Raw genomic sequence first — 54266 nt, 5'->3', positions numbered from 1 at the left:
CGAAATAGTGGAAGTTGAAACACAGATCCGGCGTGACGTACTGGTTCGGGGCCTGTTCGTGCGGCAGCACGATGTTCAGCCCGATCGAGCAGCCGCCGGCATCATGGGCGCCGCGGTTGCCGGCCTCCATCACACCGGGGCCGCCGCCGGTGACGATCACGTTCTCGCGGCAGCCGGACAGCTTGGATTTCTCGGTCATCAGGCGGGCGAATTCGCGCGCCTCGTCATAGTATTTCGACAGCTCGGCCAGGGTCTTGGTCCGCGCGCCGTCCTTTTTGGACGGCTCCGGGATGCGCGCGCCGCCGAACATCACGATGGTCGACGTGATCTCGCGCTCGGAAATGTTCAGCTCGGGCTTCAGCAACTCCAGTTGCAGGCGCACGGGGCGCAGCTCGTTGCGCAGCAGGAATTCTTCATCGGCAAAGGCCAGCCGGTACGAGGGCGACCGTGTCTGCGGCGTGTCCGGAACCTCGCTTGCGGTCGAGCGGTCGGTCTGGGCGTCGCGAAAGGGGCTGAGGCGTTGATCTTTCATTGCTGGGCGTTCCCTGCTTGCGTGTTTTCCAAACAGCTATAGGGTTCGCGGGCAGAGTGCCAGTCACGGAAAGATGAGAATGGATTGGAAACACGAGATTTCGGCGGCGTCCCGGAGGATTGCCGGCCATGCACAGGTGACGCCGGTCATGGCCAGCGCCGGTCTGGGGCTGGGCTATCCCGTCGAGATGAAACTGGAACACCTGCAGCACACCGGCAGCTTCAAGGCGCGCGGGGCGTTCAATACTTTGCTGAGCACGGATGTGCCCGCGGCCGGAGTGGTTGCTGCATCGGGCGGGAATCACGGCGCGGCGGCGGCCTATGCGGCGGGGGCGCTGGGCCATCCGGTCAAGATCTTCGTGCCCGAGATGGCCGGCCCGTCCAAGATTGCCCTGATCGAACGGATCGGGGCCGATCTGAGCGTGGTGCCGGGTGAATATGCAAACGCCCTGACGATGGCGCGTGAACACGAGGCCCGCACGGGTGCGATGCAGATCCATGCCTATGACGCTCCGGCAACGGTGGCCGGGCAGGGCACCTGTTTCGCGGAATGGGACAGCCAGGGCCTGCAGGCCGATACCGTATTGGTGGCGGTGGGCGGCGGTGGGCTGATCGCGGGGGCGCTGGCCTGGTTTCAGGGCGCGCGCAAGGTTGTTGCGGTCGAGCCGGAAACCTCTTGTGCCTTGAACGCGGCGCTGCAGGCCGGCGCGCCGGTGGATGTTCCGGTGTCGGGCATCGCGGCCAACGCGCTGGGTGCGCGGCGGATCGGCGACATCTGTTTCGGACTGGCGCAGGGGATGACGTCGGTGCTGGTCAGCGATGACGCGATCGCCGAGGCGCAGCAGCGCCTGTGGCAGGCGCATCGCATTCTGGTCGAGCCGGCGGGCGCGACGGCCCTGGCGGCTCTGTCCTCGGGTGTCTACACGCCGGAACCGGGCGAACGGGTCGCGGTGCTGGTCTGCGGGGGCAATATCGCACCTGACCCTCTGACCGCCTGAATTTGCGCCTTGAGGCCCGGGTCATGGGATTATAGATAAAATCCCATGACCGCCACGATCGCAGATTCCATCTATGACCGGCTCAGCCAGCGCATCATCACGGGCGAGCTGCCCGCGGGTGAGAAACTGCGGCAGGACCACATCGCGCGGGCCTTCGACACCAGCCATGTCCCGGTGCGCGAGGCACTGTTGCGGCTTCAGGCGCATGGTCTGGCCCACAGCGAACCACGGCGCGGCATGCGCGTCACCGCGCTCGACCCGGCCGAGGTGCGCGAGGTGATCGAAATGCGCGTGGCCTTGGAGTCCCTCGCTCTGCAACACGCGATCCAGAACCTGACCTCGGCCGACCTGAGGGCGGCCGACAAGGCCCGCATCGCCTGCGACGAGGCGCAGGACATGCCCGAATGGGAAACCCGGAACCGCGCCTTCCACCGGGCGATTCTGACACCCTGCGCGCGGCCGCGCCTGCTGCATACGATCGACGATCTGCACATCGCCAGCGCCCGCCATCTGTTCGCCCATTGGCGTCACCGCTGGGTCCAGCGAAAAGACACAGACCACGCCGCCATCGTGCAGGCGATGAAGCGCCGCGATACCGCCACCGCCACCGCAATCCTGACCCGCCATATCCGCCGCGCCAGCTGAGACCGACGGGTTTTGGCACCGGGTGGCCGCAAATGGCCCCGCCAACGTCGCATTGCGCATTGGCCCCGGCTTTCATATAGGCAACACCAATCAAACGAGAGTCAGCACGGAGTAGCCCCATGTCCAACGCCCAACTGGAAACCGCCATCGAGGCCGCATGGGAGGCCCGCGACACGATCACGCCCGCCACCACCGGTGAACAGCGCGAAGCGATCGAGGACACGCTGAACGCGCTGGACAGCGGCACGCTGCGGGTCGCCGAGAAGCAGGCCGATGGCAGCTGGCATGTGAACCAGTGGGCCAAGAAGGCGGTCCTGCTGGGCTTTCGCATCAAGGACATGGAAATCCAGTCCGGCGGCCCGCAGGGCGGCGGCTGGTGGGACAAGGTCGACAGCAAGTTCGCCGGCTGGGGGGAAAACCAGTGGCGCGCGGCCGGTTTCCGCGCGGTGCCCAACTGCGTGGTGCGCAAGTCGGCCTATATCGCGCCGGGCGTTGTGCTGATGCCGTCTTTCGTGAACCTCGGCGCTTATGTGGACGAAGGCACGATGGTCGATACCTGGGCCACGGTCGGGTCCTGCGCGCAGATCGGCAAGAACGTGCACCTGTCGGGCGGCGTCGGCATCGGCGGCGTGCTGGAACCCATGCAGGCCGGTCCGACCATCATCGAGGACAACTGCTTTATCGGGGCGCGGTCCGAGGTGGTCGAAGGCTGCATCATCCGCGAGGGCTCGGTTCTGGGCATGGGCGTCTATATCGGCCAGTCCACCAAGATCGTCGACCGCGAGTCGGGCGAGGTGTTCTATGGCGAGGTGCCGCCCTATTCGGTGGTGGTGTCCGGTTCGATGCCGTCGAAGAACGGGATCAACCTGTACTGCGCGGTGATCGTGAAGCGGGTCGATGAAAAGACCCGCTCGAAAACCGGGATCAACGAGCTGCTGCGCGATTGATCGCAATCGCGTTGCAACGTCCCAAAGGTCGCGGCTCTGATACGCGGCCTTTTCTTTGGCAGGGTCGACCTATCCTGCCTCGTAGTCGGCGAGATCCTCGGGCGCGTGCAGCAGGGTGCCGTCGTATTTCGGCAAGTCATCGCGCAGATCCAGCCAGGGCAGCTTGCCTTGATAGTTGACGTGAAAGGTCGGCGCAAAGTCTGACGGGTCTTCCAGCGAGGCCGCGTACAGATGCATCCCGCCCTCATAGTGGTCAGCCTCGAACCCCATCGGAGAGCCACAGGTTGCGCAGAAATGACGCCGGACGCCTTTCGAACTGGCGAAACTACGCGGTGTTGCGGCGGTCCAACGGAAATTGCGCAAGGGTACGCCCATCCACGCGACCACGGGCGCGGCGCAGTTGCGGCGGCAATCGTCACAATGGCAATAGCAGCCCCAGCTCTCGGCGCCCTCAAACTCCCAGCGGGTTTCACCGCACAGGCAGCGGCCGCGTTTGGTCATGATGTCCTCCGTCGTTTTTTCGGGACCAGTCTGACCGGACGGTGGGCCTGAGCGCGTCAAAAAACGACACGGCATCCGGGAACCGCGTCCAGCTGCCATGCTTGACCATCGACCGGCCCCCGGCTAAGGCCCACGGCATGGAAAAGCAAAAGAAACCCTCGCGCCAGCAGGTCTATACTCTGTTGGTCCAGATTGGCCGCAAGGATGGCGACGGCCTGCCCGACGGCGCCACCGGCGCGGCGCTGATGTGCTATGCCAGCGGCGTGGACGAGGCCGAGGCCGTGCGCGAAACCGTGGCCATTCTCAAGCAGGCCGATACGGCCCCGCTGGACGTGACCGGCTATGGCACCCTGGAAGAACGCGAGGCGCAGGGACACGAGATCGACCCGGACGAACGCGCGCTGATGCAAAGGGCGCTGGATGAAAACGCGGTGATCGTGGCGCAGATGACACCGTTTTTCGGAGACAAGCCCGAAGGCAGCTAGTGGCGCGTGCCGAACCACTTGCGATAGATCTGGTCATAGGTGCCGTTCTCGCGCAACCTCAGCAGCACCCGGTTGACGTCTTCGTCCAGGGGTGACCCGGTCGGGAACAGGATGCCGTAGTTCTCGCGCAGGAAGACGCCGCCGGTCATGGTTGCGATCTTGCGCCCCTCGTGGGCTGCGAAATAGGACAGGATCGGCGCGTCGAACACGACGGCGTCCAGTCCCTCGTCCTTGAAGGCGGCCAACATGCCGTCGAGGTCCTCATAGCCGACGAATTCGATCTCGCGCCGGTTCAGGAAACTGGCGGCGGTCGACCCCGAGATCGTCCCGACCTTTTTGCCGTACAGGTCGTTGACCGAGTTGATGTTGCTGGTGATAGCGTCCACCGTCATCACCGAGGTGATCCGCGCGGTGAACACCGACACGATGAACAGCGAGGATACGACCAGCACCACCCCCAGAATGCGTCCGAACGGGGTGCGGGGCATCCGCTCTTCGAACCCGCCATTGACCACCAGGTTCAGTGCCCACCAGAAGGACGGGAACCAGGCCTCGTTCAGGTTGCGGTCGAAATAGGGTTGGGATCGGCGTTCGAATCCCCACATCAGCATGCCGCCACCCAGCAGGATGGCAAAGGCCAGCCCGATGGCGATGAACAGTTCGCGCGACAGCAGCGCCTGAAACAGCGACGGGCTGCGCGTCGCATCCGAGGGCACCATGATCTGCAGGCCGGCCTCGAAGATCGGCTGACTGAAATCCATCCGGGCTTCGCGGTCGGCGGTGATCGAGATGTTGGCGATGGCCATGTCCGCCTCGCGGTTTTCCACCGCCGACAGCATGTCGCCGAACGTGTCCATGCGGACGACCGAGTAGTCCCAGCCTAGTTCCTCGGCCAGCGCGGCCAGCAGATCCATGGAAAACCCGGTATCCTCGCCCTCGGCTTCATACGAGAACGGGGGGCGGTCCACCGTCGCGACGGTCAGCGTTTCGGCCTGGCTGTTTCGTGCAATGACCGCGAAGGTCAGGCAGATTAATGCGAAAAGAGCGCGCGTCATGGGTGGTTCACCTGTTTCGCGGCCCTCTAGCGCAATTTGCCCTGTTGCGGCAAGGCCGTCGCAGGGTCATCGGCCGGGAATTCCTGTTGCCGTTTCTCGGGGGGAGCGCCCCGAATATCGCTGATTGGGGTTGGCTTCGCTGCCAATTCGTTGAATCTGTGCGGGAACCCGTCCCATGCCGAAACCGCGAGGCCCCCGAATGACCGACCCTGTCCAGTTGACCGCAGACCTGATCCGTTGCCCTTCGGTCACACCCGAGGAAGGCGGGGCGCTGGTTCTGCTGGAAGATATCCTGTCGCGGGCCGGTTTCACCTGCACGCGGGTCGATCGCGGCGGCGTCTGCAACCTGTTCGCCCGGTGGGGCGACAAGGGGCATGCGCGCAGTTTTGGGTTCAACGGGCATACCGACGTGGTGCCGGTGGGCGACGAGGCCGCATGGACCCGCCCGCCGTTCGGCGCGGAAATCCATGATGGCATTCTGTACGGCAGGGGCGCCACCGACATGAAATCGGGGGTGGCGGCCTTTGTCGCGGCCGCGGTGGATTTCGTGCGCGACACCCCGCCCGACGGGGCGATCGTCCTGACCATCACGGGGGACGAGGAGGGCGACGCGGTGGACGGCACCACCGCGCTGCTGGACTACATGCAGGCACAGGACGAGCGGATGTCGGTCTGTCTGGTGGGCGAGCCGACCTGCCCCAACGAGATGGGCGAGATGATGAAGATCGGCCGCCGCGGGTCGATGACCGCGTGGTTCGAGGTGACGGGCGTGCAGGGCCATTCGGCCTATCCGCATCGCGCCAGAAACCCGCTGCCCGCGCTGGCGCGGCTGATGGATCGGCTGGCCAGTCACGAGCTGGATCGGGGGACGGACCATTTCGACGCCTCGACCTTGGCCGTGGTCACGATGGACACCGGCAACGCGGCCACCAACGTCATTCCCGCCCAGTGCCGTGGGGCGGTGAACATCCGGTTCAACGAACTGCATACCGGCGCCAGCCTCAGCGACTGGTTGAGGGCGCAGGCAGCTGACGTGACGGCCGAGTTCGGCGTGCAGATCGACACGCGGATCAAGGTCTCGGGCGAAAGCTTTCTGACCCCGCCGGGGCCGCTGTCGGATCTGGTGGCCCGGGCCGTCGAGGCCGAGACCGGCCGTCGGCCCGAGCTGTCGACCACCGGGGGCACTTCGGACGCGCGGTTCATCAAGGACCACTGCCCGGTGGTCGAGTTCGGCCTGGTCGGGCGCACCATGCATCAGGTGGACGAATCCGCCCCGGTCGAGCAGATCCGCCAGCTCAAGGCGATCTATGCCCGGATCCTGGCCGATTATTTCGCCTGAGCGATTGATGCGCCCGGCCGCTTTTTGGTCATGACGCGGTCGTATCGGCGTGCTAGGCGGAAAACATGAAACGCATACCGACCAAGCAGGAGATCCTCGACTGGATCTCGGCGAACCCCACGCTCACCTCGAAACGCGACATTGCCAAGGCCTTTGGCATCAAGGGCGCGGACCGGATCGACCTGAAACGGATCCTCAAAGAGCTTGAGGCCGAGGGCCATCTGGAAAAGCGCAAGCGCAGCTATCGCGACCCGGACCGCCTGCCGCCGGTCAGCGTGCTGCAGGTCAAGGCGCCGAACGCCGATGGCGACCTGTTCGCACGGCCGCTGGAATGGCATGGCGAAGGGATCGAGCCGATCGTGCTGATCATTCCGCGCGCCAGCGATCCGGCGCTGGGCGAGGGTGACCGCATCCTGGCCCGGCTGACCCAGGTGCATGAAGAAGACCACAATTACGAGGCCCGCCTGATCCGCCGCATCGGCGCCAATCCGCGCCGGGTCGTGGGGATTTTCCGCAAGGGCGCCGAGGGCGGGCGCATCGTGCCCATCGACAAGGCCGGATCGACCGAATGGCTGGTGGCCGAAGGCGCGGCGCTGGGCGCCAAGGATGGCGAACTGGTCGAGGCCGAGCAGGCGGGGCCGAAAAATCGTATGGGGCTGCCGCGTGCGCGCATCGTGGAACGGCTGGGCGATCCGTCCGCGCCCAAGGCGGTGTCGCTGATCGCGATCCACCAGCACGGCATCCCGGACGATTTTCCCGATGACGTGATCGCCGAGGCCGACCGGGCCAAGCCCGTCGGGCTGAAAGGGCGCGAGGATCTGCGGGACATCCCTCTGCTGACAATCGACCCATCAGACGCGCGCGACCATGACGACGCCTGTTATGCCCATGCCGATGATGATCCGAAAAACCCGGGCGGTCACGTAATCTGGGTCGCCATTGCCGATGTGGCCGCCTATGTGCGCCCCGGCAGTGCGCTGGACCGCGAGGCGCGCAAGCGAGGCAACTCGACCTATTTCCCCGACCGCGTCGTGCCGATGCTGCCTGACCGCCTGTCGGGCGATCTGTGTTCGCTGCACGAAGGCGTGCCGCGCGCCTGTATCGCGGTGCGGATGCGGATCGATGCAAACGGCAACAAGATCGACCACCGCTTTGTGCGGGGGCTGATGCGCTCGGCCGCGTCTCTGCATTATGCCGAGGTGCAGGCGGCCATCGACGGCACCCCCAATGACCGAACCGGGCCGCTGCTGGAGAGCGTCCTGAAACCGCTCTATGCCGCCTATAGCGCGCTGAAGACGGCCCGCAACGAACGCCAGCCGCTGGATCTGGACCTGCCGGAACGCAAGATCGTGCTGAACGACAAGGGCGAGGTCGAAAGCGTGGCCTTCCGCGAGCGGCTGGATGCGCACCGGCTGATCGAGGAGTTCATGATCCTGGCCAACGTGGCCGCCGCCGAGACGCTGATCGCCAAGCGCAGCCCGCTTCTGTTCCGGGTGCACGAGGAACCCGCTCCCGAAAAGCTGGAAAGCCTGCGCGAGACGGCGCAGGCCGCCGGGCTGAACCTGGCCAAGGGGCAGGTGCTGCAGACCCGTCACCTGAACGCGCTGCTGAATGCCGCCGCCGGCACCGAAGATGCCGAGCTGATCAATCTCAGCACCTTGCGGTCGATGGCGCAGGCTTATTACAGCCCTGAAAACTTTGGCCATTTCGGGCTGGCGCTGCGCAACTACGCGCATTTCACCTCGCCCATCCGCCGCTATGCCGACCTGATCGTGCACCGGGCGCTGATCTCGGCCCACGGCTGGGGCAAGGACGGTCTGACCGCCGACGAGATCGAGCGGCTGGAGGAGATTGCCACCCACATCTCGGACACCGAGCGCCGCTCGATGATGGCCGAGCGCGACACGACCGACCGCTATCTGGCGGCCTATCTGAGCGAGCGCGTTGGCAACGAGTTCACCGGCCGCATCAGCGGCATCGCCCGGTTCGGAGCCTTCGTCAAACTGGACGAAACCGGGGCCGACGGGCTGGTGCCGGTGCGGTCGCTGGGGCGCGAGTTCTTCCATTTCGACGCCGAGGCCGGCACCCTGATGGGGGCCGATACCGGCCTGACCATCGCCATCGGCCAGCGTGTGACCGTGCGCCTGACCGAGGCCACGCCGGTAACCGGCGGGCTGGAGCTGGAACTGCTGTCCATCGACGATCAGCCAATGCCGCGCGGGGGCGGCCGTGGAAAGCCGGGCCGTCCCTCGCGGCGCAAGGCGGTCAGCACCAAGCGCAATAAGGACAAGATCAAGCGCAAGGTCGAGCGCAAGCGCCGTCAGCGGTGACGGTGCGCGGGGCCTTGCAACGGAACGCTTTGTGAAATTCCGGTTTCGGGTTACCCTGAGCGCGAGCAGTCATCAGGAAAACCTGAATCATGAAATATGTGTGTGGCTTTTTGGCCGCCGCAGTTTGGGCATCCAGCTTGCAGGCGGAGACGGCCAACCCTTCCCTTCGGCCAGCAGACGCCGGGGTTCAACTGGCCTCGGCCGATCTGACCGCGTCGCTCAGGCCGGTGCCGAGGCCGGCGCACGGCGCGCATCGCGTGGCGGCGGTAAATCCCCGGTTCGAGGTCTGGCTTGGCGCGTTCCAACGCCGGGCCTTGGCGCAGGGGATCAGCCAGGCCACGCTGAGCCGCGCCCTGAACGGCGTGTCGCAGGACCCCGACATCATCAGACGTGACCGCAACCAGGCCGAATTTTCCAAGCCGATCTGGGAGTATCTGGACACGGCCGTCTCGGACCAGCGCATCGCCAACGGGCGCAAGGCGCTGGAACGGCATCGCCGGGTTCTCGACCGGATCGAGGCGCGATACGGGGTCGAGAAAGAGGTCGTCGTGGCGGTCTGGGGGCTTGAGACGTCCTTCGGCAGCTTTCGGGGCGTTCGCCCACGATCCGGTCTCTGGCGACCTTGGCTTTTGACGGGCGGCGGGCGGAGTTCTTTGAAACCCAGCTGCTGGCCGCGCTGCGAATCCTGCAGGCGGGCGACGTGGCCCCCGAGGCAATGACCGGCAGTTGGGCCGGGGCCATGGGGCACACGCAGTTCATGCCGACATCGTATCTGGAGCATGCGGTGGATTTCGACGGTGACGGCCGGCGCGACATCTGGTCGGACGATCCCACCGATGCGCTGGCCTCGACCGCGGCCTATCTTGCGCGCTTCGGCTGGACCAAAGGCCAGCCCTGGGGTGTCGAGGTACGCCTGCCGGCGGGGTTCGACTATGCCCAGGCCAGCCGCGACATCACCCGGTTGCCCTCGGGCTGGGCGGCGCTGGGGGTTCGGGCGGCGGATGGGCGGGCGGTTGCCGATCACGGACCCGCCTCGATCCTGCTGCCGGCGGGCAGCGGTGGCGTGGCCCTGATGATCTTTGACAATTTCAGCGTGATCGAGCGGTACAACGGTGCCGATGCCTATGTCATCGGCATCGGCCACCTGTCGGATCGGCTGGCCGGGCACGGCCCGTTCCGCGCCAACTGGCCGCGCGGCGACCGGGTGCTGAGCTTTGCCGAACGCAAGGAACTGCAACTGCGCCTGACCCTGGCCGGGTTCGACACGCAGGCCATCGACGGGCGGATCGGTCCGAACACCATCAACGCGCTGCGGGCCTATCAGATGGCGCGCGGCCTGGTGCCCGATGGCTATGCCACCGTGCACTTGCTGGAACGGATGCGCTGAACGAAAAAGGGCGGCCCTGCCGGACCGCCCCTTTGCGATGGTTCCCTGAAATCAGGAGGCCGCTTTCATCAGGCCCTGGGCGATGATCTCGGCCTGCGCCTCGTCCAGCGACTTGTAGATACGCACGAACATCTCGTCGATATCGGCCGGGGTCAGGATCAGCGGCGGCGAGATGATCATCCGGTCGCCCACATGGCGCATGATCAGGTTGTTGGCAAAGCAGCGATCGCGGCAGATGTACCCGACCGTACCCGGATCGGAGGCGAACTTGGCCCGGCTGGCCTTGTCCGGCGTCAGCGCGATCGAGGCCATCATGCCCACGATCTTGGCTTCGCCGACCAGCGGGTGCTCGACCAGCGCCTCCCATTTCTGTTTCAGATAGGGGGCCGCGACATCGCGCACATGCTCGACGATCTTCTCTTCTTCCATGATGCGCAGGTTTTCCAGCGCAACGGCCGCCGCGACGGGGTGGCCCGAATAGGTATAGCCGTGGTTGAACTCGGTCCCGCCGATCACCTCGGCGATCTCGTCATTGACGATCGAGCCACCGATGGGCGCATAGCCCGAGCTGAGCCCCTTGGCGATGGTCATGATGTGCGGTCGGATGTTCATGGTCTGCGAGCCGAACCAGTTGCCGGTGCGGCCGAACCCGCAGATCACCTCGTCGGCGATCAGCAGGATGTCGTACTTGTCGCAGATGCGCTGGATTTCCGGCCAGTAGATGTCGGGCGCGACGATCACGCCGCCCGCGCCCTGGACCGGCTCGGCGATGAAGGCGGCGACGCGGTCTTCGCCCAGTTCCAGGATCGCCTCTTCCAGCTCGCGCGCGCGGGCCAGGCCGAACTCTTCGGGCGTCATGTCGCCGCCCTCGGCCCACCAGTTGGGCTGGTTGATGTGGTGGATGTTCGGGATCGGGATGCCACCCTGCGCGTGCATGCCGGCCATGCCGCCCAGCGAGGCCGACCCGACGGTCGACCCGTGATAGGCGTTGTGTCGGCTGATGATGATGTTCTTGTTCGGATGGCCCTTTTCCGCCCAGTAGGTGCGGACCAGACGGATGTTGGTGTCATTGGCCTCGGACCCGCCGGCGGCGAAGAAGACATGGTTCAGGTCACCCGGCGCCAGCTCGGCCAGCTTGGCCGCCAGCGCGATGGCCGGGACATGGGTCGTTTTAAAGAAGGTGTTGTAGTAGGGCAGTTCGCGCATCTGGCGCGCCGCCACTTCGGCCAGTTCGTCGCGGCCATAGCCGATGTTCACGCACCACAGACCGGCCATGGCGTCCAGGATCTCTTCGCCCTCGCTGTCGGTCAGATAGACGCCCTTGGCCCGCGTGATGACGCGGGCGCCTTCCTTGCCCAGGGCAGTGTTGGCCGAAAACGGATGAAGGTGATGCGCCGCATCCAGCGCCTGCAATTCGGCGGTCGGCATGTGGTTGGTGATGGTCGGCATCGGGGGATTCTCCTGCAACAGCGGTTGGCGGCCAGAATATGATCAAATTTTTTTCTGTCAATCGAGTCGGCGGCGTTCAGTTTTCGGTCAACGCTTCGGCCATAAGCTCCATGCCTTGTTCGATGTCTTGCGTCGTTGCTTTTGCGACCTTTTCCGCGTCACCCGCCCGCAGGGCGTCGATGATGTCCTTGTGCCGGTCCGGCAGGCTCTGGGTGCCGAACCGCCCGCAGACGACGCGCAGCGAAGGACCGAATCGCAGCCACAGACGCTCGGCCAGATCCTTGAGGATCGGGGCGTTCGCGTGGTCATACAGTTTTTCGTGGAAGGCATGGTTCAGCCGCAGATAGCCGCTGACATCGCCATCCGCGATCATCCGGTCCAGACGTTGGTCGATCTGTTCCAACTGGCCGATGTCCGCCGCGGTCATCTTGCCGGCCGCGCGGCGGGAAAGTTCTGATTCCACGGCGTTTCTGGCGAAAATCATCTGTTCGACATCCGCCGCCGTCAGCAGCGGTACGCTGACCCGGCGGTTGCCTTGAAAGATCAGCGCGCCATCCGAGATCAGGCGGCGGATCGCCTCGCGCACCGGCGTCATGCCGACCCCCAGTGATTCGGTCAGACCCTGGATCGTGACCGGCTGGCCGGGAACCAGTTCGCCGAACAGGATCTGTGACCGCAACGTTCGATACACCTGTTCATGCGCCGGCGCCTTCTGTGTGCCGATATCGGCCCTGGATGCCTTATTTTTGATCAAATCCAAGTGGTTCACCTCGATCCCGATGGTCCTGACTTGTCAGGTTTGCAGTCGCGTGAAACCATACGACGGATCGACGGAAAACGCAAAACTTGATCAAATCCAAAAAAACGGGAAAATGCCCGTACACTTGCAGGGAGAAGAACATGAAAATCAGAACGCTGACGATGACGGCGATCGCCGCCTTGGGGACGTCGGCCGCATTCGCGGAAGAGGTGCGCGTCTACAACTGGTCGGACTATATCGACGAGGAGCTGCTGACCAAGTTCGAGGAAGAAACGGGCCTGACCCTGATCTATGACGTGTTCGACAGCAACGAGGTTCTGGAAACCAAGATGCTGGCCGGTGGGTCGGGATATGACGTGGTTGTGCCCTCGGGCACGTTCCTGCAACGGCAGATCCAGGCCGGGGCGTTCCAGAAGCTGGACAAATCCAAGCTGCCGAACCTGGCCAACATGTGGGACGTGATCGAGGAGCGCACGGCGCAGTACGACCCGGGCAACGAGTATTCGATCAACTACATGTGGGGCACCACCGGGATCGGGGTGAACGTGGGCAAGGTTCAGGAAGCCCTGGGCGAGGACGCCCCCATCGACAGCTGGGATCTGGTGTTCAACCCGGAAAACATGGAAAAGCTGGCCGGCTGCGGCGTGCATTTCCTGGATGCCCCGGCCGAGATGATCCCGGCCGCGCTGAAATATATCGGTGAAGACCCCGACAGCCACGATCCGGACGTGATCGCCAAGGCCGAGGGCGTGTTCATGGCGGTACGCCCCTACATCCAGAAGTTCCACAGCAGCGAATACATCAACGCGCTGGCCAATGGCGACATCTGCGTGGCCGTGGGCTGGTCGGGCGACGTTCTGCAGGCCCGCGACCGGGCGGACGAGGCCGACAACGGCGTGACCATCGCCTATCACGCGCCCAAGGAAGGCGCGCAGATGTGGTTCGACCAGATGGCGATTCCTGTGGATGCGCCCAATCCGGACGGCGCGCACAAGTTCCTGAACTTCATCATGGACGCGCAGAACATGGCGGCGGCCACGAACTATGTCTACTACGCCAACGGCAACAAGGCCTCGCAGGAATTCATCCTGCCCGAGATCCTGGAAGATCCGGCGATCTATCCGCCCGCCGACGCGTTGGAGAACCTGTTCACCACCCGGCCCTATCCGGCCAAGGTGCAGCGGGTCGTGACCCGTCTGTGGACCAAGATCAAATCCGGCACCTGATCAGGTGCTTGGGCGCAAGGCGGCGACCGCCCGCCTTGCGCATTCCCAGTTCCGGCTGACTTACGGGGGCCCCTTTGAACTCTACCGTCTTTGCGCCGTGGGACGACCCACAGGCGAAACCGTTGATCCAGTTCAAGAACGTGACCAAGCGATTTGGGGGATTCACGGCCATCGACAACCTGTCGCTGGATATCTTCGAACGAGAATTCTTTGCCCTGCTTGGCCCGTCGGGCTGTGGCAAGACCACGATGATGCGGATGCTGGCCGGGTTCGAGAAACCCACCGAAGGCCACATTCTGCTGAGCGGTCAGGACATCGACCCGGTCCCGCCGAACAAACGGGCGGTCAACATGATGTTCCAGTCCTACGCGCTGTTTCCGCACCTGAATGTGTGGGACAACATCGCCTTTGGCCTGCGCCGGGACAACATGCCCAAGCATGATCTGGAAGACCGGGTCGAGGAAATGCTGCGCCTGACCCGGCTTGAAAAATTCGCCCGCCGCAAGCCGCACCAGATTTCCGGCGGGCAGCGGCAGCGCGTGGCGCTGGCCCGGTCGCTGGCCAAGGCGCCGAAACTGCTGTTGTTGGACGAGCCGCTGGGCGCGCTGGACAAGAAGCTGCGCCAGGACACCCAGTTCGAACTGATGGACATTCAGGAAAAGACCGGCACCACCTTCGTGATCGTGACCCACGACCAGGAAGAGGCGATGACGGTCGCCAGCCGTGTTGCGGTGATGGATCAGGGCAAGCTGATGCAGGTCGCCACGCCCGACCGCATCTATGAAAACCCCAATTCCGTCTATGTCGCCGATTTCATCGGGGACGTGAACATCATACAGGGCCGCGCCACTTCGACCGGCGCGGACACCTATCGCATCGACTGGGCCGAGGGCCAGCCGCCGCTGACCGCGACATCGGCCAGCCGATTTGCCGACGGTCAGACCTGCCACCTGGCCATCCGGCCCGAAAAGGTGACCATCTCGGCCGAGCGCCCCGCCGATGCCGTCAACGCCGTGCAGGGCAAGGTGCATGACATCGCCTATCTGGGCAATCTGTCCACCTATTACGTCGAGCTGTCCAACGGCATCATCATCAAGGCGCAGACGGCCAATACCCGCCGAATCTCGCGCCGGTCCTTTACTTGGGAAGACCCTGTCTGGCTGTCCTGGACGGCCACGGCGGCGGTTCTGCTGGCAGATTGATGCGCCGCGCGGTCCTGATCGCCATTCCCTATGTCTGGCTGCTGGCCCTGTTCCTGGTGCCGTTCTTCATCGTGTTGAAGATCTCGCTGTCGGACATCGCGCTTGCGATCCCGCCCTACACCCCGACCCTTGATCTGTCGCAGGGCTGGGCCGGGATCAAGGAATTCGTCAGCCAGCTGGATTTCGAGAATTTCGTCTGGCTGACCGAGGACGACCTGTACTGGAAAGCCTACCTGTCCAGCGTCAAGATCGCGCTGATCGCGACCTCGCTGACCCTGCTGGTGGGCTATCCCATCGCCTATGGCATGGCCCGCGCGCCCGAGGAATGGCGCCCGACGCTGATGATGCTGGTGATCCTGCCGTTCTGGACCTCGTTCCTGATCCGCGTCTATGCGTGGATGGGGATCCTGTCGAACGAAGGCTACCTGAACCAGTTCCTGCTGTGGACGGGCATCATCTCGACCCCGCTGACCATTCTGAACACGCAGACGGCCGTATATATCGGCATCGTCTACACCTATCTGCCGTTCATGATCCTGCCGATCTATGCCGCGCTCGACCGGCTGGACGGCTCGCTGATCGAGGCGGCCGAGGATCTGGGCTGTTCGCGCATGCAGGCCTTCTGGCTGGTGACCATCCCGCTGTCGCGCCCGGGCATCATTGCGGGATGTTTCCTGGTGATGATCCCGGTGATCGGTGAATTCGTGATCCCCTCGCTGCTGGGCGGGTCGGGCACGCTGATGATCGGCAAGGTCTTGTGGGAGGAGTTCTTCTCGAACCGCGACTGGCCGGTGGCCAGCGCCGTTGCGGTGATCCTGCTGCTGATCCTGGTGATCCCGATCGTGCTGTTCCAGCGCAACCAGCAGAAACAGGCGGAGGCCGAGCAATGAACAGACTGAGCTGGTTCAACACGGTCTCGCTGACGCTGGGCTTTGCGTTTCTGTACATCCCGATGGTGATCCTTATCATCTTCAGCTTCAATGAAAGCAAGCTGGTCACGGTCTGGGCCGGGTTCTCGACCAAATGGTATGGCGAGCTGATGCAGAACCAGGCGTTTCTGGATGCGGCCTGGGTCACGTTGCGCGTTGCCGTGTTCTCGTCGACGCTGGCGACCATTCTGGGCACCATGGCCGCCTATGTCATGGTGCGCGGCGGGCGGTTCTTCGGCCGCACGCTGTTTTCCGGGATGATCTACGCACCGCTGGTGATGCCCGAGGTGATCACCGGCCTGTCGCTGCTGCTGCTGTTCATCGGCATCGGGCTGGACCGGGGCATCCTGACCATCGTGCTGGCGCATACGACCTTTTCGATGTGCTACGTCTCGGTCGTGGTGTCCTCGCGGCTGGTGACGTTCGACCGGTCGTTGGAAGAGGCGGCGCTGGATCTGGGCTGCTCGCCGGCGCAGGCCTTTCGGTTGGTGACGCTGCCGATCATCGCGCCGGCGGTGATCTCGGGGTGGTTGCTGGCCTTCACCCTGTCGCTGGATGACCTAGTGATCGCGTCCTTCACGTCCGGCCCCTCGGCCACGACCCTGCCGATCAAGATCTTCTCGGCCGTGCGTCTGGGCGTCAGCCCGGAAATCAACGCGCTGTCGACCATCATGATCGCCGTGGTCACCGTCGGCGTGATTTCCGCGTCGCTGGTATCGAAACGGGCGATGGTCCGGCAGCGGCAAGAGGAACAAGCCGCCGCGCGTACCGAATGAAACGGATCTTTCCGGCCTACACCTATGGCCCCGGCCCGCGCGCGGGGTGTTGGTGGGATGAAACCGTGCCAGGCCCTGACTGGCCGGTGCATGAAGGCGATCTATCGGTGGACGTCGCGATAATCGGCGGCGGGTTCACCGGCATGTCGGCCGCGCTGCATCTGGCGCAGCAGGGCGTTTCGGTCGCCGTGTTCGAGGCGGAAACGCCGGGCTGGGGTGCCTCGGGGCGCAACGGGGGGTTTTGCTGCAAGGGCGGATCGAAACTGGGCCATGCGACCCTGGCGCGCAGATACGGCCCCGCAGCGGCCGAGGCTTATGCGCAAGCCGAGGCGGACGCGGTGGCGCTGGTTGCCGAGCTTCTGGCGTCGCATGGCATTCACGCGGATGTGCATTCGCAGGGCGAGACGCAATTGGCCCACACGCCGCGGGCGATGGAGGCGCTGCGGCGCGATGCCGGGCCGGACGGTATTTTGCACGAAACCCACGACCTGCCGGGCCTTGGGCTGTGTGGGCGCTTTTTCGGCGGGTATACCGACCCGGTCGGGTTTGCACTGAACCCGCGCAAATACCTGTTCGGTCTTGCCAAGGCCGCACAGGCGCAGGGCGCACGCCTGTTTCAGCGCAGCCCGGTGCAGGATGTCCGGCGTGCGGGATTCGGGTTCGCACTCGCGCTCCCGCGCGGCTCCGTGCGGTCGGAAACCGTTCTGATCTGCACCAACGGATACTCCAGCGAGGACATGCCCGGCTGGTTGTCGGGTCGCTACATGCCGGCACAGTCGACGGTCATGGTCACGCGCCCGCTGTCCGAGGCCGAGTTGCAGGCGCAGGGCTGGACGTCGCGCCAGATGGTCTACGATACGCGCAACCTGCTGCATTATTTCCGGCTGATGCCGGACAACCGGTTCCTGTTCGGAATGCGCGGCGGTCTGATGTCCTCGCCCCGGGCCGAGCGTGCGATCCGGCGCAAGGTGGTGCGGGATTTCGCCAGCATGTTTCCGGCCTGGGCGGGGGTCGAGGCAACGCATCTGTGGTCGGGAATGGTATGCCTTGCCCGCGATCTGGTGCCGTTTGCTGGGCCGGTCGCCGATCAGCCCGGCATGTTCGCGGGGCTGGCCTATCACGGCAACGGCGTTGCAATGGGCACGTTTTGCGGCCGCGCCCTTGCGCAGTTGGCCCTGGGGCAGGATGCGAACATCCCCGATCCAATCGCGCGCGCGCCGGGGCGGTTTTCGCTGGGCCGATGGCGGCGCCTGTTGATGCCGCCGGCCTATGCGGCCATGGCATTGGCGGATCTTTGATCCGGTCTAGCGGGCCTCCGCCAGCCCAGCCAGTTCCAGCATCAATCCGCCCTCATATGCCGGGGCGCCGTTTTCGAACCGCCACAGACAATAGGCCGCCATCCGCCAAGCGTACCAGGGTTTGAGCTCACGGTATCGTCCGGCGGTTTCCGGGCAGCCATAGGCCTGCAGGAACTGGAATTCCTGATCGTGGGTCAGAGGCCGGCCGCGGTAAATCAGCTGCATCGCGGGCGACAGAAACAGGGCCAGATCCTCACATCGGTCCCCGACCGCGGGGCATTGCCAATCGATCAGCATCGCCCCCGAAGGCGAGGTCAAGATGTTGCCGGCCACAGGGTCGCCATGGATCAGGCAAGTCCGCGCTGTTGGCGGAACGCGCGTTCCTGGCATCAGGCTTTGCAACGTCTTTCGGCGCTTGTCGTGGCAGAGATTCAGAATTTCCGAGCCATGGCGCGCAAGTTCGGCACTGCCGTTTCGACCGGCAGGCGCGGCAACAGACGGGTCCATGTCGTGCAGGCGTCGCAGCAACCGGGCGACACATTCGACACCCTTCTGCCACGGGGCGCCCGGCGCATGGTCATACAATACCCAACCGTCCTTTCCGAAATGTCCCGAAGCACGCAGCCGAGGCGCCATACCCGTTTCCGACAGTGCCCGCAGGCAGGCCGCTTCAAGCCGTGCATCATTGCGGAACAGCGGATTGTCCTCGGTCGTGTCATACAGCTTGAGAACCTTGTCCCGGCCACGGTCCATGATTTTCCACACCCGGTTGGTCCGCCCACCATACAGCGTCTGAAAGCTGGCCCCATGGACAATCAAGCCACCTTGAAAAAGATGCTCGACAAGGCCTGATGGTGGCAAGAGAAGCTGGGACAGGGCGGCACCCTTCGATTGCGAATCCGGATGCGCCCAGCTTTGGCCCGCGCGTCAACCAAGTTCAAGCGCCCGCGCGCACGGCCGTGACTTCGTTCGCCGAAAGTGACGCGCCGCTGTCCAGCATCAGCACGATTCCCCCTTCATCCAACTGCGCTTCGACCACGCGGCTGTAGGCCGCGGCCGGCTGCTGGGACAGCAGATCGTCGCCCTTGTAGCTTTCCAGACTGGCGGTATACGTCCCTTCGGCGACCGGTGTGCCCGTGATGTCCAGACCGGACCAGACGAATTGCCGATCCGTTGCGGGAACGTCCAGCCGGGTGACCACGTCACCATTGACGTCGCGTATGACAAGCACGGCCTTGTCGGCGTCGAGGTCGGCATCGGCAAAGACCGTTCGCGGTTGTCCGTCAAAGTGAAATGCGGCGGGCGCCCGTACCTCGACCCCGACCCAACCGGACAGTTCATCGAGATTCGCGCCGTTCAGTGCTGCGGACAGCCCGGTCAGCAGCTCATTTGTCTGGACCTGCTGTTCGACCATCGAAAACTGCGCCAGCTGGGCGGCATATTCCGAGGAATTGAGCGGCTCGAGCGGATCCTGGTTCCGTGCTTGCGTGGTCAGCATAAGCAGGAAGGTTTCGAAATCGGATGCCAGGCCCGAACTCTGCGATTGGGTCGTGGCTTGTCCCTGAGCGGCAGTCTGCGTCGCAGGGGTGGTGGCGTTGATCATGGGTCTACAACCTCAGGTCGAGTGAGCGCGAAGGGTCGGGCCGGCGTGGCGCCGGAGAATCGGTGTCGGGCGAACCGGGATCCGCGTCGGTTTGAAAAGCGCCCTGATGTCTCGCATCCTCGTGCGTTTCGGACCCGGCGGCTCCATTCGAATCGAAGTCGAGGCCCCCATATCCCAGTTGCTGGAATTCGGTCGACAGCAACGAGATGTGGCGGCGCATCAGATCCAGGGTTTCCGGCCGTTCGGCGGAAATCACCAGGTGGATGCCGTCTTCCCGGCCCATCATCGTGATCGAGATTCGTCCCAGCTCTTCGGGGTTGAGCTGCAGCTCGATGCCGCCTCCCGCTCTCGCGGCAACCGACGCCGAAATCTGGCTGGCGATCGACCTGGCCAATTCCGCGCCCGAGGCGCGATGCGGCACGGCCGACGGTGGCATGCTTTCATGTGCGGTGCGGGCGGCAGATGGCTGCACCAGCTGAGGCGCCTCGCCCAGATCCTCGGGCAGGTCCTGCGTGTCAGGCTGAACCGGCGACAGCGGCAGGCGGGATTGGTCGGGCGACAGTGTCGCGGCTGCCGTCACCATGTTGGTGGGCGCAACGATGGGGCGCTGACCGGAAGCCGGTCTGGGGTGGGTCGCCTCGGTCCGAGGCGTTTCCGAAGCGGTGCGCAGGCCGCGTTGCCCATCAGGCGATCCGGGGCGAAGCAGCAAGGCCTGGACGGCCGTCTCGCCCCGCGTGGTCGGAGACGGTGGACCAGCGGTCTGGAAAGGCGGCTCGGGGGTCGTGGCGGAAGTGTGTTCTTGCAACGACCCCGTCCGAGGCGCCACGACCGACACCCCTTGGCTGTCTGTCATGGCGGACTTGATCGTCTTGGAAGCCTCGCCGATGGCCGGAGCACCCGGTGCGGTGACCGCGTCGTGCGGAACCGGTTTCGATCCCTGATGTCCCTGAGGTGGAGGCGGCAGCATCTCCGCCGCGTTGTCCGGACTCGCCGGAAGGTCTTCCGAAACGACCGACTCGCCCTGGGTGATTTCCAGATCCCCGTCCTGCACGGCCACCCCGTCAGGGACGACGACCGGTTCCGCCTCCGCGTCCGGTTGTTCCCGGTCGGATGGCTGCAATTCGGCCACGAAGTCCGCAAAGGCTTTCTCCGGCTCGGGCTTTTTGCTTTTGGTCGCCGACGAAGCGGCGCTTTTCGTCGCTTGGTCGGGACTCACTGTCAGTGGGTTGGGCATTTTTGCTCCGGCTCCGTCTGCATGAACCGAACCTGCCCGCAGGAAGTTACGTTTATTTTAACCGCTCTTCGCTTTCATCGGGAAAGTTTCTGACAATTTTCGGAGTTGCGCATGATGATTTCAGCACTCACCCAAACACCTCGCCCGGACGTGGCGAACAAGCTCAAGGCCGCTGCGGTCGAGCTGGAGGCGACGTTTCTTGCCGAGATGTTGAAGGCCGCCGGCATGGGGCAGGCCCGCCAATCCTTCAGCGGCGGCGCGGGCGAAGACCAGTTCTCGTCGTTTCTGGTTCAGCAGCAGGCACTGCAAATGGCCCGGGCCGGCGGGATCGGGCTGTCGGAAACCCTGTTCAATGCAATGATGGAGAAAACCGATGCAGAGTGACAACCGGCGCGTTCAAGCCCAGGCGCTTGAGGAGATTCTGGAGCAGGAGCGGTCGGCCTTGCTCGAGGGGGACCTGGAGCGGCTGAGCCAGATGCTGCCACGAAAGGAGCAGTTGATCGAGGATCTGAATGGGCTGGAGGTGCTGGACAGTGACGACCTGATCCGGCTTCAGGCGAAGGTCAACAGAAACCAGAGCCTGTTGAGCAGCGCCGCCGAAGGGATTCGCGCCGTGGCCGACCGCATGGCGGAACTGCGGAAAGTGCGCCAGGAGTTCACCACATATGACGCCACCGGCCAGCGGACCGGCCATGCGGTGCGACATGCGGCCAAGCTTGAAAAGCGGGCGTGACGGCATTTGATTCAAATGCGTTTTTTTCCACTGGCGCGCTTTAGCACTCCGTTAGGAGATCAAACCCAATAGTGGTCCGGCACCTGCAAGACGGGTGGCGCGAAGGCCGCAAGGTTCCTCGCACTGGTCAGAACGACATTTGGCCCGCCGATCCCGGCGGGGTGTCAATGGGCGAAGAAGGCCCGAACGAACAAAGGATGAAAAAGCATGTCCAGCATTCTGACAAACAACGGCGCGATGGTTGCGCTGCAAACCCTGAAATCGGTCAACAAGAACCTGGCCGCCACCCAGAACGCGATCTCGACCGGCAAGGACGTGGCGACGGCCAAGGACAATTCGGCGGTTTGGGCGATCTCCAAGGTGATGGAGTCCGACGTCAACGGTTTCAACGCCATCAAGGACAGCCTGGCGCTGGGTGAATCGACCGTGGCCGTGGCCCGGAACGCGTCGGAAACCGTGACCGACCTGCTGACCCAGATGAAAAGCAAGATCGTGGCGGCCCAGGAGGACAACGTCGATCGCAGCAAGATCAACGATGACGTAACCGCTCTGCGCGATCAGATCGCATCGGTTGTCGGTGCGGCTCAGTTCAACGGTCTGAACCTGGTGGATGGATCGGCCGGCACGGCGTCGATTCTGGCGTCGCTGGACCGCGACAGCACCGGCGCGGTGACCGCATCGTCGATCACCGTGAACGGTCAGAACCTGTCGACCGGAGGCTATTCGAGCAAGGGCGTGCTGGCCGGTTCGGACAACGCCACGACCGACAACGATGCTGCGGGCTTTACCATGGACAAGTCTGGCGGCACCGGTAACATCGTGATCGACAGCTCGACCGACAATTTCGCCGCCGGCGACAAGGTGACGATCACCATCGGTGACAAGGTCGCGTCCTACACCGTCCAGGCCGGTGATCTCGATCCGTCGGGCACTTACGACTCGGCCTATACGGACGCGATTGTCGCGGTCGGCCTGAAGAACCAGATCGACGCGCTGGGCATCACCGGCGTGGCCATCGACTACGACTCCAGCGCGCCCGGCACCCTGACCTTCGTGACCGGTACCGCCACGGCCGGGGCCGACGCGGATCGCGACGTCACCGTTTCGGCCCAGTTCACCAATGCCGGGTCCGGCGGGCTTGGCGCGCTGTCCTCGATCGATGTCTCGACCAGCGCGGGCGCCGCTGCGGCCCTGGGCACCATCGAGACCCTGATCGACACCGCGATCGACGCGTCGGCGGCATTCGGCTCGGCACAGGGGCGGATCGAAACCCAGAAAGAGTTCATCTCGAACCTGACGGACTCGTTCAAATCGGGCATCGGCTCGCTGGTGGACGCCGACATGGAAGAAACCTCGGCCCGTCTGCAGGCCCTGCAGGTGCAGCAGCAGTTGGCCACGCAGTCGCTGTCGATCGCGAATCAGGCGCCGCAGTCGATCCTGTCACTGTTCCGCTGATCCCAAAGCAATCCCGGGGCGCGATCCACGCGCCCCGGTTCTGACCGCTAGACCCAGTCGGCCAATTGGAAGGATTTCAAGTGACACTGCAAACGCTTGCTCAACGCGCCTACGCGCAGTCTGCCGCTCCGACCCGCACTCCGCGTGATACCGAGTACGAGGCAATCTCGAAAATCACCCATCGCCTGAAAGCGGCCGCCGCGCGAAAAGCATCGGATTTTTCGGGTTTTGTTCAGGCCCTGCACGACAATCGCAGGCTGTGGTCGGTTCTGGCAAACGGTGTCGCGGATTCAGACAATGCCCTGCCGAATGACCTGCGGGCACGAATCTTCTATCTGGCCGAGTTCACCGAACAGCACACCGGCCAGGTTCTTGCCAAGAAGGCCGGGATCGAGCCGCTGCTGGAGATCAATCTTGCGGTGCTGCGTGGCCTGCGTCAGATGGGGGCTTCGTGATGGCGGGCCTTGTTCTGAAGCTGGCGCCGAAAGAGCGCGTTCTGGTGAACGGCGTCGTGATCGAAAACGGAGACCGGCGCAGCCGGTTTTCCATTCTCACACCGGACGCAAACGTTTTGCGTCTGAGGGACGCCATCCATCCCGATGAGGCCACGACGCCCGTCCGCCGCGTGTGCTATGCGGCGCAACTGGTCCTGTCGGGGGATCTGGATGCCGCTCAGGCACGCCAACAGCTTCTTCGGCGCATCGAGGAGTTGAGTCAGGTTTTCACGGACCCTGACAGCCGCCGCGTGCTGGGGCAGGCAACCGAGGCCCTGGTGGCCGAACAATACTACAAATGCCTGAAGGCGTTGCGGTCGCTGTTGCCGCGGGAAGAACGCCTGTTGGCCTACCGCCAATGACCTTCCAGCCGGTCATACCAACGGGCGGGCTGGTCGGCTGGCGCTTTTTGCAGCGCACCTATGATGCCCAGATTCAGGCATTTTCGTCTTCGGCCGTGAACGAGCGGGACACGCAGTATTTTCTGGAGAATATCCGCAACGTGCAGTCCGCCGAAGATCTGGTTTCGGACCGTCGGCTTCTGAGCGTTGCCCTGGGCGCCTTCGGGTTGGAGGACGACCTGAACAACCGGTATTTCATCCAGAAGGTTCTGTCCGACGGAACCAGCGCCGATGACGCCCTTGCCAACCGTCTTGCCGACAGCCGGTACCGCGAGTTTTCCCAGGCGTTCGGACTGGGCCCGGGTGAGGTGAAGAAAACGGCCCTGATCACGGATATGGAGCAGATCGCCCAGAAAAGCATCGTGTCCCGGTTCGAAACCTCGGTGGGCGAAACGGACGATTCCATGCGGATCGCGCTTTATGCTCAGCATGCCTTGCAGGATCTGGCGTCTCAGTCGGGAAGCGAAACAAAGAAATGGTACGATTTGATGAGTTTGCCGCCGTTGCGCAGCATGATGGAAACCGCGCTGGGGTTGCCATCAAGTTTCGGGCAGCTGGATATCGACAAGCAACTGGAGATATTCAGGGACAAACTGTCGGGTTTGACCGGGTCCGGAGACCTGTCGCAGTTCTCTTCGGACGCGGCGGTGGAAAACCTGACCGACACCTATCTGGCGCGCCGTCAGATTGCCGATCTGCAAAGCACGATTTCGCCGGCGCAAACGGCTTTGATCTTGCTGGGCGGATCGGCGTGATCGGGTTCGGGGGTCGCTGTTGGCCACCCGGAGGCGGGTCAGTTGCGTCCCTTGCGGATACCCCTGACGCCGCGCTGGAAAAGCCGGCTCAACCGTCAAGGAGAGCTTCGGCGGGAGTATGCAGGGCAAAGCAGGTGACGGGACGCGAGACATTGTGAAGCTTGAGCGGCCCCAGCGGCAGGACGTCGGCGCATTCGGGCGCGATATCCTCTGACACGAGGATGCGATGGCCATTGGTCTTGCCCAATTCACCCAGCCGGGCGGCAATGTTCGCGGCCCGGCCGATCACGGTGAAATCCAGCCGCTCGCGCGAGCCGACATTGCCGTAGGTGACCCGACCATAGGCGATGCCGATCGAGCAGTCGCAATGATGGTCGGCATCGGATGCCTTCAGTTCGGCCAATTGCTCGACGATCTTGATGGCGCTGCGCTGTGCGTTCGAGCGCGCCCGTGCGGGTTCCTCCCCGGCGGGAAAGACCGCAAGCACGGCGTCGCCGATGAATTTCAGTACCTCGCCGCCATTCGCATGCACGATCCCCGAGACGGTTTCGAAGAATGTGTTGAGCAAGGCGATATAGGCCGCCCGGCCCAGTTCTTCCTCGAGACTGGTCGAATTGCGCAGGTCGCAGAACATGATCGCGGCATCGATGTCATCGCCGTCACCGCGCCGGATGTCGCCGCCCAGAACCCGGGCGCCCGTGCGTTTGCCAACATAGGTTTCAAGCAGGGCCTGCGCGTTTTCGCGCTGGGTGAAGACCTCGTAGAAACGTGCGATGACGGAGGCGCATTCAAAGACCAGTCCGAGGTTCTCGGTCGTGAACCCATCCGGGTGGTCGCAGGTCAGGGTCAGGACATTTATGCGGCCGTCCGAGAATGGCAGGGGCATGGCGACATAGTCCGTGCCGCCCTTGGCGCGCAGGTCCTCCATGATCGGGAAACTGTGGCGCGGGTTGGCGTCGGTCAACCGCTGGCGGACGCCCCCCAGGCCGTTCGACACGTGCCGCAGCGGGCTGTTGATGAAGGCCGGGTGGTCATGGATTTCATAGGTGGGAACATTGGTCGAAATCTCCTCGGCGCCCTTCTCCCAGATATAGTGTTTGCCGGCGATCAGCGGGTGCAGCGACCAGACCAGGACGCTGAGCCTCTGGATCGCGATTCCATGCTGCTGCATGTTCTCGGCCAGCGCCTTGGTGAAGGATTCGGGTGTTCGAATCGTGCCGGCGCCCCGCATCAGCCAATCGATCAGAGGACCGCTGATGTTGCCATCCTGCACGCTGCGCAGCTGGTTTTCGCCAAGGTCGATATGGGTATAGGCTTCGGGCATGAAACCGATGTGGCCCTGGATGGCCGCGCTTTCGGGCAGCGAATCCTCGTAGGCCCAAACCGAATTGGACAGCCGTTCGTCGCCCAGAATCACGTCATGATAGGTGGCGGTGCCTTTGAACGGGCAGAATGTCTGCAAATCGGTCTCGGGGCCGAGGTCGACGCAAACGTCCTCGCGCGGCACATAGATGACCGGCGCCAGCCGCGTTTCATACATGACCTTTGCATTGGTGCTTTCGGCCAGAACAAGATCGTCGCGGTAGATCGCGACGCGGCCCGTCAGCCGCTCGATTGCGATTTCATAGCCTTTGGATTCGGGCGGGGCGTGGACGTTCATCAGCAACCTCCCGTGCCGGGTGGCTAAAGGATGGGCCCTGCATGGCGGTTTTCCAAGGGGGGCAACGCAGATTTTACCGGTCGGGAGCCGAGCCCCTCAGACCATCTTGATGACGTCCTTGTCGATCGACAGCATATAGCCCTTCTTGGCGATGTTCTTCACCAGCAGCTCGCTGACCATCTGGTTGCCCAGCGCATCGCGCAGCCGCTTGATGCGGGTCGCACCGGCGGCCTCGTCACAATCTCTGGCGTCTCGGCCCGAGATCATCGCTTCGATCTGGGCACCCGACAGAACCTCGTCGTCCAGCCGCGACTCGGCCAGCACCGACAGGGTCTCCATGGCAGCGGGCGTGAGTTTGAAATCCATGTTGTTCAGGTACACCGTGTTTTCCTCGCGGCTGATCAGCAGCGAGGTCACCTGGATGCCGGTGCGTTCGATCTGGGCCATGCGGCGGTTCAGTGCGGTCAGCATCACCAGAAAGACCAGCGCGGCCACAAGCATGGCGGTCGCGAATACCAGCAGCACGAAGATCACCATCCGGTAGCTGGCCAGCGTGTCGGCAAAGGCGGTCCCCGATTGGGCCAGGATTTCCAGCAGGCGGATCTCGGCCTGGGTGGTCAGATCGCTTTCGACGAACAGCCGCTCGACCCGCGCGTTGAAGGCGTTGGCGTCGGGAAGCGTCCAGAACAGGAAGGCCGCGGCCGTGATCAGGATGAGGACGATCGCCGCGATGCCGAAGCCGACCAGCCGGGTCCCCGAACGCCGCGCCTCAGAAACGGAGAAAGAATTTTCCGGCATTTTCCTTCCTTTGATCCAGACCCTCGGGGCCAAAGACCGAGATGACGTTCAGCAGCGTCCAGCCCGACTTTTTCAGCCGCTTTGCAACCTCTTGCCTGGCTGGCCCCGGCTGGCAGACCGGGACCTCCATCACGCCATAGTGCAGGCGCAGCGGGTTGTCCCGTTTGGCCTTGTAGTCGGCATAGCACTCGGCCGCCGCGGTTGTGGCGAGAAGCGATAGCAGCGTGGAAACCGCCAGAAAAGAGAAGATCTGTTTCATGGGCCGCATCCTGCGCATGGCTTGGCGCGATATTCAATATCTCAGGGGGTTTGCAGCAATGATATCGGATATCACCGGGCCGATATTGCCTGTCTGCCGGCGGGTGGCCGAATGCTGTTGCATCAGTTTCGCGGTCCGCCTGTGGCGCCGCGTCCAGCCTTGAAAGGACACTTGTCATGCACCGGAAATTCATTGCCCTTGTCGTCGCCACCGCAGTTGCCATCACTGGCGTTTCCGCGTCGCAGGCCAAGGCAGCCGACGCCCACGATATTCTGGGCGGGCTGGCGGCCATTGCGATCATCGGCGCGGCCGTCAATCACTACAACAAGGAAAAGCGCAAAGAACGGGTTGCCCGGCAGAACACGCATATCCACCAGCCGCAGGAAACCCGGCCGGATCACATCCGCCCGCTGCCCCGGCGGGTCGCCCGCTATGACCTGCCTCAGCGTTGCCTGAAGACCTACAAGGGCTATTCGAAGAACCGTCCTTTGCTAAAGCCGAAGTGCCTCGAGAAGCACTACGAATATGCCAACAGCCTGCCGCAACAGTGCAAGGTCGGTTTCTGGAACGGCAAGAAGATCAAGCGGGCGTACGAGCCGGCCTGTCTGCGCCAGAAGGGATACCGCGTGGTTTACCAGTAACGCGTTTCGAGCAGGAGCGGCGCCGTCAGACGCGCCGTGCGGGAAGGGGGTGGCGCAGACCGCCCCCTTCTTTTGTCTTGCGGACCAGGCCGAAACACGGTTTGCCAATGGCATGACGACACCGAATTTCGAACTGGAACAGGCGCTGATCGCGCAAGGTTTCCGCAGGATCGCCGGCGTAGACGAGGTGGGGCGCGGCCCGCTGGCCGGGCCCGTCGTGGCCGCCGCGGTCATTCTGAACCCGCAGGACATTCCCGAAGGTCTCAACGATTCCAAGAAATTGACCGCCCGCCGGCGGCTTGCGCTGGATGCGGATCTGCGCGCCCGGGCCGAATACGCCATTGCCGAGGCCAGCGTGGCCGAGATCGACGACCTCAACATCTTGTATGCGTCGCACCTTGCGATGGAGCGCGCCGTGGCGGCGTTAAAGCCGGCGCCGGACTATGTGTTGATCGACGGCAACCTGATCCCCAAGGGTCTGACCGTGCCGGCGCAGGCTGTGGTCAAGGGCGATGCAAAGTCCGTCTCGATCGCGGCGGCGTCGATCCTTGCCAAGACCTGGCGCGATCAGGTGATGGTGGATTTGGCGCAACAGCATCCGGGTTATGGCTGGGAAACCAATGCGGGCTATCCGTCCAAACAGCATCGCGAGGCGCTGCAAAATCTCGGGGTGACCCCACATCATAGGCGTTCGTTCAAGCCCGTCCACAATATCTTGTATCAAGAGCAAATCGTAACCCGCTGATTCAAAAAAGAAATTGACGGCGAATCCGGTTTGACTCATCCTTGTCTCAACCAAATGAGCGCAAAAGCGCCGTGGATATTGAGGCAGAGAAATGACGAAAACCCAGACAAAGGGCGCGGCAGCGCTCCCGTTAAACACGATTCTATCCGGCGACTGCATCGAAGTGATGAACAGTCTGCCCGAGGCGTCGGTGGATCTGATTTTTGCCGATCCGCCGTATAACCTGCAGCTGAAGGGCCAGTTGCACCGCCCCGACAACAGCCAGGTCGATGCGGTGGATGACCACTGGGACCAGTTTTCCAGCTTTGCCGCCTATGACAAGTTCACCCGGGCCTGGCTGAAGGCCGCGCATCGGCTGCTCAAGCCCAACGGGGCGATCTGGGTGATCGGCTCGTATCACAACATCTTCCGCGTGGGCTCGGCCCTGCAGGATGCGGGCTATTGGATTCTCAACGACGTGATCTGGCGCAAGTCGAACCCGATGCCGAATTTCCGCGGCAAGCGGTTCACCAACGCGCATGAGACGATGATCTGGGCCAGCAAGCGGGAAGGGGCCAAATACACCTTCAACTACGAGGCGCTGAAGGCCTTGAATGAAGGCGTGCAGATGCGCAGCGACTGGGTGCTGCCGATCTGCACGGGCCACGAGCGCCTGAAAGATGAAAACGGCGACAAGGCGCACCCGACGCAAAAGCCCGAGTCGCTGCTGCACCGGGTTCTGATCGGTTCGACCAATCCGGGTGACGTGGTGCTTGATCCGTTCTTCGGCACCGGCACCACCGGCGCGGTGGCCAAGATGCTGGGCCGCGAGTTCATCGGGATCGAGCGCGAGGAAAGCTATCGCAAGGTGGCCGAGAAGCGCATCGCCAAGGTGCGCAAGTTCGACCGTGACGCGCTTGAGGTCAGCGCGAGCAAGCGCGCCGAACCGCGCGTGCCCTTCGGCCAGCTGGTCGAACGCGGCATGTTGCGCCCGGGCGAAGAGCTGTATTCGATGAACCGGCGTCACAAGGCCAAGGTGCGGGCCGATGGCACGCTGGTGGGCGACAACATCAAGGGCTCGATCCATCAGGTGGGCGCGCATCTGGAAAACGCGCCGTCCTGCAATGGCTGGACATACTGGTGCTTCAAGCGCGACGGAAAAACCGTTCCGATCGACGTGCTGCGCCAGCAGATCCGGGCCGAGATGCACAACTGATCACACCCATACCGCCGGTGCCTGTGGCCTGACACATGGTACCACGCCTTGCCCCGCCGACCTCGGCGGGGTCTTTTGTTTTTGGCCCCGTGATGTTTGGATGGTTCGACCCCATATCCCGCTACATAGCGAGGGAGCATCAGAAATGTCTGATACCACGGCCAGCCAATCCCGGTTCGAACGGTTTTTCGTGACCACGCCGGACCGGTTCGACCCGGACAACAAATACACCGAGGCCGCGCTGGAACGCCACAAGCGCGAGGGGCTGGAACTGGCTGTCCGCGCCCGCTGGATCGCCATGGCGCTGACCGGTGTCCTGCTGGTGTTTCTGAACCCGAACTGGGATGTGATGTGGTACCATTTCATCCTGCTGCTGCTCTGCGGCAATGGCTGGCTGATCCGGCGTGCGGGCCGCGTGGGCCAATCCCGGACCGAGCTGCTGCTGATATTCGCCGATCTGCTGATCATGACGCTGGGCATGGTCGTTCCCAACCCGTTCAGCGACGATGTGCGCCCGTTGGCGATGCAGTACCGGTTCGACAATTTCCAGTATTTCTTCATCATCCTGGCCGCAGGCACGCTGGCCTATTCCTGGCGGACGGTGATCGCCATGGGCAGCTGGACGGCCCTGATGTGGACGGTGGGCTGGATCGTCGCCTGGTGGGTGGCAACGCCCATCCCGGGTCTCAGCGAGGCGGTCGCCGCTGCGTTGCAGGGCTATCCTGCCGTGGCTGAACTGTTGGACCCCAACAGCTTCATGGTTCCGATGCGCGTGCAAGAGGTGATCGTGTTCATGATGGTCGCGGTCACGCTGGGCGTGTCGATGCGGCGGCTCAATCGCCTGTTGATCTCAAACGCCGGGCTGGAACGGGAACGCGCCAACCTGTCGCGGTACTTCTCGCCCAATGTCGTCGAGGAACTGAGCCAGAACGACGAACCGCTCAAGCAGGTGCGCAAGGAAAACATCGCGGTTCTGTTCATCGACATCATCGGCTTCACAAAATTTTCGGCCGGGCGTGACCCCTATGAGGTGATCGAGGTGCTGCGGGGCTTTCACGCGCGAATGGAGGCCGAGGTGTTTCACCATCACGGCACGCTGGACAAATATCTGGGCGACGGGCTGATGGCCACGTTCGGCACCCCGGTTCCAACCCCGCTGGACGCGGTGAACGCGCTGTCCTGCGCGCGGTCGATGGTGGACATCATCGACCGTTGGAATCTGGAACGCCGAAGGGCGGGCGAGCAGGAGATTCAGGTTGGCATCGGTGTTCACTACGGTCCGGTCGTTCTGGGTGACATCGGGGCCAACCGGCTGGAATTCGCGGTGATCGGAGACGCGGTGAACGTGGCCGCCAAGCTCGAGGCGATGACCCGCGAGATGGGGGCCCGTGTCGTGGTCTCGGACGAACTGCGTGAGCAGGCTCTGCAGCAGGCGGGTTCGGCCGCCGACCTGATGGCCGGGTTCGTCCGGCATGACCGGCAGGTGGTCCGCGGGGTCGACCAGCCGATGACCATCTGGACGCTCTAGGATCGTGGCATCGGCAATTCGGCCTTGTTGTAGGGACGCCAGTTGGTGATCTCGGGATAGTATTGCCGCCGCCAGGCCCGCACCCGCGGGTTCATCATGCGCCGCCACAGCGGCGGGATCATCGCCGCGACGGTCATCACCGGATAGCCATAGGGCAGTTGCGGGGCCGCCTCGGGCGGGTGGTTCTGCAGCAGCGGAAACCGCCGGTTGGGCTTGTAATGATGGTCCGAGTGGCGTTGCAGATTGATCAGCAGCCAGTTCGAGGCCTTGTGCGCGGCGTTCCACGAATGGCGCGGCCGTACGTGCTCGTATTTGCCGTCGCCCAGGTATTTGCGCGTCAGGCCGTAATGTTCGACATAGTTGACCAGCTCCAGCTGCCAGATCGCGGTGCCCGCCTGAACCAGGAACAGCCCCAGCCCCGCCCATCCGCCGAGCAGCAGCGCCAGCGCCAGCATCAACCCCTGCAGCGCCCAGTACCGCCAGAACGGGTTCGACCGGTCCGTCCAGTTCAGCCCTTTGCGCGCCAGCTTGGCCTTCTCGGCCTGGAACGCGGAAATCAGGCACTGGCGCAGGACGCGCGGATAGAAGCGGTGGAACCCCTCGTTGTAGCGTGCGGTCACGGGGTCGCGCGGCGTGCCCACATAGCGGTGATGCACCAGCAGGTGTTCGGACCGGAAATGCGAATACAGAACCATCGCCAGCAGGATATCACCCAGCCACCGCTCCAGCCTGCCCTTCTGGTGCATCAACTCGTGGCTGTAATTGATGCCGATCGTGCCCGAGATCACGCCCATTCCGAAGAACAGCCCGATCTTTTCCAGGGATGACAGATGTTCGGCGCGGGCGGCGTACCAGATCAGGCCGTAGAGCGTGAAAAACTGGACCGGCACCCAGGCCTTGGTCAGCAGAACGTACCAACGCAGCGCGTCTTCGGGCGTTTCGGGGTCGGCGTTTTCAAGGTTCAGCCCGGTCAGCCCGTCCAGCGCTGCAAACAGCCACCAGGTGGACAACGGCACCAGCAGCACCCACCAGCCGCCGGCAACAGCGGTGAACCACAGGATCGGGATCAACAGGAAGGAAACCCAGAAGGGCAGGGCCGATTGCCAGCGTGACAGGGTCGCGGTCGGAATCATGGTTCAGGCTCCGAAACTCTGCCCTCAGGATAATCCCGCCCGCGGTATTTTCCCAGAGGTCGAACTGCCGCGCCACAGATCATGCGCCTTGCGCATCGCGGTCGGCAGGTCGCCGGGGCGAAAGGCATGTTTGGGCATCACCAGCAACCCCTCGGGGCTCACCTTCGCAGGCACGGTGGCGGTCCAGACGCGCAGGATCAGGTGGAAATGGGTGAAGGTGTGGCGCACCTCGGCGGGCAGCAGGGTCCAATCGGCCGGAAAGGGCGGCGCCTCGGCCGCGTCCTCGGCCCAGTCCGAGCCCGGAAAGCCCAGCATCCCGCCCAACAGCCCCGTTTCCGGGCGGCGTTCCAGCAGGATTGCGCCATCGGCGCGCTGCGCGATGTAGACATGGCCGCGCCGGGTGGGCTTCGGCGCCTTGGGCATCTTGCGCGGCAGGTCGGCCTGGGTTCCGGCGGCGCGGGCCTGGCAGGGGTCCCGCAGGGGGCAGATGCCACAGGCCGGAGATTTGGGCGTACAGATCGTGGCGCCCAGATCCATCACCGCCTGGGCATGGTCGCCGGGGCGGTCGTCCGGGGTCAGCGCGGCGGCCTTCGCCTTCAGCAGAGGTTTCGATTTCGGCAACGGGTCGTGGATGTCATGCAGCCGGGCCATGACCCGCTCGACATTTCCGTCCAGCACGGTTTCGGGCCGGTCAAAGGCGATGGCCGCGATGGCGGCGGCGGTATAGGGGCCGATGCCGGGCAGCTTCAGCAGCGCATCGTGGCTGTCGGGAAAGCGCCCGTCGTGCTGGTCCACCACCGCGCGGGCGCATTTCAGCAGGTTGCGGGCGCGGGCGTAATAGCCCAGCCCGGCCCATTCCGCCATCACCTGGTCATCGGGCGCGGCGGCCAGCGCCCGGACATCCGGCCAACGCGCGGTGAAGCGCAGGAAATAATCCCGCACGGCGGCCACCGTGGTCTGCTGCAGCATCACCTCGGACAGCCACACGCGATAGGGGTCGGGCTGCACGCCTGCCGCCCTGTCGGCGGGGCTGACCCGCCACGGCAGGTCGCGGGCATGGCGGTCGTACCAGGCAAGCAGGCTGCGGCTCAGGTCGAAGGTGGCGGTGTCACGCAAGTTTTATCCATTTCTCTGTCGGGTTTCGCTGGCGCCCGGATGCACGCCCATTACAATAGCGGCGCAGGAGTTGGAAACCAGATGCAACCAAGACGGTCCACCACCCGCGGGTTCAAACGCACCGCGTCCTTGCTGAGCGATCGGATCCGCAAAGCCGGTGAAAGTCGCGGCTTTGCCGTGTCGCGCTTGTTGACCCATTGGGCCGATATCGTGGGCCCCGACATCGCCGCCATCGCACGGCCGGTCAAGGTGGGCTATGGCAAGGGCGGTTTCGGCGCCACATTGACCGTGCTGACCACCGGACCGCAGGCCCCGATGCTCGAGATGCAGAAGGACCGTCTGCGCGACAAGGTGAATGCCGTCTATGGCTACAACGCCATCAGTCGCATCCGCATCACCCAGACCGCTCCCACAGGATTTGCCGAGGGGCAGGCCAGTTTCGAACACCGTCCGAAACAGGCGAAACCCACCATCGCACCGGAAGTCGTTGCCGAGGCGGACAAGGTGACGCGCGAAGTTCACGACCAAGACTTGCGCGCGGCTCTTGAACGACTGGGCCGGAACGTTCTATCCAAACAAAAATCGCTGAGAAAGGGCTGAGAATGAGCCGTATCGCAACCGCAATCTGTGCGGTCATCGCCGTGGCCGCTGGCGGCTATTGGCTGACGCAATCGTCAGGCACCACCCCATCCAACCCGCTGGTGGGCGCCGCCGAGGCGCAGGAGGCCGACATCGACACTTCGACCATCGTCGAGATGGTGCAGGGCGCCGAGGATGCGCCGGTCGAGATCATCGAATATGCGTCCTACACCTGCCCGCACTGCGCGAATTTCCATCAGGGGCCGTACAAGCAGCTCAAGAAGGAATATATCGACACCGGCAAGGTCAAGTTCATCTACCGCGAGGTCTATTTCGACCGCTACGGCATCTGGGCGTCGATGGTGGCGCGCTGCGGTGGCCCCGAGAAGTTTTTCGGCATCACCGACCTGATCTACAAGGGCCAGTCCGAATGGACCCGCGCCGGCGGCCCGGCCGAGATCGTGGAAGAACTGCGCAAGATCGGCCGCCTGGCCGGGCTGAGCAACGATCAGCTTGAAGCCTGCCTGCAGGACGGCACCAAGGCGCAGACCCTGGTCGCCTGGTATCAGAAAAACGCCGAGAAAGACGGTATCCAGGCAACCCCGTCCTTTGTCGTCAACGGCAAGAAGGTCGACAACCAGTCCTATGACGAGTTCAAGGCTCTGATCGAAAAGGAACTGGGCAACTGATGACCGGGCCTCTGGCCGGTCTCAAGGTTGTCGAACTGGCGCGCATTCTGGCTGGCCCCTGGGCCGGCCAGACCTTTGCCGATCTGGGCGCCGAAGTCATCAAGGTGGAGTCCCCGGCCGGCGATGACACCCGCGCCTGGGGTCCGCCCTTCGTGACCCGCGATCAGGATGTCTCGGCGGCCTATTATCATTCGACCAACCGCGGCAAGGCGTCGGTGATCGCCGATTTCTCGACCCCCGAAGGGCAGGAGAAGGTGCGCGCGCTGGTCGCTGACGCCGATGTGGTGATCGAGAATTTCAAGGTCGGCGGGCTGAAGAAATACGGGCTGGACTATGACAGCCTCAGCCAGTTGAACCCGCGCCTCGTCTATTGCTCGATCACCGGGTTCGGGCAGACCGGGCCATATGCGCACCGGGCCGGGTATGATTTCATCATCCAGGGCATGTCCGGGCTGATGTCAGTGACCGGAGAGCCCGACGGACAGCCGCAAAAGGCAGGCGTGGCGATCACCGATGTGTTTACGGGCATTTATGCGGTGGCCGGGGTTCTGGCCGCCTTGCACCAGCGCCAGCGCACCGGGCGCGGGCAGCATGTGGACATGGCCCTGCTGGACGTGGCCGTGGCGGTCACGGCAAACCAGGCGCTGAACTATCTGACCACCGGTCAGGTGCCGCAGCGTATGGGCAACGCGCATGTGAACCTGGCGCCCTACCAGGTGTTCGACTGTGCCGACGGTCACATCATCATCGCTACCGGCAATGACCGGCAGTACCGGCGCCTGTGCCAGGTGTTGAACCTGCCTGACATGGCCGAGGCGCCCGAGTATCTGCACAACAAGGACCGGCTGGCCAATCGCCGCACCCTGATCGCACGGCTGGACGGCGCCACGGCGACCTGGGCAAAGGCCGACCTGCTGGCCGCCTGCGAGGCGCAGGGCATCCCCGCCGGGCCGATCAACACGCTGGACGAGGTCATGGCCGATCCGCAGGTGATCGCGCGCGGCATGCAGATCGACCTGGACGGGGTGCCGGGGATTCGCGCGCCATTCGTCTTTTCGGATGCCGATCTGAACCTGTCGCGCCCCGCCCCGAAACTGGGCGAAGACGACTAGGGTGGCGGCGCGGCCGTCAGCAACCGCTGACGCACATCGTCGGCCTGATCCACCTGCAGGCGCACCGGCAGGGTGATGACCTTGCTGCGGAAGGCGGGCGGCAGGCGAACCGCGTCTTTTTCGGTGGTGACCATCTGCGCGCCCAGCAACCGCGCCTCGTTTTCCAGCCGGGTCATCAGGGCCGGCGTCAACGGCTGGTGATCGTCCAGCGCCTCGGCCCGCAGCAGCCGCGCGCCCTGTTGGCGCAATGTCTGAAAGAACTTCTCGGGGTGGCCGATACCGGCAAAGGCCAGAACCGGAGTTTCGCTCCAGTCCATCCCGGTTTGCAGCGCCGTGACCTGACCGGTTGCGTGCGCAACGCCCAGCTTGTCGCCCCATAGCTGCGCGAACCGCTCCTGCGCGGCCGGGTCACCCAGCGACAGCACCAGATCGGCTCGTTGCAGCCCCACGTCGACCGGTTCGCGCAGTGGTCCGGCGGGCAGGCACAAGCCGTTGCCAAAGCCGCGGGCGGCATCCACCACGACGATCGAGAATGTCTTGGCCACCGAAGGGTTCTGGAACCCGTCGTCCAGCACGATCGCGGTGGCGCCGTCCTCGGCGGCGGCGCGGGCGCCGGCGGCACGGTCCTTGGCGACCCAGACCTCGGCGAAGGCCGCCAGCAGCAAGGGCTCGTCCCCGACCTGGGCGGCCGTGTGCTGCGAGGGGTCCACCCGAACCGGACCTTCGAGCGATCCGCCATGGCCGCGGGTGACCACATGCGGCGTGTGGTATGCGTCGCGCAACTGTTCCAGAACCCAGATCGCCGTCGGCGTCTTGCCGGTTCCGCCGGCATTCAGGTTGCCGACGCAGATCACCGGCACGCCCGGATCGACCCCGGGCCCCGACGCCACCCGCCGCGCCGTGGCCCGCGCGTATATCCGTCCCAGCGGCGCCAGAAGGCGCGCGCGCAGACCGGGTCGGTCCGGAGGAGTATCCCAGAATTCAGGTGCTCGCATCGTCCATCCGGCCTTTGTCCAACTGGTCCTGAACCATGTCGATCAGCGTATCCACCTGCGGGGCCCCCTCGGTCACCAGATCCCAACCGGCCAGGGCCATGTCGGCCGCCCGGTCTGGGGCCAGCAGATCGACCAACGCATCGCCCAGCTCGGTTGCGCTTCTGATCACGCAGGCTGCCGAAGCGTTGTCCAGCTGGTCGTAGATGTCCTGATGATGGTTCACGTAAGGGCCGTGAATGACGGCCGACCCCAGCGCGGTCGCGGTGATCGGGTCGCAACCCGCGCTGCCCAGCTCGAGCGAGCGCCCCAGGAAGGTGACCGGGCACAACCGGTACCACAGGCCCAGCGTTTCGGGGTCGTCGCACAGGATCACCTGTGTCATGTCCTCGATCGGGTCGCCGTTTTCCCAGTTGGCGCATCTGAGGTCCATGTCTTCGAGCCGGCGCCGAAGCGGGGCGACCTCGCCCCGGTCCGAGACATGCAGGATCATGGCCAGCCGCGGAAGCATCCGCATGGCCTGCCGGTGCGCGCTCAGCACCGAGATGACCTCGCGCGGTTCCACCCAGGCCGCCAGCCAGATCGGGCGCCCCGACAGCGCATGTGTCGTTTCGATCAATTCGTCCTCGGGCCAGGATTGCAGCGTCGGATTGATGCGCAGAGGTGGGGAAACCGACACTTTGTTCGTCGCCCCGCCCAGTCTGCGGATCTGTCGTGCGGCATCCTCGGACGTTGCATGGATGGCCTGAAAACAGTCGAAGGTGTGGCGGGCGATGTCGGGCACCCATTTCGCCGCCGGCGCCGCGCGGATATCCGGCTCGGCCTCGAGCAGGATCAGGGGTATTCCGGCGTCATGGGCGCGGGTGACGAGGTTGGGCATGAGCCCACCGCCGACCCACAACCCGAGATCGGGCCGCCAGTGGTCCAGAAAGCTGCGTGCCGCGCCGGTCCTCTCGGCCGGAAGGCAGACGACCGGGGCGTCGTCCGAGTTCCAGTCGTTCAGGTCTGTCCCGGGCGGAGCGGTTCTGAGGATCGACAGCCCGGGTCGGGCCTGCTGCAACCGTCGGCAAAAGTCGTTCGCCGCGCGCAGGCGATGCCGGCCGGCGATGTGAATCCACAGCAGCTCGCCCTCGGGGCGCGGAAGGGCGCCGTGATCCTGCGGTTTGGGCACACCCCAGGACAGCACCCGATAGGCCGCGAGGCTGAGAGAGCGCTGCCTGCTCATGCCGGCAGGTCCTGGTCTGCGGGCGGTGCCAGCCGTCGGATCAGCAGGTCGTGCAGCCGGGGGCCGGCGGCCACGACGCCGTTCAGTCGCGGGTTCGGATTGTTGAACCGCAACCGGTCGCCGGCGCGGTCCGAGCACTGCCCGCCGGCTTCGCGCAGAATCAGGTCGCCGGCGGCGATGTCCCATTCCCAGCTTGGGCGCAGGGTCAGCATCCCGTCGAACCGCCCCTGCGCGACCAGGGCCATGCGGTAGGCCAGCGAAGGCTGGTAGGCCCGACGAAACAAGGGCGGTCTGGCGTCTTTCCAATGTCGCGGGTCGAGGCTGGGTTTGGCGGCCAGCACTTCGGCCTCGGATTCCGAAAGGACCCGGGTCGCCCGAATCGGCTGGCCGTTCAAGGTGGCGCCCCCGCCGCGCTGTGCCGCGAACAACAGGTCGCGCAGGGGCAGATAGATGACACCCGCGATCACCTGCCCGTGCTCGGCCACCGCCAGCGAATGCGCCCAGGTGCTGGACCCTTCGGCAAAGCTGCGGGTGCCGTCGATCGGGTCGATGATGAAGACACGGTCGCGGGTCAGCCGGTCGGGGTTGTCCTCGGTCTCTTCGCTCAGCCAGCCATAGCCGGGCCGGGCCGCGGGCAGGCGCTGTTCCAGCATCGCGTTCACGGCCAGATCGGCCTCGGTCACGGGGCCCGCGCCCTGCGGTTTGTCCCAGCGCCGGGCGTCGCGACCCGAATACCGCGTGGCGATCTTGCCGGCCTCTCGCGCCGCGTCGATCAGCAGGGGCAGGTCAGTTTCCGGCAAGCGTCATCCCTTCGATCAGCAGCGAGGGCACCACCCGCGACAGATAGGGGCGCGCGTCGTTGGCCGGAATGATCCGCATCAGCATCTCGCGCAGGTTTCCGGCGATGGTGCATTCGTTCACCGGATAGGCGATTTCGCCGCTTTCCACCCAGAACCCCGCCGCCCCGCGCGAATAATCGCCGGTGTTGGGGTTGATCGTGGATCCGATCATCGAGGTTACAAGCAGCCCGGTGCCCATGTCGCGCAACAGGTCCTCGCGCGTCGCCGTGCCCTGGGTCAGGCTCAGGTTCCAGTTGCTGGGCGAGGGCGGGCCGGACACGCCGCGGGCGGCGTTGCCGGTGGGCGCCATGCCCAGCTTGCGCGCGCTGGACAGGTCCAGCGTCCAGCCGGTCAGAACACCGTCTTCAACGATTGCCCGGCGGGCGGTCGGCAGCCCCTCGGCGTCAAAGGGGCGCGATCCCGAAATGCGCGGGCGGTGCGGATCCTCGACCAGAGACAGATGTGCGGGCAGAACCTGCTGGCCCAGGCTGTCCTTCAACCACGACGCGCCGCGCGCCACCGCGGCGCCACTGCTGGCCGCCAGAAGATGCCCGATCAGCGAGGATGAAATCCGTTCGTCGAACAGAACCGGGAACTGGCCGGTCTGCGGCTTGCGCGCGCCGACCCGCTGGACAGCGCGTTCACCGGCTGTCCGGCCGATCTCGTCCGGGCTGCGCAGGTCGGTCTGGAAGGTGCGGCTGTCTCCGTCATAGTCGCGCTCCATTCCGGTGCCCTCGCCCGAGATCGCCACGCAGGACACCGACCGGGTGCTGCGGGCATAGCCGCCCGAGAATCCGTTGGTGGCCGACAGATGCACACGATGCGTCCCGTAGGCGGCGGCCGCATCCGACACCTGCGTCACGCCCGGAACGGCCAGGGCGGCGGCCTCGGCGGCCAGCGCGTCCTGCATCAGCGCGTCGGCCGAAGGCGCGGGCGACGGATCGAACAGTTCCAGTGCGTCGCCGTCCCAGTCCCGCGCCAGTTGGTCGGGATCGGCCAGCCCGGCAAAAGGGTCCTCGGGGGCCTCGCGGGCCATGGCCACGGCGCGCTCGGCCATGGCCTGCAGTGCTTCGGGGCGGCTGTCCGACCCGGACACGATGGCCTGACGCCGGCCCAGAAAGACCCGCAACCCGACATCGATGCTTTCGGCGCGCTCGGCATGTTCCAGCTTGCCGCCGCGCACCTCGACCGAAACCGAAGCGCCATCAACGACGATCGTGTCCACTGCGTCGGCCCCGGCCGCGCGGGCGTGCTCCAGCATCTGATCGCAGATTTCTTCCAATGTTCGGGTCATGTTGCCTCCAACTGCTTGCATTGGACCTAGCCTTCGATACTCGGCCCCGCAAGACCCAAGGCTTGATCCGATGAGCCGCACGCGATGGTGATACGGCCGAAAAAATTGCGCATGCCGAACGGGATACTGCTGGGATCGGAATATGGAGCAGGCTAAAATCCTGACAGAACCCGGGCACAGGCCCGGCGGATTGAGATCGAGGGGCGGAGTTTGGCGCGATTTTATGTCGTTGAGTTTGACGAGCCGGGCGTTCTGGCCAAAGGCAAGGGTTCCCGCAATATCATCACCCGCCTGACCCGGGTGCTTGGGAAGCTTGGCGTTTCCTCCGAGGTTCTGCCATTCGCCGAGTTGATGGCACGCGGCCCGGCGGGTGAACCGCAAAGCTATGTCCTTCTGCACTACAACGAATTGTTCGTGGTGCAGAACCACAAGGTGGACTGGCTGCGTGACCGAGAGACAGAGCTTGCCGCTCTTGGCCACAAGATCCTGCACTCGGTGGAACAGGGGCGCATCGTGGGCCACAAGGTCCGCCAGAACAAGGTTCTGACCGCAGCCGGTGTGCCCATGCCGCGGCTCATCGAAACCGGAAGTTCGTTCGAAACCGCTTTTTCCAACGAGGTCTCAAACGCGCATGTCCCGGTCCAGCTTGTCGGGGATGCGGCTGAACTGGATCCGGGGCGGTACAATACCGAATATGTAGATTGCCGGCATGAATACGAGGGCGAGTTGTGGCATGTCTGCATCCGCGCCCAAGCGGTGGGTGAGCAGGTTCTGTTTTCATGGGTCCGAGCAGGAAAAGAGCCGAACGTCCGGACCCGAGGAACGCCGGTAGACGCTAGGCTTCTGAACCATTTCCACACACAACTGGTCAGGCCGAACGCCGATCAGATTCAGGCCATCGCCCGAGGCGTAAAAGACGTGTTGGGTGTGGGGTTTTATGCGCACGACATTCTGCCCTGCGCCAAGACCGGCCGCTTGCTGCTGTGTGAGACGAATTTCAAACTCTACGAAGGCTTCTATCGGTTCTACATGAAGCCCATAGCGGCCGAACTGCCCAATCCTGCTTTCTTCGACGGCAGGAAAGCCACCCGACGCATGGCGCGGGCTCTGATGCACGAACTTCGCCTGTCCGGCTGACCGCAAGTGATTTGCGGTGCCCGACAGACGAAGGGCGCGGATTTCCGCGCCCCTGTCTGGTCTGCTTTCAGGTCAGGATCACTTGATCCGCTGCCCATTCGCCAGGATCTGCCCGTCTTCCTTGAATTCGATGGTCGATTTGAGCGTGTCCGGCGCCTCGCCCGGAACCGCCATCATGCCCATCATCATGCGGGCGCCCATGGCGTCGTTGTCCGACATCAGGCCCATTCCGATCAGCTTGTCGATCAGGGCGTTTGCGCCCACAAGCTGCAGGTTGACCACCCCGGCCGGGATCGGCACGCCGCCGGTCTGTTCGGCGTTGGAATTGTCGAAGGTGAAATCGCCGTCACCGGTCAGCTTGGCGCCCACCAGCGAAACCAGAAGCTCGTTGATCTTCAGCGAGTGCAACTCGGCCGGAACGGCGTCTCCCGTCTCCATCGCTTCGGCGGCGGCCGGATCGAAGATATTCAGCAGGACCTTGGCCGTGCCGGTGGTGTCCAGCGCGATGGTCGCCGGATCTCGCGGCAGGGCGCCGGCCGGGTCGAACATGCTCCACAGAATGTCCGACATGGTGAAATCGGTCAGGTTCAGGGCCAGGGCAAAGGGTTCGACCTCGCCGCTGTCCTGAATGGGAACCTCAAGTTTCAGGCCCGCCTTGGCCATCGCAAGTTCGATGGGAAACGGTACGTCGGCAGAGGTGACCGACAGCTTGGCGTTCTTCTGTTCGACGTCATAGGCCAGACGCTGTGCATCGACGCTGGCCGCGAAACGGCCGCCATCCGAGCTGCTGGCCATCGAAAACGCTTCGCCTTCGCTGGTGCCTTCGATGCTGGTCTGGCCCGCCGCATAGGTGAAGGCTCCGTCAAAGGCGAATCCGGCCTCATAGGCGGCCTGGACATCCGCCAGGCCGAACCCGGCCGGGATTACGTTCCGGCCCTCGAAGGCCAGTTGCTCGAGCTTGCCATTGATCCGGCCTTTTTCGCCGGTTTCGGGTTCGTTGAAATTCACCTCATAGGTCAGATCGGCGGCGGTGAAGGTCTGATCGACCGTCCGCCCCTCGCCGATTACCATGCGCGACGTGCCGGCCAGATCCGCCAGGCGCAGGCCCAGGTCAAGGCTGTCTTCGGGCATGGTCTCGCCGTCGACGGTGACGTCGCCCAGCGCCAGGCCCAGGCTCTGGGCCGTGTAGTCATAGGTCATGTCTTCGGGGGTGCCGGACACGACCATGTTCAGACCGTCATGGGTGTAAAGAAGCGCGGCAGAGAATGCCTCGCCCTCGGCCTGGCCCGAGATGGTCATGGGAAAGCTCTCCGGCAGGCCGATGGTGACGGTGCCGTCGCCATTCTCGGTCAGGGTCATTTCCGGGATGACCATGTCGAACGTGCCATCCTCGTCCGGCAGCTCCATCTTCAGCGTCATGTTCGTGATGCTGGTGACGTTGCCCGAGGTGCTCTGATCGCCGGTGACGGCATAGCCCATGCTGCCCATGTAGGACTGCCAGTCGGACCAGACGTCGCTGGCGGTCAGGTCTGCCAGCGCGCCTTGTGTCGCGATCACATAGGTCAGGACGGCGCCGCCGGTGCGGCGAAGGAAAACGGACATAAGGGAACCCTTCGTGTTGAAATTCGCGCGCATCGTCGTGGCAATGGCGCACGCCGTCAAGGGGGCAAGGGGTGGACCATTTCCCCGTTTGCGCGATAGGTCTTGAACGGAGTGCAAGCCGAAAGGATTACGGGATGTCCATGCAAGGAAAAACGGTGCTGATCACCGGGGCCAGCCGCGGCATCGGGGCCGAGGCGGGGCGCGTTTTTGCCGCGGCCGGGGCCAATGTCGCGCTGGTGGCGCGCAGCCGCGCGCAGATCGACGCGCTGGCCGCCGAGTTGGGGGCACAGGCAATGGCGATCGCCTGCGATGTCAGCGACTTCGCGCAGGTCGAACAGGCCGTCGCCGCCTGCGTCGACCGCTTTGGCGGGGTGGACGTGCTGATCGGCAATGCCGGGGTGATCGACCCGATTTCGCATCTGGTCCAGGCTGATCCGGCGGATTGGGGCCGCGCCATCGACATCAATCTCAAAGGTGTGTTCCACGGCATGCGCGCGGTGCTGCCGGTGATGCGGGCCGCGGGCGGCGGAACCGTGCTGACGGTCTCGTCGGGCGCCGCGTCCAACCCGGTCGAGGCCTGGAGCCATTATTGCGCCTCGAAGGCGGGCGCGAAGATGCTGACCGAGTGTCTGCACCTGGAAGAGTCCCATCACGGCATCCGCGCGATGGGCCTGTCGCCGGGCACGGTGGCCACCGACATGCAGCGGGCGATCAAGGCCAGCGGCATCAACCCGGTCAGCCAGCTTGAATGGGAAGACCATATCCCCGCCGATTGGCCGGCCCGCGCGCTGTTGTGGATGTGCTCGGCGGATGCCGACGAATTTCTGGGCACCGAGATCTCGCTGCGCCGCGAGGACATCCGCGGAAGGGTCGGCCTGACGTGATCGACCTGACCAGGGAAAACGGTCTGTGGACCGTGGTGCTGAACAATCCCGGCAAGGCCAATGCGCTGACCGGGGCGATGCTGGCCGAACTGGTCGATATCGCCCAGGCGGCGACCGAGGCGCGGGCCTTGATCCTGACCGGCGCCGGCAAGGTCTTCAGCGCCGGTGCCGATCTGGACGAGGCACGGGCGGGTCTGGCCACCTCGGACCTGTGGGAACGTCTGTCGGGCGCCATCGCCGCGCTGCCCTGCCTGACCGTCGCCGCGCTAAACGGCACGATGGCGGGCGGGGCCAACGGCATGGCGCTGGCCTGTGACCTGCGCATTGCGGTACCGGGGGCCAAGATCTTCTATCCGGTGATGCGGTTGGGGTTTCTGCCGCAACCGTCGGACGTGCGGCGCATGAAGGCGCTGATCGGGCCGGCACGGACCAAGCTGATCCTGATGGCCGGGCAGAAGGTAACGGCCGACGAGGCCCTGGCCTTTGGCCTGGTCGATCGGGTGGTGGCCCCTGACATGCTGCTGCAAACCGCGCACGAGCTGGTGTCCGACAGCCTGGCGGCCGATCCCGAGGTCGCCCGCGGAATCGCCGGGATGTGCGCATGAGACTGGCCGCCCTGCATCTGCGCGTGGCGGACCCGGCCGGGCTGGCGGAGTTCTACCGCCACGCGCTGGGCATGGCGTCGCGCCGAGACGGGGCGAACTGGCGGGTCGGCTATCCCGGTCGGGGCGCGGAAATCCTGTTGCAGCCCGGCGGCGGCGGGTATGTCGCGGATCGTGGGCAGCGGTATTGTAAGATCGGCATCACCCTGCCCGACGTGGACCGGGCGGCGGACGGGCTGCGGCAAAGGGGGGTCAAGGTCAGCCAGCCGGCGCAGTTTCTGGACATCGGCTATATGTGCCACCTGACCGACCCCGAGGGATTTGCGATCGAACTGCTGCAACATGACTTCGAATGCAACCGCCCCAATGCCGATCCCGTGCAGGCGCCGTTCGACCGGGCCTGCCTGGGCCAGATCACCCTGCGCAGCGGCGACATACAGGCCGAGGATGCGATCTGTCGCAGCCTTGGGATGCGGCTTCTGTCGATACAGGACGTGGCCCCGCACGGGTTCGACCTGCATTTCTATGCCTTCACGCAGGAGCGTCCGCCCAGCCCCGACCTCTGGGCCGTCGGCAATCGCGAATGGCTGTGGCGACGGCCCTATACCACGCTGGAGTTTCAGCACATCCCCGGTGCCGCCATCGTGCCCACGCCCGACCTGCGCGGGATCGGCATCGAAGGGCTGACCGAACCCGTCCGTGCCGCGCATGGCACGGTGTTCGTGCCCGCCTGATCAGCGGCTGCGGCGCTTTCCGGGCACTTTCGACTGGAAACCGGGCGGGCGTTTGCGCACCCAGTCCAGAAACCGCGACAGCCGGGGGTGGGTACGCAGCGCCGCGACCGAGTTGTAGCTGCGGGCCAGTTCGGCCTCGGTCAGGGTGGCGTGGATCTCCTTGTGGCAGATTCCGTGCAGCAGAACCGTGGGGCCGCCCTTGCCCCCTTTGAGTTTTGGGATCAGATGGTGCAGGCTGCCGGTCCCGTCGGGGATTGGGCGGTCGCAGAGCGGGCAGATGGGGCAGTCCTCGGTCATGGCGAGGCTAGAGTTATCCCGGGACCGGCCCGGGGCAAGAGGAAAGATATGGCGCAGGCAGTGGTGATCGGGGCGGGCCCGGCCGGGTTGATGGCAGCCGAGGAACTGGCACGGGCGGGGCATGCGGTTCTGGTGGCCGAGGCCAAGCCCTCGGTCGCGCGCAAGTTCCTGATGGCGGGCAAGTCGGGCCTGAACCTGACCAAGGACGAACCGTTCGAGACCCTGCTGCCGGCCTATGGGCAGGCGGCCGACTGGCTGCGCCCGATCCTTGCCGATTGCGATGCCGGAATGGTGCAGGACTGGGCGCGCGGTCTGGGGCAGGAGCTGTTCACCGGCTCGACCGGGCGGGTGTTTCCGCGCGCCAAGAAGGCCTCGCCGCTGTTGCGGGCCTGGCTGGAGCGGCTGGACGGGATGAGGGTTGCGATCCGCACCCGCTGGCGCTGGCTGGGCTGGGACGGCGCGGCGGCCCTGTTCGACACGCCCGACGGCGGGCAACGGGTCGCGGCCGGGGCGACGGTGCTGGCGCTGGGCGGCGCCAGTTGGGCGCGGCTGGGCTCGGACGGGGTCTGGGCGCCGGTGCTGGCGGAAAAGGGGGTGCCGTTGGCCCCGTTCGCGCCATCGAATGCCGCGCTGGCAATGGGTTGGAGCCCGCATATGACGCCGCATTTTGGCCGGGCGCTCAAATCGGTGCGGTGGGTTGCGGGCGATCGCGTCAGCCGGGGCGAGGCGGTGATCTCGGAAAAAGGGCTTGAAGGGGGCGGGCTGTACCCGCTGACCCCGGCCCTGCGCGCGGGTCTGCCGTTACATGTGGATCTGGTGCCGGACCTGTCGCACGAGGGTCTGCGCCGCCGCCTTGCCGCCACCAGCGCGAAAACCACGCTCAGCCGGTGGCTGAAAAACGGCCTGCGCCTGCCACCGCAGAAAGTGGCGCTGTTCCACGAAATGACCAAGGGCTGCGCCGTGACCCGCGCCGACTGGGTCGGGCTGCTGAAAGCGCTTCCGGTGCGCCATGCGGGCCTGCGCCCGATGGACGAGGCGATCTCGACCGCGGGCGGCGTCATGCGCAGCGGGCTGACCGACGGGCTGATGCTGAAGGCGCTGCCGGGCGTATTCTGCGCCGGCGAGATGCTGGATTGGGAGGCCCCGACCGGCGGCTACCTTCTGACGGGTTGTTTCGCCACCGGGCGATGGGCGGGGCGATCGGCGGCCGACTGGCTGAGTGCTCAGGCGGTTTTGGCCAATTCGCCCAGCCTCTGATAGGCCGGCCGCGCGCGCAGGTCCTTGCCATAGGCTTTCAGCACATCCGAATTCATCGGAAAATCGGCGGTTTTGGCCCAGCTCATGCAATGAACGCACAGGATGTCGGCGATCGTCATCTTGTCGCCTTGCAGGAACGGGCCCTTGAAGCGGCGGCCCATGCGCTGGAAGCTGTGGTCGAACTCCCATTTCGCGACCTCGACCACCTGCGGAACACGTTTGTCCTGCGGCAGGATGAATGCGTGCCGGGTGGCCAGCCACAGCGGCGCATCGAATTCTTCCAGCATGGCGTTGACCAGCGAATCCTGCTCAGCCCGTTCCAGGGTTCCGGCCGGATGGGTGAAGGCGCCGTGCTTGTCGGCCAGGTAGGTCATGATCGCCACGCTGTCCGAAATCACCGCATCGCCGACCTGCAAGATCGGCACCTTGCCGGATTCATGCAGGGCCAGAACCTGCGGGTCATGCGGCCCCGCCGGGATCAGGTCATAGGGCTGGCCCAATTCCTCGAGCAGCCAGATCACCCGCGAAGCGCGGCTGTGGACGCGTCCATAAAGTTTGTACATGCCGTGCTCCTGTCTTGGCTGACCTACAGGTTGGTGGCGCGGGGCGGTGCGTCAAGCCCGACGCCCCGTCACGTCAGCGTGACCGGGCCAGCATGGCGATGCGGATCATCGCCCGTTCGACCAGCGCCATGGCCGGCGCGGTCTGCCCGGCCGATCGCAGCGACAGGTCGGTATCGGTCAGCACGGTCAGGGCGGTCTGCAGTTTCTGCGCTCCCCAGGCCTGCGCCTGCCGCAGGATGCGGTCGCGTCGTTTGCCATAGATCGGCGGACGCAGCTTGCCGATGCCCTGAGCCGCGCCGCCCGGGTCCGAGGCACAGGCATAGAGGGTGCGGAAATGCCGCGTGGCGCCGATGCACAACGTCACCGGGTTGGTGCCCTGCGCCTGCAGGCGACGGATCAGCGGGCCGATCTCGGGCGCGCGGCCCTCGGCCACCACGTTCAGAACATCGTCCAGCGCGGCCTCGTTGGATTGCGGGGCGCAGGCCTCGATGTCCTCGACCGTCAGCGCGGTGCCGTCGCCGCGTTTGTACAGGGCCAGCTTTTCCAGCGTCTGCGCGAAATCGCCGGGGCTGAGCTCGGCCGCAAGATCCCCCAGCATCGCCATCGACTCGCGCGGGATATCGGTCAGGCCAGCCTGTGCCAGCGCGCGTTCGATCTCGGCGCGGCTGGGCGGGTCGTCGTAGATGCCCACCGCATAGGCGTTGCGATGGGCCTCGAACGCCTTGCGCAGCTTGGAACTGGCCTTGAGCTGGCCCGCGGTCACGATAATCTGCGCGTCGCCCGGGGCCCAGTCCTCGAGCGCGGTCAGAATCGCAGGGGCGACCGAGTCGGTTGCGTCCTCGACAAAAACGGCGCGCGGGCCGGGGAAGAACCCGACCGCCTTGACCGCATCCAGCAGCATGGCCGGGTCGCCGCGCAGATCGGCGCCGGGCATCCGGGTCAGGCGCATCTCTTCCTCGGCGGTGGGGCCAAGCAGCGCGGCCAGAACCTGCTGGCGTTTCAACGCCACGCGCATCGCGTCGGCGCCGTAGATCAGAAGGCCCGTCTTGTCGGGGTCCGGGTTGGAGAAATACCCGTCAGCCTCGCGTGGCGAAAGTTTCATGAAGCCAGATCCGGCGCGGTATAGAGGCGCGTCACGATCTGATCGGCCAGGATGACCATCAGCCGTTCTTTCGCGTCCCGCTCGTCTGCCAGGGTCGAGACCGTCGAACCCGCGGCTGAATAGCCCACGAAATCGGTCACGGTGCCCGACGCGACGACCTGGCCGGTTTCGTTCGACGTCAACGCGAACGTGGCGCGCCCATCGATCGAATAGCGGTTGGTTTCGTTGGTCGTCGTAATCGCAGCCCCCCGCGTTGCGGTTTCAACCTTCACGTTCAACACGTAGTCGCCGACTGAATTCGAACTGCGCCCGAGCCGTTGCTCGAGATTTTGCACCAGCAGGTAGCTTTCGACCGTGTCGGGTGCCGAGACCGCAACCCTGCCGTAAAGCGCCGCGCCGGTTCCCCCCGGCGCGTAGACGGGTTGAAACCCGCAGGCTGCCGCCAGCGCGCAGGCCGCCAGCGGCAGCAGCAGTTTTCTGCGGTCAAACAACGACATTCACGATCCGGCCCGGAACAACGATCACCTTCTTCGGAGCGGCGCCATTCAGCGCCTTTTGCACAGCTTCGGTGCTGAGCACGATTTTTTCAACCTGCGTCTTGTCCAGATCCTTGGCCACGCTGATTTCGGCGCGGCGTTTGCCGTTGATCTGGATGGGCAGGGTGACGGTGTCATCGACCAGCATCGACTCGTCCGCCACCGGCCAGGGCGCCAGCGCCACCAGACCTTCACCGCCCAGCATCTGCCACAGCTCTTCGGACAGGTGCGGCGTCATCGGCGACATCAGCTGCGCCAGCGTCTTGGCCGCCTGCCGCTTGGCCTGCGCGCCCGCCTTGGATTTGGCCAGCGTGTTGGTAAAGGCATAGAGCTTGGCGATCGAGGCGTTGAAGCCGAAGGATTCGACCCCGCCGGTCACGTCGTGAATGGTCTTGTGCATCTCGCGCAGCAGCGCTTCGTCCTCGGCATTGGCTGGGGCGTCGGACGCGGCGATCTCGGACACGATGCGATGCACGCGGCTGAGGTGCTTGTGCGCGGCCTCGGCGCCGGCGGCGGTCCATTCCACGTCACGCTCGGGCGGCGAATCGGACAGCACGAACCAGCGCGCGGTATCCGCCCCGAAGGCCGAGATGATGCTGACCGGGTCCACCACGTTCTTCTTCGATTTCGACATCTTGGCCGAGGGGATGATCTCGACCGGCTCGCCCGTCGCCTTCAGCTTGCCGTCCTCGACTTCTTCCGGCAGGTGATAGACCGGGCGGCCCTTGTCGTCGCGGGTCTGATAGATTTCATGGGTGACCATGCCTTGGGTGAACAGCGCGTCGAACGGCTCGATCGCCTTTTTCGGCAGATGCCCCGTCAGATGCATGGCGCGGGCGAAGAACCGCGAATACAGCAGGTGCAGGATCGCGTGTTCGATGCCGCCGATATACTGGTCCACGTTCATCCAGTATTCGGCCTCGGCCAGATCGGTGGGCGTTTGAGCGCGCGGCGCCGTGAAACGGGCGAAATACCACGACGAATCGACAAACGTGTCCATCGTGTCGGTTTCGCGCTTGGCCGGTTTGCCGCAGGACGGGCAGGCACAGTCGCGCCAGGTCGGGTGACGGTCCAGCGGGTTGCCCGGTTTGTCAAAGGTGACATCGTCGGGCAGGCGAATCGGCAGGTTTTCCTTCTTTTCGGGCACCACGCCGCAATCGTCGCAATGCACCACCGGGATCGGACAGCCCCAGTAGCGCTGGCGCGACAGGCCCCAGTCGCGCAGGCGGTACTTGGTGACGCCTTTGCCCCAGCCGGCCTTCTCGGCAAACGCGATGGTCGCGTCGATCGCCTCTTGCCCTGTGGCCTCGGTCAGACCGGCGAAATGGTTGACCCAGCGCACTTTCTGCTCTTTCGGCGGGACGAAAGCGATCTTGTCCACCGGCGTGTCGTCATCCAGCGCAAAGAAGGTGTCGATCACCGGCAGGTCATATTTGCGGCAGAAATCCAAGTCGCGCTGGTCATGCGCGGGGCAGGCAAAGATCGCGCCGGTGCCGTAATCCATCAGGATGAAATTCGCGATCCAGACCGGCAGCTCCCAGTTCGCGTCCAGCGGATGCTTGACGCGGATCCCGGTGTCGAAACCCAGTTTCTCGGCGGTTTCGATGGCCTCTTCGGTTGTGCCACCCTTGCGGCATTCGGCAACGAATTCAGCGACTTCGGGGTTCTCTGCCTCAAGCTGCTTGGCGATCGGGTGATCGGGCGAGATGCCCACGAACGAGGCCCCCAGCAGCGTGTCGGGTCGCGTGGTATAGACGGTGATCGGCGCGCCGCCGTCGGTGCGCTCGAAGGCGAATTCCAGCCCGCGCGACTTGCCGATCCAGTTTTCCTGCATCAGCCGCACCTTGGCGGGCCAGTTCTCGAGCGTATCCAGCGCCTCGAGCAGCTCTTCGGCGAAATCCGAGATCTTGAAGAACCACTGGGTCAGCTCGCGCCGCTCGACCAGCGCGCCCGAGCGCCAGCCGCGGCCGTTTTCCACCTGCTCGTTGGCCAGAACGGTCATGTCCACCGGGTCCCAGTTGACCACGGCGTTCTTGCGATAGACCAGCCCCGCCTCCAGCATGTCCAGGAACAGCGCCTGCTGCTGGCCGTAATATTCCGGGTCGCAGGTCGCGAATTCGCGCGACCAGTCGATCGACAGGCCCAAGGGCTTCATCTGCGCGCGCATGTCGGCGATGTTGCCATAGGTCCAGTCCTTGGGGTGGCCGCCGATGGCCATTGCGGCGTTTTCCGCCGGCATCCCGAAAGCGTCCCAGCCCATCGGGTGCAGCACGTTGTGCCCGGTGCTCAGCTTGTAGCGCGCGATCACGTCACCCATGGTGTAGTTGCGCACATGCCCCATGTGGATACGCCCCGACGGGTAGGGGAACATTTCCAGCACGTAGTATTTCGGCTTGTCCGCCGTCCGTTTGGCGGTGAAGATCCCGGCCTTGTCCCAGGCCTCTTGCCATTTTGCTTCGATTTCGTTGGCCGAGTAACGCGACATCATGCGGTCCTTCGTGAATGAAAACGCCGGGCAGGGGCCCGGCGTGGTAATATTGTGATTTTCTGCGGGTTGCTAGAGCTTGTTGTCCGCGATCCGCAGCTGGCGTGCCCGCGACAGGATCGCGTCCTCGACGGCGCGGGTGGTGGCGGCGCTGACCGGCGCGCCCCCGCTGGTCTGCAGCGCCACCGACAGGGACCGCGCCGCCAGCGCCGGATCCTTGATGTGAACGGTCGCGCGGTACGACCGCCCGCCGCCCGGCGGTTTGCCGTAACCCGTTACGATCACGCCGGTAAACGGATCCACCTCTTCGATGGGCAGGAAGTTCAGCACATCCAGCGAGGCCGCCCACAGGTACCTGTTGACCTGGGTGACCTGTTCCGAGTTGTTGGGGCCGAACACATCCCAGATGGTCGAACGGTTCGGATCGTTCAACTCACGCTCTTCGGTGCGGGTGCTGTCGGTGCTCAGATAGTTCGGATTGGGCTGTGCCGAGCGATTCTGTCCGCAGGCCGCAACCGAGACGGTCAAAATCAACAAACCCGAAATCGTCTGCAGGCGCATCGTCGGCATGTCCTGTTCTGCTGTTTAAACTGTTGGATGATACTCCTAGACAAGCTGTTGTGTTGCAACAAGCCCATTCTTTCCAAAGGTGGCCTGGCGGTACCGAAAACACGCCCTCGGACCGACTGTGGCATCCTTGCACCAATTCCGGGGCAATGACTGCAAAAGAATTAAGGCAAGCTTGCGCTGAGGGGGCAAAAAGAGCGAAACGGTCTGCGTGCTGAGACATGTGCAGCAGGCATGTGTCGAGTAGAAATTACTGAAACCGAGGGAAACAAGATGAAAAAAGTTCTCTTCGCATCGACCGCACTGATCGCAACCGCATCGGTTGCCGCGGCCGAAGTCAAGTTCAGCGGCTATGGCCGCTTTGGTCTGGGCTACCTGGAAGACCGTGCCGTGACCACCACCACTGCAAGCGGCGCGACCAACGTGTTCGCAGGCGACGACACCATCCTGGTTTCGCGCTTCCGTCTGAACATCGACGGCATCGCGGAAACCGACGGTGGCGTCCGCTTTGAAGCTCGCGTTCGTCTGCAGGCCGACGAAAACGCCTCGACCGGCGAAGCCAACTCGGCTGGTCTGAACGGCGCACGTTTCTCGGTCATCTACGGTGGTCTGCGTGTTGACGCGGGCAACGTTTCCGGCGCCTTCGACAACCTGGCCAACTACTACGGCAACGAGCCGGGCCTGGAAAGCTTCATCGGTCAGTACTCGGGCGTCGACTATGACTTCCTGGGCTACTCGCCGACCGGTTCGGGCGCAAACGCTGTGTTCTTCCAGTACGCAGTCGGCGACTTCGCATTCGGCGCTTCCTATGACCAGCGCACCACCTACTCGGCCGGTGTTGCAACCGACGCCGACCGTTGGGACATCAGCGCAACCTACACCTTCAACAACATCACGGCCGCTCTGGCCTACGGTCAGACCGACGGTGGCGCAGGCAGCGACCCGAGCCTGACCGTCCTGACCCTGGGTGCTGAGTTCGGTGACCTGTCGGGCACCCTGTTCGTTGCTGACGACGCAACCGAAGTTGCAACCACCGACGGCACCGCCTACGGTCTGTCGCTGGCCTACAACCTGGGCGCAGCAACCACTCTGACCTTCGCCTACGGTGACGGTTCGGCTGACGCCGACACCCAGAACTACGGCATCGGCGCCATTTACGACCTGGGCGGCGGCGCATCGCTGCGCGGTGGTATCGGTGTGTCGGACTGCGACGTCTGCGCAGACTCGACCCTGCGTGCCGACTTCGGTGCTCAGTTCAACTTCTAAGTTGATCTGAACCGCAAGGTTTGGGGCGGGTCTTCGGACCCGCCCTTTTCTTTTGCGCCGACATGGTGTTTTTCTGGCGCAAAACCGGAACGGGGGAAAACCATGTCGTTGCAGGACATCAAAGATCGCATCGCAAAGGCCGAAGCCGCCGCCGGGCGGTCGCTTGGGTCCGTGACCCTGATCGCCGTTTCCAAGGTCCAACCCAATGACCGGGTCGAAGCGGTTCTTGAACAGGGCCACCGCTGTTTCGGAGAAAACCGGGTGCAGGAGGCCGCAGCGAAATGGCCCGCCTTCCGCGAGCGGTTTCCCGGCATCGACCTGCATCTGATCGGCCCGCTGCAGACCAACAAGGCGCGGCAGGCGATGGAGCTGTGCAATGCTATCCATTCAGTGGACCGGCCCAAGCTGGCCAAAACACTGGCGCGGCTGGCGCAGGAGATAGGCACCTGCCCGGATCTGTTCATTCAGGTCAACACCGGAGAGGAACCGCAGAAGGCCGGCGTTCTTCCCGCCGAAGCGGATGCCTTCATCGGCGAATGCCGGGGCCTGGACCTGCCGGTGCGCGGCCTGATGTGCATCCCGCCGGTGCACGAGGAACCGGCGCTGCATTTCGCCCTTCTGGCCAAGATCGCCGCGCGAAACGGACTGCAAGGTCTCTCGATGGGCATGAGCGGCGATTTCGAAACCGCGATCGCGTTGGGCGCCACCCATGTTCGGGTCGGGTCGGCGATCTTTGGCGAACGGGTCAAGACCGGGGAATGATGACCCGGCTGCCCGGGGCCACCCGCCGCGCGATCCAATGCAGGTGGTCACGGCGGAAGGCCAGGCAGCCCTCGGTCGGATAACCCGGCCGGCGCCATTGGTGGATGAAGATGGCTGATCCGCGTTCCGGCACC

56 protein-coding genes and 1 pseudogene (2 of these 57 running past the window's edge) are annotated in these 54266 nt (G+C 64.5%); 32 read left to right on the top strand and 25 right to left on the bottom strand.

All coding sequences use genetic code 11. The features are described from left to right. Positions 1 to 532, bottom strand: the 5' portion of a protein-coding gene (locus tag F3H26_RS07935) for an LOG family protein (protein WP_149775519.1). 311 nt of this gene lie to the left of the window's left edge; the window shows 532 of its 843 coding nt (coding positions 1–532); the start codon lies at positions 530 to 532; its stop codon lies off the left edge, out of view. A 79-nt stretch (positions 533 to 611) separates the two neighbouring features. On the opposite strand from F3H26_RS07935, the gene F3H26_RS07930 reads away from it, so the two are divergent. From F3H26_RS07930 to dapD, 3 genes are all read left to right on the top strand, one after another. After that, complete coding sequence (locus F3H26_RS07930) at positions 612 to 1529, top strand: threonine/serine dehydratase (protein ID WP_149775518.1); 918 nt, start codon at positions 612 to 614, stop codon at positions 1527 to 1529. A gap of 45 nt (positions 1530 to 1574) precedes the next feature. Continuing rightward, positions 1575 to 2174 carry a GntR family transcriptional regulator gene (locus F3H26_RS07925; RefSeq protein WP_149775517.1) on the top strand — a complete coding sequence of 200 codons (600 nt, stop codon included), beginning with the start codon at positions 1575 to 1577 and terminating at the stop codon, positions 2172 to 2174. A 119-nt stretch (positions 2175 to 2293) separates the two neighbouring features. Further along, positions 2294 to 3121, top strand: a complete 828-nt coding sequence (dapD, locus tag F3H26_RS07920; protein WP_149775516.1) for a 2,3,4,5-tetrahydropyridine-2,6-dicarboxylate N-succinyltransferase — start codon at positions 2294 to 2296, stop codon at positions 3119 to 3121. A 69-nt stretch (positions 3122 to 3190) separates the two neighbouring features. On the opposite strand, the gene F3H26_RS07915 is transcribed toward dapD, so the two are convergent. After that, entirely contained in the window at positions 3191 to 3622 is a 432-nt protein-coding gene (locus F3H26_RS07915) for a GFA family protein (protein ID WP_149775515.1), read from the bottom strand. 137 nt (positions 3623 to 3759) lie between these two features. Between F3H26_RS07915 and F3H26_RS07910 the strand changes: the two genes are divergently transcribed. After that, a complete protein-coding gene (locus tag F3H26_RS07910) occupies positions 3760 to 4107 on the top strand; it encodes a hypothetical protein (RefSeq protein ID WP_149775514.1) in 348 nt (115 codons plus the stop codon). On the opposite strand, the gene F3H26_RS07905 is transcribed toward F3H26_RS07910, so the two are convergent. After that, positions 4104 to 5162: a transporter substrate-binding domain-containing protein gene (locus tag F3H26_RS07905; protein WP_149775513.1), complete on the bottom strand. Its 1059-nt coding sequence runs from the start codon at positions 5160 to 5162 to the stop codon at positions 4104 to 4106. The two genes, F3H26_RS07910 and F3H26_RS07905, sit on opposite strands and share 4 nt — an antisense overlap. 199 nt (positions 5163 to 5361) lie before the next feature. On the opposite strand from F3H26_RS07905, the gene dapE reads away from it, so the two are divergent. From dapE to F3H26_RS07890, 3 genes and pseudogenes are all read left to right on the top strand, one after another. Then, complete coding sequence (gene dapE, locus F3H26_RS07900) at positions 5362 to 6501, top strand: succinyl-diaminopimelate desuccinylase (RefSeq protein WP_149775512.1); 1140 nt, start codon at positions 5362 to 5364, stop codon at positions 6499 to 6501. Between the two features lie 65 nt (positions 6502 to 6566). After that, on the top strand, positions 6567 to 8831 hold the full coding sequence (gene rnr / locus F3H26_RS07895) for a ribonuclease R (RefSeq protein WP_149775511.1): 2265 nt from the start codon (positions 6567 to 6569) through the stop codon (positions 8829 to 8831). Positions 8832 to 8920: 89 nt separating this feature from the next. Further along, positions 8921 to 10218: pseudogene (locus tag F3H26_RS07890) on the top strand (lytic murein transglycosylase). Between the two features lie 51 nt (positions 10219 to 10269). On the opposite strand, the gene F3H26_RS07885 reads toward F3H26_RS07890, so the two are convergent. Both F3H26_RS07885 and F3H26_RS07880 read right to left on the bottom strand, forming a co-directional pair. Then, positions 10270 to 11667, bottom strand: a complete 1398-nt coding sequence (locus tag F3H26_RS07885) for an aspartate aminotransferase family protein (protein ID WP_149775510.1) — start codon at positions 11665 to 11667, stop codon at positions 10270 to 10272. Between the two features lie 76 nt (positions 11668 to 11743). Beyond that, positions 11744 to 12427, bottom strand: coding sequence for a GntR family transcriptional regulator (locus F3H26_RS07880; protein ID WP_149775509.1), 684 nt, complete (start codon positions 12425 to 12427; stop codon positions 11744 to 11746). Positions 12428 to 12567: 140 nt separating this feature from the next. Here F3H26_RS07880 and F3H26_RS07875 point away from each other — a divergent pair, with 140 nt between their 5' ends. From F3H26_RS07875 to F3H26_RS07855, 5 genes are all read left to right on the top strand, one after another. After that, positions 12568 to 13653 (top strand): polyamine ABC transporter substrate-binding protein, encoded by a 1086-nt coding sequence (locus F3H26_RS07875; RefSeq protein WP_149775508.1) that lies wholly within the window; start codon positions 12568 to 12570, stop codon positions 13651 to 13653. 74 nt (positions 13654 to 13727) lie between these two features. Beyond that, complete coding sequence (locus F3H26_RS07870; RefSeq protein WP_149775507.1) at positions 13728 to 14855, top strand: ABC transporter ATP-binding protein; 1128 nt, start codon at positions 13728 to 13730, stop codon at positions 14853 to 14855. After that, positions 14855 to 15745: an ABC transporter permease subunit gene (locus F3H26_RS07865; protein ID WP_149775506.1), complete on the top strand. Its 891-nt coding sequence runs from the start codon at positions 14855 to 14857 to the stop codon at positions 15743 to 15745. The genes F3H26_RS07870 and F3H26_RS07865 overlap by 1 nt, the downstream gene beginning before the upstream one ends. Then, positions 15742 to 16560, top strand: coding sequence for an ABC transporter permease (locus tag F3H26_RS07860; protein ID WP_149775505.1), 819 nt, complete (start codon positions 15742 to 15744; stop codon positions 16558 to 16560). Before F3H26_RS07865 ends, F3H26_RS07860 begins: the two co-directional genes overlap by 4 nt. Beyond that, a complete protein-coding gene (locus tag F3H26_RS07855; protein WP_149775504.1) occupies positions 16557 to 17858 on the top strand; it encodes an NAD(P)/FAD-dependent oxidoreductase in 1302 nt (433 codons plus the stop codon). Before F3H26_RS07860 ends, F3H26_RS07855 begins: the two co-directional genes overlap by 4 nt. Before the next feature lie 6 nt (positions 17859 to 17864). Here F3H26_RS07855 and F3H26_RS07850 read toward each other — a convergent pair whose 3' ends face one another. The 3 genes from F3H26_RS07850 to F3H26_RS07840 form a co-directional block, all read right to left on the bottom strand. Next, a complete protein-coding gene (locus tag F3H26_RS07850) occupies positions 17865 to 18677 on the bottom strand; it encodes a phosphotransferase family protein (RefSeq protein ID WP_223162462.1) in 813 nt (270 codons plus the stop codon). Between the two features lie 118 nt (positions 18678 to 18795). Further along, positions 18796 to 19461, bottom strand: coding sequence for a flagellar hook capping FlgD N-terminal domain-containing protein (locus F3H26_RS07845; protein WP_149775502.1), 666 nt, complete (start codon positions 19459 to 19461; stop codon positions 18796 to 18798). Positions 19462 to 19465: 4 nt separating this feature from the next. After that, positions 19466 to 20677, bottom strand: a complete 1212-nt coding sequence (locus F3H26_RS07840; RefSeq protein ID WP_188127724.1) for a flagellar hook-length control protein FliK — start codon at positions 20675 to 20677, stop codon at positions 19466 to 19468. Between the two features lie 129 nt (positions 20678 to 20806). Here F3H26_RS07840 and F3H26_RS07835 point away from each other — a divergent pair, with 129 nt between their 5' ends. The 6 genes from F3H26_RS07835 (at position 20807) to F3H26_RS07810 (ending at position 24533) form a co-directional block, all read left to right on the top strand. Then, entirely contained in the window at positions 20807 to 21079 is a 273-nt protein-coding gene (locus F3H26_RS07835) for a rod-binding protein (protein WP_149775500.1), read from the top strand. After that, a complete protein-coding gene (locus F3H26_RS07830) occupies positions 21069 to 21428 on the top strand; it encodes a flagellar export chaperone FlgN (RefSeq protein WP_149775499.1) in 360 nt (119 codons plus the stop codon). The genes F3H26_RS07835 and F3H26_RS07830 overlap by 11 nt, the downstream gene beginning before the upstream one ends. Positions 21429 to 21635: 207 nt before the next feature. Continuing rightward, positions 21636 to 22883: a flagellin gene (locus F3H26_RS07825; RefSeq protein WP_149775498.1), complete on the top strand. Its 1248-nt coding sequence runs from the start codon at positions 21636 to 21638 to the stop codon at positions 22881 to 22883. An 80-nt stretch (positions 22884 to 22963) separates the two neighbouring features. Continuing rightward, a complete protein-coding gene (flaF, locus tag F3H26_RS07820) occupies positions 22964 to 23338 on the top strand; it encodes a flagellar biosynthesis regulator FlaF (RefSeq protein ID WP_149775497.1) in 375 nt (124 codons plus the stop codon). Next, a complete protein-coding gene (flbT, locus tag F3H26_RS07815) occupies positions 23338 to 23739 on the top strand; it encodes a flagellar biosynthesis repressor FlbT (RefSeq protein WP_149775496.1) in 402 nt (133 codons plus the stop codon). The genes flaF and flbT overlap by 1 nt, the downstream gene beginning before the upstream one ends. After that, positions 23736 to 24533: a DUF1217 domain-containing protein gene (locus F3H26_RS07810; RefSeq protein WP_149775495.1), complete on the top strand. Its 798-nt coding sequence runs from the start codon at positions 23736 to 23738 to the stop codon at positions 24531 to 24533. The genes flbT and F3H26_RS07810 overlap by 4 nt, the downstream gene beginning before the upstream one ends. 88 nt (positions 24534 to 24621) lie before the next feature. On the opposite strand, the gene F3H26_RS07805 is transcribed toward F3H26_RS07810, so the two are convergent. The 3 genes from F3H26_RS07805 to F3H26_RS07795 form a co-directional block, all read right to left on the bottom strand. Next, entirely contained in the window at positions 24622 to 26193 is a 1572-nt protein-coding gene (locus tag F3H26_RS07805) for a DUF427 domain-containing protein (protein WP_149775494.1), read from the bottom strand. A gap of 96 nt (positions 26194 to 26289) precedes the next feature. Continuing rightward, a complete protein-coding gene (locus F3H26_RS07800; RefSeq protein WP_149775493.1) occupies positions 26290 to 26991 on the bottom strand; it encodes a winged helix-turn-helix domain-containing protein in 702 nt (233 codons plus the stop codon). Continuing rightward, on the bottom strand, positions 26963 to 27250 hold the full coding sequence (locus F3H26_RS07795; RefSeq protein WP_149775492.1) for a hypothetical protein: 288 nt from the start codon (positions 27248 to 27250) through the stop codon (positions 26963 to 26965). Before F3H26_RS07795 ends, F3H26_RS07800 begins: the two co-directional genes overlap by 29 nt. Positions 27251 to 27426: 176 nt before the next feature. Between F3H26_RS07795 and F3H26_RS07790 the strand changes: the two genes are divergently transcribed. The 4 genes from F3H26_RS07790 (at position 27427) to F3H26_RS07775 (ending at position 31359) form a co-directional block, all read left to right on the top strand. Further along, positions 27427 to 27891 (top strand): hypothetical protein, encoded by a 465-nt coding sequence (locus F3H26_RS07790; RefSeq protein WP_149775491.1) that lies wholly within the window; start codon positions 27427 to 27429, stop codon positions 27889 to 27891. A gap of 112 nt (positions 27892 to 28003) precedes the next feature. Continuing rightward, entirely contained in the window at positions 28004 to 28636 is a 633-nt protein-coding gene (locus F3H26_RS07785) for a ribonuclease HII (protein WP_149775490.1), read from the top strand. A 91-nt stretch (positions 28637 to 28727) separates the two neighbouring features. After that, positions 28728 to 29831, top strand: coding sequence for a site-specific DNA-methyltransferase (locus F3H26_RS07780; protein ID WP_149775489.1), 1104 nt, complete (start codon positions 28728 to 28730; stop codon positions 29829 to 29831). Between the two features lie 145 nt (positions 29832 to 29976). Continuing rightward, the gene (locus tag F3H26_RS07775; protein ID WP_149775488.1) at positions 29977 to 31359 is read left to right on the top strand and encodes an adenylate/guanylate cyclase domain-containing protein; all 1383 of its coding nucleotides are present in this window, start codon (positions 29977 to 29979) and stop codon (positions 31357 to 31359) included. On the opposite strand, the gene F3H26_RS07770 is transcribed toward F3H26_RS07775, so the two are convergent. Together F3H26_RS07770 and mutY are read right to left on the bottom strand one after the other, a co-directional pair. Beyond that, a complete protein-coding gene (locus F3H26_RS07770) occupies positions 31356 to 32492 on the bottom strand; it encodes an alkane 1-monooxygenase (RefSeq protein WP_149775487.1) in 1137 nt (378 codons plus the stop codon). The two genes, F3H26_RS07775 and F3H26_RS07770, sit on opposite strands and share 4 nt — an antisense overlap. Before the next feature lie 24 nt (positions 32493 to 32516). Beyond that, on the bottom strand, positions 32517 to 33608 hold the full coding sequence (mutY, locus tag F3H26_RS07765; RefSeq protein ID WP_149775486.1) for an A/G-specific adenine glycosylase: 1092 nt from the start codon (positions 33606 to 33608) through the stop codon (positions 32517 to 32519). A gap of 81 nt (positions 33609 to 33689) precedes the next feature. On the opposite strand from mutY, the gene F3H26_RS07760 reads away from it, so the two are divergent. Genes F3H26_RS07760 through F3H26_RS07750 form a run of 3 tightly spaced genes read left to right on the top strand, consistent with a single transcriptional unit; the run spans position 33690 to position 35988 of the window. Continuing rightward, complete coding sequence (locus F3H26_RS07760) at positions 33690 to 34208, top strand: DUF721 domain-containing protein (RefSeq protein WP_149775485.1); 519 nt, start codon at positions 33690 to 33692, stop codon at positions 34206 to 34208. 2 nt (positions 34209 to 34210) lie between these two features. After that, the gene (locus F3H26_RS07755) at positions 34211 to 34876 is read left to right on the top strand and encodes a DsbA family protein (RefSeq protein ID WP_149775484.1); all 666 of its coding nucleotides are present in this window, start codon (positions 34211 to 34213) and stop codon (positions 34874 to 34876) included. Continuing rightward, positions 34876 to 35988, top strand: coding sequence for a CaiB/BaiF CoA transferase family protein (locus F3H26_RS07750; protein WP_149775483.1), 1113 nt, complete (start codon positions 34876 to 34878; stop codon positions 35986 to 35988). The genes F3H26_RS07755 and F3H26_RS07750 overlap by 1 nt, the downstream gene beginning before the upstream one ends. Here the strand turns inward: F3H26_RS07750 and lpxK are convergent. From lpxK to F3H26_RS07730, 4 genes are read right to left on the bottom strand one after another with little or no spacing between them, the layout of a single operon-like run. Next, complete coding sequence (lpxK, locus tag F3H26_RS07745) at positions 35985 to 36983, bottom strand: tetraacyldisaccharide 4'-kinase (RefSeq protein WP_149775482.1); 999 nt, start codon at positions 36981 to 36983, stop codon at positions 35985 to 35987. The two genes, F3H26_RS07750 and lpxK, sit on opposite strands and share 4 nt — an antisense overlap. Then, positions 36970 to 38205, bottom strand: coding sequence for a 3-deoxy-D-manno-octulosonic acid transferase (locus F3H26_RS07740; RefSeq protein ID WP_149775481.1), 1236 nt, complete (start codon positions 38203 to 38205; stop codon positions 36970 to 36972). Before F3H26_RS07740 ends, lpxK begins: the two co-directional genes overlap by 14 nt. Continuing rightward, positions 38202 to 39005: an inositol monophosphatase family protein gene (locus F3H26_RS07735; RefSeq protein WP_149775480.1), complete on the bottom strand. Its 804-nt coding sequence runs from the start codon at positions 39003 to 39005 to the stop codon at positions 38202 to 38204. The genes F3H26_RS07740 and F3H26_RS07735 overlap by 4 nt, the downstream gene beginning before the upstream one ends. Continuing rightward, the gene (locus tag F3H26_RS07730; RefSeq protein ID WP_149775479.1) at positions 38992 to 40338 is read right to left on the bottom strand and encodes a TldD/PmbA family protein; all 1347 of its coding nucleotides are present in this window, start codon (positions 40336 to 40338) and stop codon (positions 38992 to 38994) included. Before F3H26_RS07730 ends, F3H26_RS07735 begins: the two co-directional genes overlap by 14 nt. A 210-nt stretch (positions 40339 to 40548) precedes the next feature. Here F3H26_RS07730 and F3H26_RS07725 point away from each other — a divergent pair, with 210 nt between their 5' ends. Continuing rightward, positions 40549 to 41475 carry a hypothetical protein gene (locus F3H26_RS07725; protein WP_149775478.1) on the top strand — a complete coding sequence of 309 codons (927 nt, stop codon included), beginning with the start codon at positions 40549 to 40551 and terminating at the stop codon, positions 41473 to 41475. 78 nt (positions 41476 to 41553) lie between these two features. Here F3H26_RS07725 and F3H26_RS07720 read toward each other — a convergent pair whose 3' ends face one another. After that, positions 41554 to 43077, bottom strand: a complete 1524-nt coding sequence (locus F3H26_RS07720) for a DUF2125 domain-containing protein (protein WP_149775477.1) — start codon at positions 43075 to 43077, stop codon at positions 41554 to 41556. Positions 43078 to 43211: 134 nt separating this feature from the next. Between F3H26_RS07720 and F3H26_RS07715 the strand changes: the two genes are divergently transcribed. From F3H26_RS07715 to F3H26_RS07705, 3 genes are read left to right on the top strand one after another with little or no spacing between them, the layout of a single operon-like run. Next, positions 43212 to 43961 carry an SDR family oxidoreductase gene (locus F3H26_RS07715; protein ID WP_149775476.1) on the top strand — a complete coding sequence of 250 codons (750 nt, stop codon included), beginning with the start codon at positions 43212 to 43214 and terminating at the stop codon, positions 43959 to 43961. Then, the gene (locus F3H26_RS07710; protein ID WP_149775475.1) at positions 43958 to 44566 is read left to right on the top strand and encodes an enoyl-CoA hydratase/isomerase family protein; all 609 of its coding nucleotides are present in this window, start codon (positions 43958 to 43960) and stop codon (positions 44564 to 44566) included. Before F3H26_RS07715 ends, F3H26_RS07710 begins: the two co-directional genes overlap by 4 nt. Then, positions 44563 to 45297 (top strand): VOC family protein, encoded by a 735-nt coding sequence (locus tag F3H26_RS07705; protein ID WP_188127722.1) that lies wholly within the window; start codon positions 44563 to 44565, stop codon positions 45295 to 45297. The genes F3H26_RS07710 and F3H26_RS07705 overlap by 4 nt, the downstream gene beginning before the upstream one ends. On the opposite strand, the gene F3H26_RS07700 is transcribed toward F3H26_RS07705, so the two are convergent. Further along, entirely contained in the window at positions 45298 to 45594 is a 297-nt protein-coding gene (locus tag F3H26_RS07700) for an HNH endonuclease (RefSeq protein ID WP_149775473.1), read from the bottom strand. Between the two features lie 48 nt (positions 45595 to 45642). Here F3H26_RS07700 and F3H26_RS07695 point away from each other — a divergent pair, with 48 nt between their 5' ends. Beyond that, positions 45643 to 46851, top strand: a complete 1209-nt coding sequence (locus tag F3H26_RS07695) for a TIGR03862 family flavoprotein (protein ID WP_149775472.1) — start codon at positions 45643 to 45645, stop codon at positions 46849 to 46851. Here the strand turns inward: F3H26_RS07695 and F3H26_RS07690 are convergent. The 5 genes from F3H26_RS07690 to F3H26_RS07670 all read right to left on the bottom strand — a co-directional run bounded on the left by F3H26_RS07690 (position 46818) and on the right by F3H26_RS07670 (position 52098). Continuing rightward, entirely contained in the window at positions 46818 to 47414 is a 597-nt protein-coding gene (locus F3H26_RS07690) for a glutathione S-transferase family protein (RefSeq protein ID WP_149775471.1), read from the bottom strand. The two genes, F3H26_RS07695 and F3H26_RS07690, sit on opposite strands and share 34 nt — an antisense overlap. A gap of 73 nt (positions 47415 to 47487) precedes the next feature. Further along, a complete protein-coding gene (gene holA, locus F3H26_RS07685) occupies positions 47488 to 48516 on the bottom strand; it encodes a DNA polymerase III subunit delta (protein WP_149775470.1) in 1029 nt (342 codons plus the stop codon). Beyond that, entirely contained in the window at positions 48513 to 49013 is a 501-nt protein-coding gene (gene lptE / locus F3H26_RS07680; protein ID WP_149775469.1) for an LPS assembly lipoprotein LptE, read from the bottom strand. Before lptE ends, holA begins: the two co-directional genes overlap by 4 nt. After that, positions 49000 to 51537: a leucine--tRNA ligase gene (gene leuS / locus F3H26_RS07675; protein ID WP_149775468.1), complete on the bottom strand. Its 2538-nt coding sequence runs from the start codon at positions 51535 to 51537 to the stop codon at positions 49000 to 49002. The genes lptE and leuS overlap by 14 nt, the downstream gene beginning before the upstream one ends. Positions 51538 to 51609: 72 nt before the next feature. After that, positions 51610 to 52098, bottom strand: coding sequence for a DUF3576 domain-containing protein (locus F3H26_RS07670; protein ID WP_149775553.1), 489 nt, complete (start codon positions 52096 to 52098; stop codon positions 51610 to 51612). A gap of 279 nt (positions 52099 to 52377) precedes the next feature. Here F3H26_RS07670 and F3H26_RS07665 point away from each other — a divergent pair, with 279 nt between their 5' ends. Together F3H26_RS07665 and F3H26_RS07660 are read left to right on the top strand one after the other, a co-directional pair. Continuing rightward, the gene (locus tag F3H26_RS07665; RefSeq protein ID WP_149775467.1) at positions 52378 to 53370 is read left to right on the top strand and encodes a porin; all 993 of its coding nucleotides are present in this window, start codon (positions 52378 to 52380) and stop codon (positions 53368 to 53370) included. A 102-nt stretch (positions 53371 to 53472) separates the two neighbouring features. After that, positions 53473 to 54132 (top strand): YggS family pyridoxal phosphate-dependent enzyme, encoded by a 660-nt coding sequence (locus F3H26_RS07660; RefSeq protein WP_149775466.1) that lies wholly within the window; start codon positions 53473 to 53475, stop codon positions 54130 to 54132. On the opposite strand, the gene F3H26_RS07655 is transcribed toward F3H26_RS07660, so the two are convergent. Next, a protein-coding gene (locus F3H26_RS07655; RefSeq protein WP_188127721.1) for a L,D-transpeptidase family protein crosses the window boundary here: on the bottom strand, positions 54116 to 54266 show its 3' portion. It continues 350 nt past the right edge of the window; 151 of the gene's 501 nt are visible here — the last part of the coding sequence; its start codon lies off the right edge, out of view; the stop codon is at positions 54116 to 54118. The two genes, F3H26_RS07660 and F3H26_RS07655, sit on opposite strands and share 17 nt — an antisense overlap.

Source organism: Ruegeria intermedia (assembly GCF_900129345.1).
Classification (GTDB): Bacteria; Pseudomonadota; Alphaproteobacteria; order Rhodobacterales; family Rhodobacteraceae; genus Ruegeria; species Ruegeria intermedia.
This window is presented reverse-complemented; position numbering and strand designations above follow the sequence as displayed.

Excerpts from the sequence above, each read along its gene's own strand:
- F3H26_RS07930 (WP_149775518.1), top strand. The coding sequence starts at position 612 with ATGGATTGGAAACACGAGATTTCGGCGGCGTCCCGGAGGATTGCCGGC.
- F3H26_RS07925 (WP_149775517.1), top strand. The coding sequence starts at position 1,575 with ATGACCGCCACGATCGCAGATTCCATCTATGACCGGCTCAGCCAGCGC.
- dapD (WP_149775516.1), top strand. The coding sequence starts at position 2,294 with ATGTCCAACGCCCAACTGGAAACCGCCATCGAGGCCGCATGGGAGGCC.
- F3H26_RS07915 (WP_149775515.1), bottom strand. The coding sequence starts at position 3,622 with ATGACCAAACGCGGCCGCTGCCTGTGCGGTGAAACCCGCTGGGAGTTT.
- F3H26_RS07910 (WP_149775514.1), top strand. The coding sequence starts at position 3,760 with ATGGAAAAGCAAAAGAAACCCTCGCGCCAGCAGGTCTATACTCTGTTG.
- F3H26_RS07905 (WP_149775513.1), bottom strand. The coding sequence starts at position 5,162 with ATGACGCGCGCTCTTTTCGCATTAATCTGCCTGACCTTCGCGGTCATT.
- dapE (WP_149775512.1), top strand. The coding sequence starts at position 5,362 with ATGACCGACCCTGTCCAGTTGACCGCAGACCTGATCCGTTGCCCTTCG.
- rnr (WP_149775511.1), top strand. The coding sequence starts at position 6,567 with ATGAAACGCATACCGACCAAGCAGGAGATCCTCGACTGGATCTCGGCG.
- F3H26_RS07885 (WP_149775510.1), bottom strand. The coding sequence starts at position 11,667 with ATGCCGACCATCACCAACCACATGCCGACCGCCGAATTGCAGGCGCTG.
- F3H26_RS07875 (WP_149775508.1), top strand. The coding sequence starts at position 12,568 with ATGAAAATCAGAACGCTGACGATGACGGCGATCGCCGCCTTGGGGACG.
- F3H26_RS07865 (WP_149775506.1), top strand. The coding sequence starts at position 14,855 with ATGCGCCGCGCGGTCCTGATCGCCATTCCCTATGTCTGGCTGCTGGCC.
- F3H26_RS07860 (WP_149775505.1), top strand. The coding sequence starts at position 15,742 with ATGAACAGACTGAGCTGGTTCAACACGGTCTCGCTGACGCTGGGCTTT.
- F3H26_RS07855 (WP_149775504.1), top strand. The coding sequence starts at position 16,557 with ATGAAACGGATCTTTCCGGCCTACACCTATGGCCCCGGCCCGCGCGCG.
- F3H26_RS07845 (WP_149775502.1), bottom strand. The coding sequence starts at position 19,461 with ATGATCAACGCCACCACCCCTGCGACGCAGACTGCCGCTCAGGGACAA.
- F3H26_RS07835 (WP_149775500.1), top strand. The coding sequence starts at position 20,807 with ATGATGATTTCAGCACTCACCCAAACACCTCGCCCGGACGTGGCGAAC.
- F3H26_RS07830 (WP_149775499.1), top strand. The coding sequence starts at position 21,069 with ATGCAGAGTGACAACCGGCGCGTTCAAGCCCAGGCGCTTGAGGAGATT.
- F3H26_RS07825 (WP_149775498.1), top strand. The coding sequence starts at position 21,636 with ATGTCCAGCATTCTGACAAACAACGGCGCGATGGTTGCGCTGCAAACC.
- flbT (WP_149775496.1), top strand. The coding sequence starts at position 23,338 with ATGGCGGGCCTTGTTCTGAAGCTGGCGCCGAAAGAGCGCGTTCTGGTG.
- F3H26_RS07810 (WP_149775495.1), top strand. The coding sequence starts at position 23,736 with ATGACCTTCCAGCCGGTCATACCAACGGGCGGGCTGGTCGGCTGGCGC.
- F3H26_RS07805 (WP_149775494.1), bottom strand. The coding sequence starts at position 26,193 with ATGAACGTCCACGCCCCGCCCGAATCCAAAGGCTATGAAATCGCAATC.
- F3H26_RS07800 (WP_149775493.1), bottom strand. The coding sequence starts at position 26,991 with ATGCCGGAAAATTCTTTCTCCGTTTCTGAGGCGCGGCGTTCGGGGACC.
- F3H26_RS07795 (WP_149775492.1), bottom strand. The coding sequence starts at position 27,250 with ATGAAACAGATCTTCTCTTTTCTGGCGGTTTCCACGCTGCTATCGCTT.
- F3H26_RS07790 (WP_149775491.1), top strand. The coding sequence starts at position 27,427 with ATGCACCGGAAATTCATTGCCCTTGTCGTCGCCACCGCAGTTGCCATC.
- F3H26_RS07785 (WP_149775490.1), top strand. The coding sequence starts at position 28,004 with ATGACGACACCGAATTTCGAACTGGAACAGGCGCTGATCGCGCAAGGT.
- F3H26_RS07780 (WP_149775489.1), top strand. The coding sequence starts at position 28,728 with ATGACGAAAACCCAGACAAAGGGCGCGGCAGCGCTCCCGTTAAACACG.
- F3H26_RS07775 (WP_149775488.1), top strand. The coding sequence starts at position 29,977 with ATGTCTGATACCACGGCCAGCCAATCCCGGTTCGAACGGTTTTTCGTG.
- F3H26_RS07770 (WP_149775487.1), bottom strand. The coding sequence starts at position 32,492 with ATGATTCCGACCGCGACCCTGTCACGCTGGCAATCGGCCCTGCCCTTC.
- F3H26_RS07760 (WP_149775485.1), top strand. The coding sequence starts at position 33,690 with ATGCAACCAAGACGGTCCACCACCCGCGGGTTCAAACGCACCGCGTCC.
- F3H26_RS07755 (WP_149775484.1), top strand. The coding sequence starts at position 34,211 with ATGAGCCGTATCGCAACCGCAATCTGTGCGGTCATCGCCGTGGCCGCT.
- F3H26_RS07750 (WP_149775483.1), top strand. The coding sequence starts at position 34,876 with ATGACCGGGCCTCTGGCCGGTCTCAAGGTTGTCGAACTGGCGCGCATT.
- lpxK (WP_149775482.1), bottom strand. The coding sequence starts at position 36,983 with ATGCGAGCACCTGAATTCTGGGATACTCCTCCGGACCGACCCGGTCTG.
- F3H26_RS07740 (WP_149775481.1), bottom strand. The coding sequence starts at position 38,205 with ATGAGCAGGCAGCGCTCTCTCAGCCTCGCGGCCTATCGGGTGCTGTCC.
- F3H26_RS07730 (WP_149775479.1), bottom strand. The coding sequence starts at position 40,338 with ATGACCCGAACATTGGAAGAAATCTGCGATCAGATGCTGGAGCACGCC.
- F3H26_RS07720 (WP_149775477.1), bottom strand. The coding sequence starts at position 43,077 with ATGTCCGTTTTCCTTCGCCGCACCGGCGGCGCCGTCCTGACCTATGTG.
- F3H26_RS07715 (WP_149775476.1), top strand. The coding sequence starts at position 43,212 with ATGTCCATGCAAGGAAAAACGGTGCTGATCACCGGGGCCAGCCGCGGC.
- F3H26_RS07705 (WP_188127722.1), top strand. The coding sequence starts at position 44,563 with ATGAGACTGGCCGCCCTGCATCTGCGCGTGGCGGACCCGGCCGGGCTG.
- F3H26_RS07700 (WP_149775473.1), bottom strand. The coding sequence starts at position 45,594 with ATGACCGAGGACTGCCCCATCTGCCCGCTCTGCGACCGCCCAATCCCC.
- F3H26_RS07695 (WP_149775472.1), top strand. The coding sequence starts at position 45,643 with ATGGCGCAGGCAGTGGTGATCGGGGCGGGCCCGGCCGGGTTGATGGCA.
- F3H26_RS07690 (WP_149775471.1), bottom strand. The coding sequence starts at position 47,414 with ATGTACAAACTTTATGGACGCGTCCACAGCCGCGCTTCGCGGGTGATC.
- holA (WP_149775470.1), bottom strand. The coding sequence starts at position 48,516 with ATGAAACTTTCGCCACGCGAGGCTGACGGGTATTTCTCCAACCCGGAC.
- lptE (WP_149775469.1), bottom strand. The coding sequence starts at position 49,013 with ATGTCGTTGTTTGACCGCAGAAAACTGCTGCTGCCGCTGGCGGCCTGC.
- leuS (WP_149775468.1), bottom strand. The coding sequence starts at position 51,537 with ATGTCGCGTTACTCGGCCAACGAAATCGAAGCAAAATGGCAAGAGGCC.
- F3H26_RS07670 (WP_149775553.1), bottom strand. The coding sequence starts at position 52,098 with ATGCGCCTGCAGACGATTTCGGGTTTGTTGATTTTGACCGTCTCGGTT.
- F3H26_RS07665 (WP_149775467.1), top strand. The coding sequence starts at position 52,378 with ATGAAAAAAGTTCTCTTCGCATCGACCGCACTGATCGCAACCGCATCG.
- F3H26_RS07660 (WP_149775466.1), top strand. The coding sequence starts at position 53,473 with ATGTCGTTGCAGGACATCAAAGATCGCATCGCAAAGGCCGAAGCCGCC.